Source organism: Pseudacidovorax sp. RU35E (genome assembly GCF_900156165.1).
Classification (GTDB): domain Bacteria; phylum Pseudomonadota; class Gammaproteobacteria; order Burkholderiales; family Burkholderiaceae_C; genus Xenophilus.
On sequence record NZ_FTMY01000020.1, the window covers coordinates 1 to 56,132 of the forward strand.

A 56,132-nucleotide genomic window follows, 5' to 3' on the forward strand; every position below is an offset into this window, starting at 1 on the left:
TCGTGAGCAGCGACGGCCCGCTGGGCGGCGTGCTCGGCGCCACGGGCCTGGACGGCGTGGTGGGCGGCCTGCTGGCCGAGGACGGCGTGGTGGGCGGCCTGCTGGCCGAGGACGGCGTGGTGGGCAACCTGCTCGGCAGCGTCGCGGGCGATAACGGCCTGGTGGGCGGCCTGCTCACCGAGAACGGTCTGGTGGGCGGCCTGCTTGCCGAGGACGGCCTGGTCGGTGGCCTTGTGGCCGACGACGGCCTGTTGGGCGGCGTCGTGGGCAATGGCGGCATCGTGGACGGCCTGACCGACACGCTGCTGGGCGACCAGGGGCTGGTCGGCGGCCTGGTGGGTGGCACCCTGGGCGGCCCGCTCGATGCCGTGCTGGGCGACCAGGGCGTGCTGGGCGGCGTGCTCGGCGACAACGGCCTGGTCGGTGGCCTGCTGACCGAGGACGGCCTGGTCGGTGGCCTGGTGGGCGAGAACGGCGTCGTCGGCGGTCTGCTGGGTGGTGACCTCCTCGGCGGTGACCTGCTGGGTGGCGTGCTGGGCGAGGACGGCGTGCTCGGCGGCCTGACGGGCGGTGACCTGCTCGGTGGTGACCTGCTGGGTGGCGTGCTGGGCGAGAACGGCGTGCTCGGCGGCCTGACGGGCGGCGATCTGCTGGGCGGTGACCTGCTCGGCGGTGTGCTCGGCGAAGACGGGCTGGTGGGTGGCCTGCTCGGGGGCCTCACCGGCGGTGGCGAGGGCGGCACGGGCAGCCAGCTGCTGGACCCGGCTGCGGGCGTGGTCTCCGACACTGTCGCCAGCCTGGACAGCCTGCCCCTGGTGGGCGACCTGGGTCTGACGGACACGCTCGCGCCGGTGACTGGCCTGGTGGACAGCACGACCAGCACCGTGAGCGGTGCGCTCTCGCCGCTGCTGGGCGACAGCTTCACGGCCAACGACCCGAACACACTGGATCCGGTGGACGACGTGGTCGGCACGGCCACCGGCGCGGTGGACGGCCTGGTCTCGCCACTGACCGAAGGCCTGCTCGGCTCGATGCTCGTGCACGACGCGCTCTCAGGCGTGACGCAGCAGGTGGACTACCTGACCGACGGCGTGGCGCACCTCGCCGACGGCGCGCTGGGTGGTGACCTGCTGGGCGGCCTTGCCGGCGGTGATCTGCTCGGTGGTGACCTCCTGGGTGGCGTGCTGGGCGAGGACGGCGTGCTGGGTGGCCTGACGGGCGGCGACGTCCTGGGTGGCATCAACGGTGGCGATCTGTTGGGCGGTGTGTTGGGCAACGACGGCCTGCTGGGTGGTCTGACGGGTGGCGATCTGCTCGGTGGCCTCACCGGCGATACCGGTGTCGTGGGCGGCCTGCTCGACAGCGTGACCGGCGACAGCGGCCTGCTGGCTGGCCTCACCGACGGCGAGCTGCTGGGTGGCGACCTGCTCGGCAGCGTGCTGGGTGAGGACGGCCTACTGGGGAGCCTGACCGGCGGCGGCCTGCTCAATGGCCTCACCGGCGACACAGATGTCGTGGGCGGCCTGCTCGACACGGTGACTGGCGACAGCGGCCTGCTGGGCGGCCTGACCGGCGGCGAGCTGCTGGGCGGGGACCTGCTCGGCAGCGTGCTGGGAGAGGAAGGCATCCTGGGGAGCCTCACCGGTGGCACTCTGGCGGGCGGCGATGTCACTGGCGGGCTGCTCGGCAACGACGGCATCGTGGGCGGCCTTGTCGACACGGTCACCGGTGCGGATGGTGTGCTGAGCAACGTCACGGCCGGCGATCTTCTCGACAGCGTCCTGGGTGACAGCGGCCCGCTCAGCGGCGCCCTGGGTGGTGCTGCGGGTGCCAACGATCTGCTGGACAGCGTGCTCGGCGACAACGGCGCTCTGGCCGGCGTGCTGGACACGGTCACCGGTGACGGCGGCATTCTGGGGGGCAACGTTGGCGGTGCCACCGGAGGCTTCCTGTCTGGAGAGGGCGCTGTCGGCGGCCTGCTGGGCAGTCTGGTCGGCACCGTCTCGGGTGCGACGGAGCCGGTGTCCAGTGGTACGGGCACCGGCACGGCAAACAGCCCTGTCGGCGCAGTGTCTGGTCTGCTCCAGAACCTTCTGGGCTGAGGGTGATGAGCCGGTGACCGTGCGCCTGCGGCGACGCATCACCGGCGCCATCGGCCGCGGCTGGCGGGCCAAGATCGTTTCACCCGGGCAGAAGCCACTCCAGGCGATGTCCCAGGTGGACGATGGCAGACGCAGGACGGGGCGACGTCGCGGCTCCGCCCGCGTCCTACCAATAAAAACTATCGACTATGCGGCAATGATGGGAACTCACCCGGCTGTTAGCACTCCAAACTGGCGAGTGCTAACATCCTCAAGCAAGGAGTAACCCTGATGTCCAACCTGTCTGCTGTGTCTTCGCAGTCGCTGGCTGTTGCCAACCCGTGGGCGATGGTGCCCCCGCTGGGCAATCTGGACGCCTACATCTCGGCGGCCAATCGCCTGCCCCTGCTTTCCCAGGACGAAGAGCGCAATTTCGCGCGCCGTCTGCGCGACGAGGGCGACCTGCAAGCTGCAGGTGCGCTGATCCTGTCGCACCTGCGCCTCGTGATTTCGATCTCCCGCCAATACCTGGGCTATGGGCTGCCGCATGGCGACCTGATCCAGGAGGGCAACATCGGCCTGATGAAGGCGGTCCGCCGCTTCGATCCCGACCAGGGCGTGCGGCTGGTGAGCTACGCCATCCACTGGATCAAGGCCGAGATCCACGAATACATCCTCAAGAACTGGCGCATGGTGAAGGTGGCGACCACCAAGGCCCAGCGCAAACTGTTCTTCAATCTGCGTTCGCTCAAGCAGGGTTTCAAGGCCGGGGCGGTCGATGCCGACACGCACCGCGACACGTTGAACAGCGAAGAGATCGGCATCGTCGCCGAGCACTTGAATGTCAAGCGCGAGGAAGTCGTGGAGATGGAAACGCGCCTGTCCGGCGGCGATGTGATGCTGGACCCGACACCTTCGGACGGCGAGGACGAGGCGTTCGGTCCGATTGCCTACCTGGCCGACGCGACGCAAGAGCCCACGGCCCAATTGGAATCCCGCCAGCGCGATCGGCTGTCCACGGATGGCATCGCCACGGCGCTGGAGACGCTGGATGCCCGCAGCCGCCGTATCGTGGAAGAGCGTTGGCTGAAGGTGAATGACGACGGCTCCGGCGGCATGACGCTGCATGAGCTGGCTGCCGATTACGGTGTTTCGGCCGAGCGCATCCGCCAGATCGAATCGGCGGCGATGAAGAAGATGAAGAAGGCGTTGGCCGAGTACGCATGAGCGTCACCCGCGTCGAAAGAAACCCGGCCGCGGCCGGGTTTTTCTTTGGGAGACTGCCGCCAGCGGGCCGCCCCGCTCAGTTCGACGACAGCAGCGTCTTGAGGTCGGAGGCCATCGCGTCGGTGCCCAGGCCATAACGGGCATACAGGCGCAGCCGTCCTTGCGGGTCGTAGACGAAGCTCGCGGCCGAATGGTCCATCGAATAGCTGGTGGGCGTCTTGCCCTCCACCTTCTTGTAGTAGACCTTGAAATCCTTGGCGAGTGCGGGCAGCTGGTCAGGCTTAGGGATCAGCGCCAGGAAGCTGGGATCGAAGGCGGTCATGTAGGCCTTCATCACCTCGGCCGTGTCGCGCTCCGGGTCCACGGTGACGAACAGCACCTGCACGCGTTGGCCGTCCGCCCCGAGCTTCTCGCGCACCTGGAGCATCTCGCTCATGGTAGTAGGGCAGACATCGGGACACTGCGCGTAGCCGAAGAAGAGCACCACTGCCTTGCCCTTGAAGTCCGCCAGGGTGCGCTCGCGGCCGTTCATGTCGGTCAGGCGGAAATCCTTGGCGTAGTCGGCACCGGTGATGTCCACGGCCTGGAAGCTGGGCTTGGGCTCGGTGCAGGCACCCAGCGCCACGGCGGCGCAGCCGGCGCCGAGCAGTTGCAGCGCGCGGCGCCGACCCGCCAAACTATGCGCGGGCGTCGAAGTAGGCGAAGACGGTCGATCGGTCATAGGACGTAGTGGTCCACCAGCAGTGCCGCGAACAGCACACTCAGATGGATGAGCGAGAAGCGGAAGGTCTTGCGCGCCAGCTGGTCGGAATAGCGGCGCCACAAGGCGTAGGCATAGCCGCAGAAACCCACGCTGACGGCAATGGCGGCCAGCAGGTAGAGCCAGCCGCTCATGCGGTAGACGAAGGGCATCAGGCAGGCCGCGAACAGGATCAGGGTGTACAGCAGGATCTGCAGCCGCGTGTACTCGTTGCCATGCGTGACGGGCAACATGGGCAGGCCGGCTCGGCGGTAGTCCTCCACCCGGTAGAGTGCCAACGCCCAGAAGTGCGGCGGCGTCCACAGGAAGATGATGAGGAAGAGGATCAACGCCTCGGGGTCCACGCTGCCCGTCATGGCGGCCCAGCCCAACACCGGAGGCATCGCACCGGAGGCACCGCCGATCACGATGTTCTGCGGCGTGAGCGGCTTGAGCACCACGGTGTAGATCACGGCATAGCCGACGAAGGTGGCGAAGGTGAGCCACATGGTGAGCGGGTTGACCGCGAACCACAGGATCGCCGAGCCAAGCGCACACAGCCCGCCCGAGAACAACAGCGTCTGCCGGTCGGAGAGCTCGCCACGCGCCGTTGGCCGCCAGGCCGTGCGCTTCATGCGCGCATCGATGCCCTTCTCGACCAGGCAATTGAAGGCTGCAGCCGCACCCGCAACCAGCCAGATGCCGATGCAGGCCTCCGCCATGCGCAGCAGCTCGGCCAGCGTCGGTACCTCGGGCACTGCCAGCACCATGCCGATCAAAGCGCAGAAGACGATCAGCTGCACCACACGCGGCTTGGTGAGCGCATAGAACTGCCGCCACACGCTGGTGATGGGCAGCTGGGCGGGACGGGCCGGCGCGCTCACGACCTCGCCTCCTGTGGACCGAAGGCAGGTCGCCGCACTGGCGCCTGCGGCAAGCCGCCCAGCTGCAAGCGGCTTTCGCACAGCGCCCAGGTCATTGCCGTGGCCAACGCCGCAGCACCGCCGGTGTGGAGCACCGCCGCGGCCAGCGGCCAGCCCAGCAGCACATTGCCAAGACCCGTGGCCAACTGCAGCAGGGCCAGGCCGCCCAGCCAACGGGCCTGGGTGCGCAGGGCGGGAACAGGGTGAAGCTTGAAAAAGAGCACGATGAGAACGGCAAAGACCGCATAGGCCATCAGGCGGTGTGTGTAGTGGATGGCCGTGAGCGAGGCGAACTCGATGGGCACGCCGGCCGGGTCGACGCCGAGGTGGCGCCAGGGCTGGAAGCCCTGGGCGAAATTCATGGTGGGCCACCAGCTGCCTTGGCACTTGGGGAATTCGGTGCAGGCAAGTACCGCATAGTTGGTGCTGACCCAGCCACCGAGCGCAATCTGCGCGACCAGCAGGCCCATGCCCAGCCACAGCCACCGACGAAGAGAGGCAGGCACAGCGGTGGGTCGCCGGGCAGCGGCCGCCTGCTGATAGCGCACGGCCTGGATGCACAGCAGCATCAGCAGCACGATGGCGCCCATCAGGTGCAGCGTGACGATGGCCGGGAAAAGCTTCCAAGTGACGGTGAACGCACCGAAGGCGCCCTGCAGGCATACCCACACCAGCGTGGCCGCAGGCCACAGAGGATTGAGGACCTGAGGCTCACCGTCTGGTTGCAACCGTTGCCGGCGCCGTGCCCACCAAGTTGAGAGGGCCAGGGTGACGATCAGCGCTCCGACGCCCGTGGCCAGATAACGGTGGACCATCTCGATCCAGGCCTTGGCATGCGTGACAGGACCGGTCGGCTGCGCCGACTGCGCCATCGCGATCTCATGGCGCGCGCCCACGGGGCTGGCATTGCCATAGCAGCCCGGCCAGTCGGGGCAGCCCAAGCCGGAATCGGTCAGGCGCGTGAAGGCACCGAACAACGTGAGGTCGAAGGTGAGGAAGAGCGTCAACACCGTGAGCGCATGGAGGCGGCGCGCCGCCCCCGCACCGGCGTTGCGCCGCCACACCCACAGCACGGGGCCAAGCGCGAGCAGCGCGCCGCCGAGCAACAGCAGCGCCACGGGCTCGAAGTCGTAGAGGGCCTGGGTCTGCACGTCGATCACCGCCCCGGCTGGTCCCACGAACTCGACGCGCGCAGCAGGCGGTCGAGGTCGCGCTTGGCCTTGGCCGCGCTCTTGAGGTCCATGCGGGCCGGGAAGCGCATCATCCAATTGCCCATCGGGTCGACGACGTACAGGTGCTCGCCGATGGCGGCGCCCGACGCCGGCGTCAGCCACTGGGCGAGCGCGTCGGAGGACACACGCAGCACGGTCGCGCCTTCGAGCGCGGCCTGCAGCCGGTTCGGTATGGGCGCGTCATCGGACACCAGCCAGACGCGGTCGACGCGATCCTTCTCGCGCCCCAGCGTCTCGCGCAGTTGCCGCTGAAGATAGAGCTGCTGCTCGCATAGCTTGTCGCAGGCGCCACCGCCCACCGCCACGATCAGCCACTGGCCTTTCAGCCCGGCCAATGGCTGGATCGCGCCATCGGGCGTACGGGCCTGTACGGCCGGCACCGGCCGCTGCGGATCGATCAGCTCCCCGAACACGCTGCGGCTCTGTGGCCGGATCACGTAATAGGTGAAGTACGAGGCGATCACGGGGGCCGCACAGCACAGCAGCACCAGCGCCATCTGCCAGCGGCCCCGCTTGCGCTGACGACCGGCATTGGCGTCCCCGCCCAGCGCCTCGTCAGGCGAAGGCATCGAATGGACGGTCAGGCCCAGGGGTTCGTCAGCGAGAGCGGCGACGGCGGGGCGCGATGAGTTGGAACCAGACATAGAGGATGACCACCAGGGCGGCAAGCCCGAACCACTGGAAGGCGTAGCCGTAGTGCTTTTCGATGCCCAGCGCCGGCGCCGGCCACTCGCGCAGCAGACCTTCGGAAGCGGGGCCGACCTGCTGCAGCGAAAAGTCGGTGCGCAGCGGCAGCCCGGTCTCGTTGCGGAAAGTCTCCAGGTCGAGATTCTGCCGGATGCGGGCATGGGCGACGTCTGCAGGCTTTTCCAGCAGAGGCGCCGCGGCAGAGGCGGGCTGGGCCGGCGGATCTGCACCCAGTTGCAGCAGCCTGGCGGGCGGCAATTCGATGCGGGCCTCGATGTCCACCAGTCCTGCGGGCGTCTCGACCGGTGGCAGTTGGGTGCGGTCCGCAAAATTGCGGGGCACCCAGCCGCGCTGGACCATCAGCGTCTGGGCCGTGCCCTCCAGCGCAAACGGGGTGAGTACATAAAAGCCGGGCTGGCCATGCATCTGCCGGTTGTCCAGGAAGATCGTCTGCGTGGGCAACCACAGGCCCCGCAGCCGTACCTTGCGGTGGAGTTCGGTGACCGCCTGTTCCACACCCAGGAAGTCCGACATCTCCAGGGCAGGATAGCCCTGCTGCGCCTCGACGCTGGCCTGCAGCGCCTCCTTCTGCGCCGCACGCGAAAGCTGCCAGCGCCCCAGCGCGACGGCCGTGGCCGCCACCACGAGGGCAGCAAGGGTGATGATCCAGAAACGCACCGCAGGGTGGGCACGCGACGGGGAAGAGGAAACCCGCATCCGGTCACGCATGGCGGTGGACTCGGCCGTGGCCGCTCATAATCGAACTCATGAAATATCTCGTGGCCCTGGGCTTCGTGGGCATCCTGGGCAGCCTGGCATGGGCGCTGTTCCACATGCTCACCGGTGGACGCGATGGCAAGTCCAGGTCGGGGGGCATGGCTCGCGCGCTGACCGTTCGGATCGGGTTGTCTGTGATTTTGTTCCTCTGCCTGCTGCTCGCCTGGAAGCTCGGCTACATCCAGCCGACCGGCTTGCCCGCAGGGCGCTGAGCCCCCAGTAGACGACAACAAAAAAGCGCCTTGCGGCGCTTTTGTGCTTTCTGGGCCTCGATCATAGCGAGGCCCCTCCGCTGGGCTTGTCGGTCAAAGCCAATAGACGAGCACGTACAGGCCGAGCCACACCACGTCTACGAAGTGCCAGTACCACGCTGCGCCCTCGAAGCCGAAATGGCGCTCCGGCGTGAAGTGGCCCTTCATGAGGCGGAGTGTGATGAACAGCAGCATCAGCATGCCAACGAACACATGCAGACCGTGGAAGCCGGTCAGCATGAAGAAGGTGGAGCCATAGGCACCGGAACTGAGCTTGAGATTGAGCTCGGTATAGAGGTGGTAGTACTCATAGCCCTGCACACCCAGGAAGATCACGCCGAGCAGCACAGTGATCCACATGAAGCGGATGGTCTGGGCACGATGGCCGGCACGCAGTGCATGGTGGGCGATCGTCAGCGTCACGCCCGAGGACAGCAGCAGCGCCGTGTTGATGGTCGGCAGCCAGAAGGGACCCACGGTCTGGAAGGGCTCGACGATGCCGGCCGGCGAGCCGGTGGCGCCGGCCTGCACGCTGGGCCACACGGCCCGGAAGTCGGGCCACAGCAGTGCGTTGTCCAGGCTGCCCAGGGCGGGCAGCGAATGGGTGCGCGTCCACCACAGCGCTGTGAAGAAAGCGCCGAAGAACATCACCTCAGAGAAGATGAACCAGCTCATGCTCCAGCGGTAGGAAAGGTCGATCCGCGCGCTGTACTTGCCGGCCTCGCTCTCACCCACCGCTTCGCGGAACCACTGGAACAGCACCACCCACCACCAGATCAGGCCAAAGGCGAGCGAGTACGCGCCCCAGGCATGGTCGTTGATCCACTGCCCGGCCCCGAGGATGACGAAGAACAGGCCGATGGCGGCCATCAGCGGGTGGCGCGATGGGCCCGGCACGAAGTAGTAAGGCGCAGTGCCGTGGGTGGTCGAACTCATGTTGCTCCTCGGGCTTGATCTTTGTCTTGTGGTTGGCAGGCGAACGGGTATGGGCTCAGGTCGAAACAGCGAACTTCACCAGTGCGAGCAGCACGGCAATGAGCACCAGCACGGCGACGAAGCCCACGGCAACGATATGCAGTGGGGACAGACGCGAGATGTCTTCCTGGTATTCGCTGTGTTTGCGGACGCCGAAGAAGCCCCAGGCGACGGCCTTGACGGTCCGCCACAGCGAGGGCTTGTGGGGCCGCGGTACGGTGTTGTCCTGTGGTCGCGTCACGAGCGCGGCTCCCCACCCCCGGCTGCCGCCGTGGGCGCTGGCGGCGTGCGGCCGCCGACCTCGAAGAAGGTGTACGACAGGGTGATTGTCTTCACATCCTTGGAGATGCGGGGGTCGATCACGAAGGCGACGGGCCACTGTTTCTTCTCGCCCGCGTCGAGCGTGTATTGGTTGAAACAGAAGCACTCCAGCTTGTTGAAGTAGGGTGCAGCCTGCTGCGGCGCATAGCTGGGCACGGCCTGCGCGGCCATGCGACGGTTCTGCACATTCTGGAATTCGTACATCACCGTGTGCAGTTCGCCCGGATGCACCTGCATCGAGCGCTGCGCGGGGGCGAAGTCCCAGAGACCATGGGCATTGGCGTCGAACTCGACCGTGATGGTGCGCGAGGTGTCGACCTGCGTATTGCCGGGCAACCTCGCCGCTGCGCCACCCTTCGCACCACCGGGAACCTCCAGCTCGGAGCGCGCCAGCACATTGATGCCCGTCACCTCGCAGATGGCGCGGTACAGAGGCACGAGCGCATAACCGAAGGCGAACATGCCCGCCACCACGACCGTGAGCTTGCCCACCATCTGGACGTTCTCGCGCCGAAGGCGCCGGGCGAACTGCAGTGCCATGAGCGTCCTCAGTGGCCCAACCAGACCATGCGGATGATGAAACCGATGAAGAACAGCACAGCGATGGAAGCCAATGTCAGGCCCATGCGGCGGTTGTTCTTCTTCTGATCGGGCGTCATGACAACGACGTCGGCGTTCAGCCGATCACCTTGGTCGCGGTAGCGTCCAGGCGGGGCGGGTTCTCGAAGGTGTGGAAGGGCGCAGGCGACGGCACTTCCCATTCCAGGCCTTCAGCGCCTTCCCAGGGCTTCTGGGGCGCGGGCTCGCCCTTGCCGCGCATGGCAGGCAGTACGACGAAGAGGAAGAAGTACACCTGCGCCAGGCCGAAGGCGAAAGCACCCACCGACGCGACAGCGTTGAAGTCCGCAAACTGCATCGGGTAGTCGGCGTAGCGGCGCGGCATGCCAGCGAGACCCAGGAAGTGCATCGGGAAGAAGGTGACGTTGAACGAGATCAGCGACCACCAGAAGTGCAGCTTGCCGCGAGCCTCGTCGTACATCACGCCGGTCCACTTGGGCAGCCAGTAATACACGCCGGCGAACATGGCGTAGAGGGAACCCGCCACCAGCACGTAGTGGAAGTGGGCCACCACGTAATAGGTGTCCTGCAGCTGGATGTCGATGGGTGCCACGGCCAGGATCAGGCCAGTGAAGCCGCCCATCGTGAACACGAAGATGAAGCCCACGGCGAACAGCATCGGCGTCTCGAAGGTCATCGAGCCCTGCCACATGGTCGCGATCCAGTTGAAGATCTTCACAGCCGTCGGCACCGCGATCAGCATGGTCGCGTACATGAAGAACAGCTGGCCCGTCACCGGCATGCCAGTGGTGAACATGTGGTGCGCCCACACGATGAAGGACAGGATGGCGATGGAACTCGTGGCGTACACCATCGAGGCATAGCCGAAGAGCTTCTTGCGCGCGAAAGCCGGCACGATCTGGCTGATGATGCCGAAGGCCGGCAGGATCATGATGTAGACCTCGGGGTGGCCGAAGAACCAGAAGATGTGCTGGTACATCACCGGATCGCCGCCGCCGGCTGGATTGAAGAAGTGCGTGCCGAAGTGGCGGTCCGTCAGCGTCATGGTGATCGCGCCGGCCAGCACGGGCATGACGGCGATCAGCAGGTAGGCCGTGATGAGCCACGTCCAGCAGAACATCGGCATCTTCATCAGCGTCATGCCAGGGGCGCGCATGTTGAGGATGGTGACGATGATGTTGATCGAGCCCATGATCGACGAGGCACCCAGGATGTGCATCGCGAAGATGCCTGCATCCATCGAGGGGCCCATCTGCAGGGTGAGCGGCGCATACAGCGTCCAGCCGGCGGCCGGCGCGCCGCCGGGCATGAAGAAGGAGCCGACAAGCATCAGCGCCGCAGGAATCATCAGCCAGAAGCTGAAGTTGTTCATGCGCGCGAAGGCCATGTCGCTGGCACCGATCTGCAGCGGGATCATCCAGTTCGCGAAGCCGACGAAGGCCGGCATGATGGCGCCGAACACCATGATGATGCCGTGCATCGTGGTGAACTGGTTGAACAGCTCTGGGTTCACCAGTTGCAGGCCGGGCTGGAACAGCTCGGCGCGGATCAGCAGCGCCAGAACGCCGCCCACCATCAACATGGTGAACGAGAACAGCAGGTACAGCGTGCCGATGTCCTTGTGGTTGGTGGCGAACATCCATCGGCGCCAGCCGTGCGGGTGGTCGTGGTGTTCGTCGTGCACATCGCCACCGTGGGCGGCGTGACCGTGCGGGTCGAGAACTGCGCTCATGTCGTTATTCCTTGGCTGACTCTCGGTGGGACTGCAGTGGCGCCGGCATCACTTGCCGCGCTGTGCCAGCACCTCGGCCGGCTGCACGAGTTGGCCCGTCTTGTTGGACCAGCTGTTCTTGGTGTACGAGATCACCGCAGCGATGTCGGTGTCGGACAGTTGTTTCCACGAGGGCATCGCGCCGTTGTTCTGGCCATTGAGCAGCACATGGATCTGCTTGGTGTGATCGGCGTCGAGCACCACGGCCGCGCCGTCGAGCGGCTTGATCGGGCCGGCGCCCTTGCCATTGGCCTGGTGGCAGGCGGCGCAGTTGGCGGCATAGACCCGTTCACCGCGGGCCAGGATGTCGGGCAGCGTCCAAACCTTGTTGGGGTCGTCCTGCTTGGCGGCCGCTTCCTTCTTCTTGGTGTCGACCCAGGCGGTGTAGTCGGCAGCGGACAGAACCTTGACGTGGATCGGCATGTAAGCATGCTCCTTTCCACACAATTCCTGGCATTGACCATAGAAATCGCCAGTTCGCTCGGCGCGGAACCAGGTGTCGCGCACGAAGCCCGGGATCGCGTCCTGCTTGATGCCGAACTGTGGCACCGCGAAGGCGTGGATCACGTCGTTGGCCGTGGTGATGATGCGGATCTTCTGCTTCTCGGGCACCACCAGCGGGTTGTCGACCTTGAGCAGGTAGTCGTTGGGCACGTCGCCCTTTGCGCCGGCATCGGACAGGGCGCGGTGCGAGCTGTCGAGCGTGGAGATGAAGGACAGGCCTTCGCCCTCCCCCTTGATGTAGTCGTAGCCCCACTTCCATTGGTAGCCGGTGACCTTGATGGTCAGGTCGGCGTTGGTGGTGTCCTTCTGGGCCACCAGGATCTTGGTGGCAGGCAGAGCCATCAGGATCACGATGATGAAAGGCACGATGGTCCAGATCACCTCGACCACCACGGACTCGTGGAAATTGGCGGCCTTGTGCCCGACCGATTTGCGGTGCTTCCAGATGGAATAGAACATCACCGCGAACACGCCGACGAAGATCACAAGGCACAGCAGCAGCAGCGCGTTGTGGAGGGAGTGCTGCTCCTCAGAGATGCGCGTGGCCCCCACCGGCAGGTTGAGCTGGCGCACCATCGGTCCGCCCGGCAGATCTTCGACTGCGTGCGCGGCACCGCTGAAAGCCACGCCAGCCGCCAGCATCCATCTTGCCGGCACGGTCCAAATGCTCTTCATCGTGTTCACTTTTTTCAGACCTTCAAACAATCCACCGTCTCCACCATCCGCCAGCGCCGCGCGAGCCTAATAGGCTTCGCGCAGTGCGCTGCGGATCTCCCGTGCCAGTGCGGCCCGAAGCTCGGGGCGCACATAGCGCCCCACGCAGACCGAACGCCCCTGCGCCGACACCTCGATCAGCGAGCGGTCGCTCCCCTGAGGCTCGACGCGCACCTGATGCCGCAGGAATTCCGCACGCTCCACGTTTCCACCATGTTCGTGCTCGATCACGAGCCGGCCGTCCTGAAGCGCGATGCGCTCGCCGTCGGTCGCATGCCGCGCGTAGAACATGAACGCCAGGCCCACCGCAGCGAGCTCGAGCCACGCGAAAGGCAAGATGAGCTTGGCGCCCTGCAACCAGAACACGGCGCCGATCCCCAGTGACACCACGCACAACGATGCGTACGCCCACCCGAGCTGGATGGGCGTGATCGAGCAATTGCGGCGCAGGAACCAGTGAATGCTCTGGCCCGAAACAGTGGCGAAGCGAAACACGGGATTCGGCACGGGCGGGTGGGGCTCTTTCGAGGGTGTGTCACTGCCGCCAAGGGCCAGTCCCAGGGACGCAGGCACTCAAGAATTGTAGCGTGGCACCCTGTTTCGGCAGTCGGGGCAAGCCCTGCCCCGGAGGCACTTGCCAGGGGCGCGCAAGCGGCTAGGCGCCTTCCCGCCCACGCCGCAGCATTTGGCGCATGTCATTCAGACCGATGGCGCTTTCGGGGGCGACGGCCACCCGCGAAACCGGCTTGAAGGCGTGGCCGTAGATGATCTCGAAAGTCAAGGCGATGCGTCCGCCGTGCTCGGCGGACGCCAGGCCGGCCAGCAGATCCAGCATCTGCGCACGCCAGTCCCGCCCGCGCAGGGCCGGGAAACGCTCGCGATGCAGGTTGCGTCCCAGCGTGCGCAGTTCGGCAAGTGCTGCCTCGGGCGAGCCCCAGGTCAACACGATGCGCTCCATGTCCATCACCGGTTCGGCAAAGCCGGCGTGCACCAGCATGTCGCCCCAGTCGTGCATGTCGGTGAATGCATGGGCGGGCGCTGGCCACCCACGCGACTGGTAGGCCGCGCGCAGCTCGATCAGCGTGTCGGGCCCGAGGCCCGAAAACATCAGGAAGCCATCTGTGGCGACCCGGCGATGCCAGTCGGCGATGAGCAATTCAGGATCGGCCGCCATGTGCAGGCCCATGTTGGCCCACAGCAGGTCGACACCACCCTCCGGCAAGGCCCCGAAAAGCTGCGGCCGGCCACCGCGCCAGCGCTTGGCGCTCCACCACGGCGCGGCAAAGGCGGCCGCCGTCGGCGCGTGCAAGGCGGATTCGGGCTCCTGGACATGCACGGCCGCCTGGGGATAGCGCTGCGCCACCCGCTGGTGAACCTCGAGGCCGCCACGAAGCGGCGACCAGTCGGCCCAGTGACGGGGCGTGGCCTTGATCCACTGCAGACGCTCCTCCATCCGCCGCCCCACTTCCTCGTGCAGCCAGGGCGCGGCGTCGCCGGGTGCCTGCCGCGCCCAACGACGAGCGGCCACCGGGTCGATGGTGGGCGGCCGGGATGCGGGAGAGGAGGACATGGCGCTCAGCAGGCGCGCCGCGTGCGAATCGTCACGGCGGCGGGTAGGGTCGTCAAGGAGCGCGCCAGTATATTGAGCCGATGCCGACCTCTGCGCCGACCCGGCCTGCGTTCGCAGGCATGAAACGCCTGTTCAGCGCGCTGCTCGGGCTGCTGCCCAGCCAATGCGCCCTGTGCCGGGCCTGGCCAAACGCGGTGCTCTGCAGCGCCTGCCTGGACCAGTTCGCCGTTGCCGTGCCGCGCTGCCGCCGCTGCGCACTGGCCGTCCCACCCGGCCAGCCCATCTGCGGCGGCTGCCTGCGCGACCCACCGCCGCTGGACGAGTGCGTTGCCGCCTGCGATTACGAGTGGCCCTGGAGCGCCTGCGTCTCGCGCTTCAAGTTCGCGGGCGAAGCCGGCTGGGCCACTCCGCTGGCGGCGGTGCTGCAACGCCATCCGCGGGCGACCCACCTCATCGACACCGCCGATCTCGTGCTGCCCATGCCACTGTCGCTGGAACGCCTGCGCGAGCGCGGCTTCAACCAGTCCCTGGAGCTCGCGCGACGGCTGGCGCCCGGCCGCTGCAACCCGCACGTGCTGCTGCGGCCCATCCACACACCGCCCCAATCGGGGCTGAGCCGGGCCGACCGGCTGCGCAACCTCCGAGGCGCCTTCGCCGTGGCGCCCGACCTTGCCGACGCCGTGCGCGGCCGCCGCGTACTCCTGATCGACGACGTGATGACGACCGGTGCCTCGCTCAGCGCCGCGGCCCAGGTGTTGCGGCAGGTTGGTGCGACACAGGTGACAGGCCTGGTGCTGGCGCGCACGCCCCCGCCGGGCTGGACATGAGCTGCGGCGGCAGTCGTCGGCCGCGCGGCGGCTGCCGGCCGCGGTTAAGCTCGCCGCCCCTGCCCCGCCTGGTCGACCGCCCATGTTCCGCATCGTTCTCGTCGAGCCCGAGATCCCGCCCAACACGGGCAACGTGATCCGCCTCGCGGCCAACACCGGCTGTGAACTCCATCTCGTGGAGCCGCTCGGCTTTTCGATGGAGGACCGCCTGCTGCGTCGCGCCGGACTCGACTACCACGAGTTTGCGCGGGTCGAGCGCCATGCCAGCTGGCAGGCCCTGGTGGAACGGCACGCGCCGGCGCCCGAGCGAACCTTTGCGCTCACGACACGCGGCACGCGCATGGTGCACGAGACCCTGTTCGAGCCCGGCGACTGGCTGGTGTTCGGGGCCGAGACGCGAGGACTGCCCCCCGAACTGCGCGCACGCTTTGCGCCTGCCCAGCAATTGAAGCTGCCGATGCGGCCGGGCCAGCGCAGCCTCAACCTGTCGAACGCGGTGGCCGTGACGGTGTTCGAGGCCTGGCGGCAGAACGGCTTTGCCATGGAAGGCTGAGGAGGCCGCCGGGAAAAACACGGCGCCCTGGCGCATGCATTTGTTGGCTACCCGCGAATCCAGGCGGCGAGACCGGGCGTATCTGGAATAGGCGCCGCAGAGCCATGGGGCAACCCGGCGCCGCCTCTTCCACCCTTTCTCAGGAGCCTCTCATGATCCGCAAGCTGACCGCCGTCGCCCTGGCCACCCTCTTCACCGCCGGCGCCGCCCATGCGGTGGATGGCGAGATGTCGCCCAACCCGCCCGCCCCCTTCCAGTCCAAGCTGTCGCGAGCACAGGTCCAGGCCGAAGCCCGCAATGCGCCCACGCCCAACAACGGAGGCACCGGCGTGCTGCAGGTTCGCGGCAACGCCGACCGGGCCATGGTGCGCGCAGGCGCACTGGTCAATGCCCGCCAGGGCTGCGCCAATTGCGCAGAGGTCGGCACGATGTAAGAGGCGCTGCGCGCCCCTGCCTCAGGGGTAGCGCCGCATGACCGACTCGGCCACGCAGGCCGGCTTCGGCACGCCTTCGAGCTCGATGGTGCTCTGCCACACCATCTGGTAGCCGCCTTCGATGGTCTCGCTGGACAGCAGCTTGAGATGGGCGCGCAGCCGGCTGCCGACGGGGACGGGTGACATGAAGCGCACCCGGTTCAGTCCGTAGTTGACGCCCATCCGGGCTTGCACCACCTCCACCGCGGTGTCGAAGAAGGTGGGCAACAGCGACAGCGTCAGAAATCCATGGGCGATCGGTGCACCGAAAGGCCCGGCCTTGGCCCGCTCGACGTCGACATGGATCCACTGGTGGTCGCCCGTCGCCTCGGCGAACTGGTTGACCTGAGCCTGCGTCACGGTGGTCCATTCGCTGGTGGCGATGTCCTGACCCACGCAAGCGTGAAGGTCGGCCAGGGTCTGGAAGATGCGCTTGGTCATGCGGCAGATGATGCCGCCACCCGATGCGCGCAAGTGTCTGCGCGGGGACAGAGCCACTCAGGTCTTTCCCGGAAGGACGCTGCGCAGACACGACATTCAGACTTCAGCCAGTGCCGTTGCGCCCTCAGCTTTCGAGCCATTCGATCAGGGGGGCCCACTGCGCCATGTCGCGCTCGTAGCGCGATGGCGACAGGTCGAACAAGGTCAGTCCATGAGCAGCGACCTGGACATAGTTCTGCGTTTCGCGCAGTTCCGTGACCAGCGGCATCTCCACCTGGGCCGCGAATTCACGAAGCCGCTCGGCCGCCAGCGTACGCAATCCGACGCGCATGCCCACCAGTCCGATGCGCGGCACGCGTTTGCCCGAGAGCCGCTCTGCCAGCCGGTCCAGGAATTCGCGTGTGGCAAAGATATCGAACAAGCTGGGCTGGACCGGCACCACCACCTTGTCCGCCAGGGCCAGCACTTCCTTGAAGCGCCAGCCATGCAGGCCCGCAGGCGTGTCGAGCACTGCGTGCGTGGTGCCCGGGGGCGGCCGCACCACGCTGCCCTCGCCCTGCGCCTCCCAGCTGCGGATGGGCGCGACCTGCGGCGGCCGCAGCGACAGCCACAACCGGGACGATTGCTGACGGTCCACATCGCCCAGCATCACCGGATGGCCCTGGTTGGCGAAATGGCCCGCGATGTGCGTGGCGATCGTGGACTTGCCTGATCCCCCCTTGGGATTGGCGACGAGAACCACCGGCATGCAGCGCTCCTGAGCTTGGACGGACCTTAGATGGTAGGGCCCGACGCCGCCGCCGGACCAGCACGAGTTTGCGCTATGGTCGCCGCCATGCCGACCATTCCAACCTCAACATCCGGCGCCCCCATCGAAGAGCCTGGGACGGCAGCGATCTATGTGCTGGCCGCCCATCCCCATTGGCGGGAATCGCGGGCCAACCGGCGCCTGCGCGATGCCGCCGCGCGTCTTCCAGGCGTCCAGGTCAACGACCTCTACGCCCGCTACCCCGACTACGCCATCGACGTGGAGGCCGAACAGCAACGCCTGGCGGCCGCCGAACTGGTGGTCCTGCTGCACCCGATCCAGTGGTACAGCATGCCGCCGCTGCAGAAGCTCTGGCTGGACGAGGTGCTGGACTATGGCTGGGCCTACGGGCCAGGCGGCGGGGCGCTGCGCGGCAAGTCGCTCTGGCTCGTGGCCAGCACCGGCGGCGCCGAGGACAGCTACCACCCTGCGGGCTACAACCGCTATTTCTTCGACGCATTCCTGCCGCCCTATGAGCAGACCGCCGCCTTGTGCGGCATGCGCTTCCTGCCGCCGCTGCTGCTGCACGATGCGCGGCGCGTGCCGGAAGCCGAACTCGCCGCGCATGAGAACGTGTTCGTGCAAAGGCTGGCCAGCTACCCGGACTGGCCCGAGATGGCCGAACTGGACGACTGCCCCGAGTGCCGCGTGCCGGTGGGCGACCGGCCCCAGGGCCCGGGGGTGCGCTGACCATGGAACACGCACCCGCCTGGCTGACCAACAGCCTCATCTACCTGGGCGCCGCCGTGCTGGTGGTGCCCCTTTCACGCGCGCTCGGCCTGGGCTCGATCATCGGCTACCTGGTCGCCGGCATCGCCATCGGCCCCACCGGCCTCGGACTGGTGTCCAGCGTCGAGGAGGTCCTGCACTTCGCCGAGTTCGGCGTGGTGCTGATGCTCTTCCTGGTCGGTCTGGAACTGGAGCCGCGCCGGCTCTGGCTGCTGCGCCGGCCCATCTTCGGCTGGGGAAGCGCCCAGGTGCTGGGCTGCGCCGTGGTGCTGTTCGCCGTGGGCTGCCTGGCCGGCGCACCGTGGCGTGTCTCGCTCGTCGCGGCGCTCGGCCTAGCGCTGTCGTCGACCGCCATCGCGCTGCAGGTCTTCGGCGAGCGCAAGCTGCTCAAGACAGCCAGCGGCCAGGCGGGCTTTTCGATCCTGCTGTTCCAGGACGTGGCGGCCATCCCCATCCTGGCGCTGCTGCCGGTGCTGGCCAGCGGTCCGGCCGACGCGCCGCTGGACGCGACGGCGCGCGCGCTGGAGGCCGCCAAGATCATCGGCGTGGTCGGCGGCATCGTGCTGGGCGGCCGCCTGGCGCTGCGGCCGATCCTGCGCTGGATCGCCCGCAGCAACACGCCCGAGATCTTCACCGCCGCCTCGCTGCTGCTGGTGGTCGCCATTGCCGCGCTCATGCAGTTCGTGGGCCTCTCGATGGCGCTGGGTGCCTTCCTCGCTGGCGTGCTGCTGGCCGAAAGCGAGTACCGCCGCGAGCTGGAGACCGACATCGAGCCCTTCAAGGGCCTGCTGCTCGGCCTGTTCTTCATCGCGGTGGGCATGAGCATCGACTTCCGCGTGCTGCTCGCGCAACCCCTTCTGATGGCCGCACTGGTGGTGGGCTTCATGGTGCTCAAGTTCGGCGTCATCCTGCTGCTTGCACGCGCCATGGGCTTGCCGGCGCGCGAGCGGCCTGTGTTCACGCTGCTGCTGGCGCAGGGCGGCGAGTTCGCCTTCGTGGTCTTCCAGACGGCGGTCGGTGCGCAGGTGCTGGCACCGGAGACCTCCTCGCTGCTCGTCGGGGCGGTGGCGCTGTCGATGCTGCTGTCGCCCCTGCTGCTCGTGCTTTTCGACCGTCTCATTCCGGACCCGCAGAGCCAGGCGCAGGTGGAAGAAATCTCCGAGCCGCAGGAGGCCCAGGTGCTGATCTGCGGCTTCGGCCGCTACGGCCAGATCGTGGGCCGCGTGCTCCTGTCGCAAGGCATGCCGGTGACGGTGCTCGACCACGACCCCGACACGGTGGAAGGCCTGCGGGAGTTCGGTTTCCGCGTGTTCTACGGCGATGCGACCCGGCTCGACCTCCTGCGCATCGCGGGGGCCGGTCATGCCCGGGCCATCGTGGTGGCCGTCGACGAGGTGACCACCTGCCTGGCCATCGTCGACCTGGTGCGGGAGCACTTTCCACAAGCGGAGATCATCGCCCGCGCGCGCAACCTGGGGCACTACTACCAACTGCGCGACCGCGGCATCACGCTGGCCGAGCGCGAGCTCTTCGAGTCGTCGCTGCGCAGCGCGCGCTCGGTCCTGGAGACGCTCGGCTGGCCGGCGCACGAAGCGCGCGAGGCCGCCATGCACTTCCGTCAGCGCAACCTGCGCATCGCGGAAGACAGCTATCCCCACTACAAGGACCGCAAGAAGCTCATCGCCGTGGCCAAGGAAGGCCGCCAGCAGTTCGAGGAGCAGATGGCCCGGGAGCGCGAGGAACGCCGGAGGGCACGCGACTCATGGGGCGTGCGGCACGAGGGCCAGGGCGACGGGGCACGCGCCGAAAGGCCCGACTGAGCGGGCCCGCCTCGACGCCTACTTCAGCCCCAGCAGGCGCACCGCGTTGTCCTTCAGGATCCCCGGCATCACCTCGGGCTTGAAGCCGGCTTCCTGGAAGTCCTTCATCCAGCGATCCGGCGTGATCAGCGGGTAGTCGCTGCCGAAGAGGATGCGGTCCTTCAGCAGCGTGTTGGCGTACTGCACCAGCTGCTTCGGAAAGTACTTGGGACTCCAGCCGGACAGGTCGATCCAGACGTTGGGCTTGTGCGTGGCCACCGACAGCGCTTCGTCCTGCCACGGGAAGCTGGGGTGGGCCATGATGATCTGCATGTCCGGGAAGTCGATGGCGACGTCGTCCAGGTGCATCGGGTTGCTGTACTCCAGTCGCAGGCCGCCGCCGCAGCGCATGCCGGAGCCGATGCCGCTGTGCCCGGTGTGGAAGATGGCCGGAAGCTTGTGCTCGGCGATCACCTCGTACAGCGGCCAGGCCATGCGGTCGTAGGGATGGAAGCCCTGCACCGTCGGATGGAACTTGAAGCCCTTCACGCCGTGCTCCTCGATCAGCCGGCGCACCTCGCGCGCGCCCATCTTGCCCTTGTGCGGATCGACGCTGCCGAAGGCGATCATGATGTCGCTGTTCTTCTGCGCCGCCTCGGCGATCTCCTCGTTCGGGATGCGTCGGCGGCCCAGGTTGGACTCGCTGTCCACACCGAACATCACCAGCCCGATCTTGCGCTCGCGGTAGTAGTCGATGCTCTCCTGGATGGTGGGGCGCCGGCTGGAGCGGAAGTACTTGTCCGCCGCGCGGTCGTACTCCTCGCCATAGTTGTCGAAGGGGTTCCAGCAGCTGATCTCGGCGTGGGTGTGGATGTCGATGGCAGTGAGGTTCGCGATGTCCATGGGGCGCGTCTCCATTGGGGTAAGTACTGATGAGTTGGCCGTTCCGGGCCGTTGAATTGATTATTTTTGATAACCATAATCGATCCAACTTCCGAACGCAATCATGACCCATCAGGACCTCAGCCTCGACATCCAGGGCGACATCGCCATCGTCCGCCTCACGCGCCCGGCCAAGCGCAACGCCCTCAATGACGGCCTGATCCTGGCCCTGCGCAACACCTTCGAGAGCCTGCCCGACACCGTGCGCGCCGTGGTGCTCGACGGCGAAGGCCCGCATTTCTGCGCCGGGCTGGACCTTTCGGAAATCAGCGAGCGCGATGCCGGCGGCGGCCTGCGCCATTCGCGCATGTGGCATGCCGCACTGGAGCTGGTGCAGCATGGTCCCGTTCCCGTGGTGGCCGCCCTGCACGGCGCCGTGGTCGGTGGCGGCCTGGAGCTCGCCAGCGCCTGCCACATCCGCGTGGCCGATGCCAGCACCTTCTATGCGCTGCCCGAAGGCACGCGCGGCATCTTCGTGGGCGGCGGCGGCTCGGTGCGGATCCCGCGCCTGATCGGCGTGGCCCGCATGACCGACATGATGATGACCGGCCGCGTCTACAACGCCGAGGACGGCGAGCGGGCCGGCTTCGCACAGTACCTGGTGCCCGAAGGTGCGGCCGTCGACAAGGCCATCGAACTGGCCCGCCGCATCGCCACCAATGCGCCGCTGACCAACTACGCATTGATGCACGCGCTGCCCCGCATCGCCGAGCAGAGCGCCGACCACGGTTTCTTCACCGAGGCGCTGATGTCCGGCATCGTGCAGGACGCGCCCGAGGCCAAGGCCCGCGTGCGTGCCTTCCTCGAAGGCAAGGCCGCCAAGGTGAGCAAGGGCTGAGGCCCGGGTCCGCACGGAGAAGAACATGACGGAGACACTGGACATGCCTACGCCCACCGCCACCGCCACCGCCGCACCGGCCGCCCGCTACCGCGCGCTCGAATTCGGCATCACCCGCGGCGTGCTGCGCGAGGTTGAGGGCGGCGTGCAGTACCTGCAGGCCGACAAGCCGCTGGGCCATCATGCCCACCGCATGACCGACCGCCTGGTGTACTGGGCCGCCATGGCGCCCGATCGCACCTTCGTCGCCCGCCGCGCCCGCAATGCCGACGGCAGCACCGGCGACTGGATCCGCATCAGCTACCGCGAGGCACTGGCCAAGGTCCGCGCCATCGGCCAGGCGCTGCTGGACCGCGGCCTGAGCGAAGACCGGCCCGTCGCCATCCTGAGCGAGAACAGCATCGAGCACCTGCTGCTCGCGCTGGGCGCACTCTACGTTGGCATTCCGCACTGCCCGGTGTCGCCGCCCTACTCGCTGGTCAGCAAGGACTACGACAAGCTGCGCCATGTGATCGGCACGCTCACGCCCGGACTGGTGTTCGCCAGCGACACGCGCTATGCCGCAGCCATCGCCGCCGTGGTGCCCGCCGACACCGAGGTGGTGCTGGGCGGCGGCGCGCTGGAAGGGCGCACGGTCACACCGCTGTCGCAGCTGCTGGCGACCGAGCCCACCTCGGCGGTCGAGGCGGCCATGCACGGCACGCACCCGGGCACCATCACCAAGTTCCTGTTCACCTCGGGCTCCACCAAGAATCCCAAGGCGGTCATCAACACCCATCGCATGTGGTGCGCCAACCAGCAGCAGCTGCGCGCCTCCATCCCGGCGCTGGGCGAGGAGCCGCCGGTGCTGGTCGACTGGCTGCCCTGGAACCACACCTTCGGCGGCAACCACAACGTCGGCATCGTGCTGGACAACGGCGGCACGCTGTACATCGACGACGGCAAGCCCACCCCGGGTGGCATCGCCGAGACGCTGCGCAACCTGCGCGAGATCGCCCCCACCGTCTACTTCAACGTGCCCACCGGCTTCGAGTACATCGCCAACGCGATGGAGGAAGACCCGATGCTGCGCAAAAAGCTGCTGTCGCGCTGCCGCATGTTCTTCTATGCCGGCGCCGCCCTGCCCCAGGCCGTGTGGGACCAGCTGCACCGCCTGCAGGAGGCCGAGATCGGCGAGCGCCTGGTGATGGGCACCGGCCTGGGCATGACCGAGTCCGGCCCCTTCGGCCTGTACATCACCCGGCCCGAAGTGCGCACCGGCGACCTGGGCCTGCCCACCGCGGGCATGGAGATCAAGCTGGTGCCCACGGACGGCAAGGTCGAGATCCGCTACCGCGGCCCCAACGTCACGCCCGGCTACTGGCGCATGCCCGAGGCCACGCACGAGGCCTTCGACGAGGAAGGCTTCTTCAAGACCGGCGACGCCGTCACCTGGATCGACCCCGACAACATCCACCTGGGCCTGCGCTTCGACGGCCGCATCGCCGAGGACTTCAAGCTGGCCACCGGCACCTTCGTGAGCGTCGGCCCGCTGCGTGCCAAGGTGATCGCCTTCGGCGCGCCCTATGTGCAGGACGTGGTGCTCACCGGCATCAACCTCAAGGAAGTCGGCGCGCTGATCTTCCCGACCCAGGCCGTGCGCGAACTGGCGCCCGGCCTGCCGGCCGATGCGCCGCTCAAGGACGTGCTGGCCCATGCCGATGTGCAGCTGCACTTCCAGAAGGTCGTCGACCGCCTGGCCGGCGACGCCACGGGCAGTGCCAACCGCATCGCCCGCGCTGCGCTGGTGGCCGAGCCGCCTTCCATCGACAAGGGCGAGATCACCGACAAGGGCTCGATCAACCAGCGCGCCGTGCTCAAGCACCGCGACGACGCGGTCCAGGCCCTGCACGCCGACACGCTGCCCTTCACCATCAAGCCCCAGTGGCAGTAGCCATCGGCGCCCTCCCCTTGAGGGGGAAGGCGCAAGACCCGACAAGGAGATGAATCCATGAAGATCGAAGGACAGAGCGCCCTGGTCACCGGTGGCGCTTCCGGTTTGGGCGAAGCCACCGCCCGCGAACTCGCACGCCTGGGCGCCAAGGTGGCGGTGCTCGACCGCAACCTCGACCAGGCAAAGAAGGTCGCGGCCGACATCGGCGGCACCGCCTTCGCCTGCGACATCACCGACACGGCGAGCGTCGAGGCCGCACTGAGCGCCGCGGCGGAGGCCCACGGCCCCGCCCGCATCCTGATGAACGTGGCCGGCATCGGCAGTGCCAAGCGCATCGTCGGCAAGGATGGCAGCGCCGCTCCGCTGGAGGACTTCGCCCGCGTCATCCAGGTCAACCTGATCGGCACCTACAACGTGAGCCGCCTGTTCGCGGCCCGCTGCGCCAAGCTCGAAGCGCTGGACGGCGGCGAACGCGGCGTGATGATGTTCACCGCCTCCGTGGCCGCCTTCGACGGCCAGGTCGGACAGCAGGCCTACAGCGCCTCCAAGGGCGGCCTGGTCGGCATGACGCTGCCGATGGCACGCGACCTGGCGCAGCACGGCATCCGCGTGTGTACCGTGGCGCCCGGCATCTTCGCGACGCCGCTGCTGCTGGAGCTGCCCGAGCCGGTGCAGCAGTCGCTGGCCGCCGCCATCCCCTTCCCCCCCCGTCTGGGCAAGCCCTCGGAATTCGCCGAGCTGGCCTGCCACATCGTGACCAACGGCCACCTCAATGGGGAGGTGATCCGGCTGGACGGCGCGCTTCGCATGGCGCCGCGCTGAACCGGGGACGGCAGCGGACCGTCCCCTTGTACGAAGACCTTCAACACAACCACCACGGAGACAACCGATGAAGAAGAAGGAAGACGGCAAGACATTCGCGCTGCGCGCACTGGCGGCCGCAGCCCCGTTGGCGCTGCTGGCGGCCTGCGGCGGCTCGGGCAACGACAACGCGCAGAACGCGGCCCTGGCGGCGGCACTGGCGGCCGCGAACCGGCCGGCGCCCGCACCGGCGCCGGCACCGGCCCCAGCGCCTGCACCCGCGGTCGAGACCATCCCTCAGCTGTCGGCCGCCGTGGGCGCCGCGCTGCAGTCCTGTACCGACCTGGCCACGCGCATCAGCTTCCCCAACACCACCATCAGCGCCTCCACGCTGGTGACGGCGGGCACGCTCAAGATCGCAGGCAGCGATGTGCCCGAGCACTGCCTCCTGACCGGCAGCATGTTCCCGCGCACCAGCAGCGTGGACGGCAAGAACTACGCCATCGGCTTCGAGATGCGCCTGCCGCGGGCCTGGAACGGACGCTTCTTCTACCAGGCCAACGGCGGCCTGGATGGCAGCGTCGTGACCGCCACGGGCACCCTCGGCGGTGGCCCGCTGACCGGTGCGCTGTCGAACGGCTTCGCCGTGCTGAGCTCCGACGCGGGCCACACGGCCGCCGTGGGCGCAACCTTCGGCATCGACCCGCAAGCCCGCCTCGACTACGGCTACCAGGCCGTGGCCAAGCTCACGCCCATGGCCAAGAGCGCCATCCAGACCGCCTATGGCAAGGGCCCGGACCGCTCCTACTTCGGCGGCTGTTCGAACGGCGGGCGCCACGGCATGGTGGCGGCCTCGCGCTACGCCGACCAGTACGACGGCATCATCGCCGGCGACCCCGGCACCCGCCTACCGCTCGCCGCCACGGCCAACATCGCTGGCGCGCAGACCTATGCCACGCTGGCAACCACGCCGGGCGATCTGGGCAGTGGCTTCACGCAGGCCGAGCGCACGCTGGTCACCAAGGCCGTGCTGGCGCAGTGCGACGGCCTGGACGGCGCCGCCGACGGCATGGTGCAGGACACCGCGGCCTGCCAGGCGGCCTTCGACATCAACCGCGACGTACCCACCTGCGCCACCACGCGCAACGGCACCTGCCTGAGCGCGGACCAGAAGACGAAGATCGACAAGCTGTTCAGGAACGGCGCCACCACACCCAGCGGCCAGCGCATCTACAGCAGCTTCCCCTACGACGCCGGCCTGGACACGGGCGGCTGGAGCTTCTGGAAGTTCACCGTACCGGTGGCACTGGACTCGGGCTCGGTGGGCCTGGTGTTCCAGTCGCCGCCCGAAGACCCGAGCTTCAACGGCGCCAATTTCGCGCTGACGGCCAACCTGGACACCGTGCTGGCCAAGGTGCTGGGCACCACTGCCCTGTACACCGAGAACAGCATCTCCTTCATGACGCCGCCCAACTACGGCAAGCTGCCGGCGCTCAAGAAGCGCGGCGCCAAGCTGATGGTCTACCACGGCACGGCCGACCCGATCTTCTCGAGCGACGATTCGGTGAGCTGGTACAAGCTCCTGCAGCAGGACAACGGCGGCGACGCATCCAACTTCGCCCGGCTGTACCTGATCCCCGGCATGAACCACTGCTCGGGCGGCCCCGCCACCGACCAGTTCGACATGCTCAGCGCCATGGTGAACTGGGTCGAGAAGGGCCAGGCGCCCGACAGCGTGGTCGCCAGTGCCCGGGGCACCGGCAATGCCGGCGGTGTGAACACCGACCTGCCCGCCACCTGGTCCGCCACCCGCACCCGGCCCCTGTGCCCCTATCCGAAGGTCGCCCGCTTCAATGGCACGGGCAGCCTGGAGGATGCGGCCAACTTCAGCTGCCGCTGACCCCCGCTTTCCTACCCTCGTTCTCCGGAGACTTCCATGCAACACCGTCGTCAATTCCTCCACACCCTGGGCGGCGCGGCCGCCCTGGGCGCCCTGTCGCCCCTGTCGGCTTTCGCGCAGGCCATCGAGCAGGTCAAGATCATGTACGGCTTCCCGGCCGGCAGTGCGGGCGACACCGTCGCCCGCCGCGTGGCCGAGAAGATCGCCGGCTCGGCCTATGCCAAGGGCGCCTATGTCGAGAACAAGCCGGGCGCCGGCGGCCGCATCGCGGTCGAGACGCTGAAGAACTCGCCGCCGGACGGCTCAGTGCTCACGCTGGCGCCGGTGTCGGCCATCGCGGTGTACCCGTACATCTACCCCAAGCTGACCTACAAGCCCGAGGACGTCACGCCCGTCTCCATAGGCGCCATCATGTTCCACGGCCTGGCCGTGGGCCCGGCCGTGCCGGCCGAGGTGAAGACGCTGAAGGACTTCCTGGCCTGGGCCAAGGCCAATCCGGGCCAGGCCAGCTACGGGTCGCCCGGTGCCGGCTCGATGCCGCACCTGCTGGGCGCGCTGCTGGGCATGCGCTCGGGCGTGGAACTGAAGCACGTGCCCTACCGCGGCACCGTGCCCAGCATCACCGACCTGGTGGGTGGCCAGATCGCCGCCGCCATGAACCCCAGCGGCGACTACCTGCAGTACATGAAGAACGGCCGCGTGCGCGTGCTGGCCACCTCCGGCCGCAAGCGCTCGCCCTACCTGCCCGACGTGCCCACCTTCACCGAACTGGGCTATCCGGACGTGACCTCCGAGGAATGGTTCGGCTTCTATGCCCCGGCCAAGACGCCGGCTGCGACCCTCGCTTCGGCCAACGCGGCCATCAACACCGCGCTCAAGGACAAGTCGGTGATCGACTCGCTGGCGCTGGTGGGCCTGGTGGCCCATGGCACCACGGCGCAGGACATGGCCGCCGACCAGAAGGCGGAGTTCGAACGCTGGGGTCCGCTGGTCAAGCAGATCGGCTTCACGGCAGAGTCCTGATCGCCCCAGGCTGCCATTGGCGAAGCCGGCTCGTACGATGCCGGCTTCGCGCCGTTTGCGAGACCCTGTCCATGAACGCCTTCCGCCTTGCCGCCATCGGCGGTGCCATCACCCTGCTCGCGGCTTGTGGCTCGCGTCCGCCGGACGCCGCCACGTCCATGAAAGCCGCACGGCCGGGTGAGCTGCACACTTGCGAGCGGCTGGAGGCCGCGCCCGGCGTGGTTTTCACCGACGTGCGCAGCGTGCCTGCCGGCCCGGTGGCCGTGCGTGGCGGCAGCGAGCAGGCACCGGCCCACTGCCTGGTGCAGGGGCGCATGGCCGAACGCACCAGCACGGTGGACGGCCAGCGCTACGCCATCGGCTTCGAGCTGCGGCTGCCGCAGGCCTGGAATGGCCGCTTCCTGTTCCAGGCCAACGGCGGGCTGGACGGCGTGGTGGTGCCCGCGCTGGGCGGCATCGGGGGCGGCGGGCCGCGCAGCAACGCGCTCTCCATGGGCTTCGCGGTGGTCAGCAGCGACGCCGGCCACCCGGCCCCCAATCCGCGCTTCGGCCTCGACCCCCAGGCGCGGCGCGACTACGGCTACAGCGCCGTGGCCCAGCTCACGCCGGTGGCCAAGCAGATCGTGGCCCAGGCCTATGGTCGGCCGGCCGACCGCTCCTACATCGCCGGCTGCTCCAACGGCGGCCGGCATGCGATGGTGGCCGCCTCGCGCCTGCCACAAGCCTTCGACGGCGTGCTGGCGGGCAACCCCGGCTTCCACCTGCCCCGCGCGGCCGTGGCCCAGCTCTACGGCGCGCAGCAATACGCGCCGCTCGCCACGGCCAAGACGCCACAAGGCGAACCCGACCTGCAGACCGCCTTCACGCCCGGCCAGTTGCAGACGCTCTCGCGCGCCGTGCTGGCGCGCTGCGACATGCTCGACGGCCTGACCGACGGCATCGTCGGCGACCTCAAGTCCTGCCAGGCCCGCTTCAACCTGGGCCGCGACGTGCCCACCTGCACTGCCGGCCGGCAGGACAGCTGCCTGGACCCGGCCCAGAAGATGGCGCTGGCGCGCGTCTTCGCCGGCGCCCGCGACAGCAACGGGCGGCAGATCTACAGCAGCTTCCCCTTCGACCCCGGCGTCTCGGGCGCCAACTGGCGCGAATGGAAGCTGGCCAGCCCCGCCACCCGCGATGCCGGCGCCGTGGCCTTCATCTTCAGCACGCCACCGATGGCCGACCGCCCGCAGGGCATGGCCTTCGCGCTCGGCTTCGACATGGACCGTGACGCGCCGCGCATCGACGCCACGCAGGCGCCCTATGACGAATCCGCCATGTCCTTCATGACGCCTCCCAATGCCGAGCGGCTGCAGTCGCTGCGGGCGCGCGGAGGCCGCATGATCGTCTACCACGGCACGGGCGACGGTGTGTTCTCCTCCGACGACACCGCAGCCTGGTACGAGCGCGTGCAGGCCAACCATGCCGGCCGGGCGGGCGAGTTCGTGCGCTACTTCCCGGTGCCGGGCATGAACCACTGCAGCGGCGGCCCCTCGACCGACCAGTTCGACATGCTGACCGCACTCGTCGACTGGGTCGAAGGCGGCCATGCGCCCGAGCAGGTCGAGGCCCAGGCCCGCGGCCCCGTCTCGCCGCAGCCCAATCCCGAAGTGCCTGCCAACTGGGCGCCCGACCGCACCCGGCCCCTGTGCCCCTATCCCACCGTCGCCCGCTTCCGCGGTGGCGACACCGAACGCGCGACCAGCTTCGCCTGCGTCGCGCCCTGACTTCCTGCCCGCTTCCCATGGATTACGCACCCCGTCCTGAAGACGTCCGCTTCCTTCTCGAACCCGTCCTGGGCGCCTCCCAGCAGCTGTCCCGGCTGGCCCCCTTCGCCGAGGTCGATGCCGACCTGCAGGCCCAGGTGCTGGAGCAGGCCGCCACCTTCGTCGGCGAGGTCATCGCGCCGCTGCAGCGCGATGGCGACGAGATCGGCTGCCGTCTCAAAGGCGGCCAGGTCCGCACGCCGCCGGGCTTCGCCGCCGCCTACCAGGCCTTCGTGGAGGGCGGCTGGCCCAGCCTGTCTGCCGCGGCCGAAGACGGCGGCCAGGGCCTGCCCGCCGTGCTGGAGGCCGTGCTCTACGAATGGCTGGCCGGTGCCAACCACGGCTTCACCATGGCGCCCGGCCTGCTGCACGGCGCCTATGAATGCATCCGCCACCATGCCAGCGACGAACTGAAGGCCCGCTACCTGGGCAAGGTCGCCACCGGCGAATGGCTGGCCACCATGTGCCTCACCGAGGCCCATGCCGGCAGCGACCTGGGCCTGGTGCGCACGCGCGCCGTGCCGCAGGCCGACGGCAGCGTGCGCGTCTCGGGCACCAAGATCTTCATCTCGGGCGGCGAGCACGACCTCACGCCCAACATCGTCCACCTGGTGCTGTGCCGCCTGCCCGACGCGCCGGCTGGCCCCAAGGGCCTGTCGCTGGCGCTGGTGCCCAAGGTGCTGGAGGGTGGCGAGCGCAACGCCGTGCAGTGCGAACGCATCGAGGAAAAGATGGGCCTGCACGGCAGCCCCACCTGCGTGATGCGCTTCGACGAGGCCACCGGCTGGCTGGTGGGCGAGCCCGGCCGCGGCCTGGCCGCCATGTTCGTCATGATGAATGCAGCCCGCCTGCATGTGGCGCTGCAGGGCATCGGCCTGCTCGACGCCGCATGGCAGAAGGCGCATGCCTATGCGCAGGAGCGCCGCCAGATGGTGGCCCCGGGCGCCGACCGCGCGGCCGGCCCCAACCTGATCGCCGAGCATCCCGCGGTGGCGCGCGTGCTGGACGTGCAGCGGGCCTGGATCGACGGCGGCCGGCTCATCGCCTACCGCACCGCGCTGCAGCTGGACGTAGCGCGCCATGCCGACGATGCCAAGGCGCGCGAGGCCGCGCAGCAGTGGTGCAGCTACATCACGCCCGTGCTCAAGGCCGCATGCACGCAGCAGGGCTTCGACGGCGCCAGCGCCTGCCTGCAGGTCTTCGGCGGCCACGGCTATGTGCGCGAATGGGGCATCGAGCAGATCCTGCGCGACGCCCGCGTGACCATGATCTACGAGGGCACCAACGAGATCCAGGCCATCGACCTGCTGGTGCGCAAGGTGCTGCCCGATGCCGGCGCCGGCTTTGCCGCCACGCTGCTGGCGCTGCGCGACGAACTGGACGCCTCGCGCGACGTCGATGCCGACGCCCAGCGCCGCCTGGCACAGCTGCGCTACCTGACCACCCAGATCGCCATGGCCGCCCATGCCCAGCCGCGCCTGCCCTACGAGCTGGCCGACGACTATCTGCGGCTGGTGATGGTGACGCTGCTGGCCTGGGCCTGGGCCCGGATCGAACAGGCGCCCGGCGCTGGCGAAGCGCAGGCGCGCGCCGCCCGGGCCTTCCGCCGCTGGGTGCTGCCGGAGTTCGACATGCGGGCGGCCATCATCAAGAAGGCGTGCGAGCCGCAGGCTCAGGCCTGAGCGGCAGCGCTAGGGCGCCGGCGGCCGCGGCTGCGCCATGCGATCCGCCAGCATCTCGAAGACTGCCCGCAGCGCCTCGATGTCCACCGGCTTGGTGAAGTGGAAATCCATGCCGGCCTGCTGCGAGCGCAGCCGGTCCTCCTCGCGGCCCCAGCCCGACAGCGCCACCAGCAGGGGCCGTGACGGGCCGTAGCGGGCCCGCACGAACTGCGCGACCTCCCATCCGTCCATGCCGGGCATGCCGATGTCCAGGACCACGACGTCCGGGCGCTGCGCCTCGATGGCGCGCAGGCCCGACTCGGGCGTGTGGGCCGCCTGCGCTTCGAAGCCGTGGACACGGAGCAGCAGGCGCAGGCTGTCGGCCGCGTCGGCGTTGTCGTCCACCACCAGCACACGCCAGGCAGGGTCGGCCGGGATCGGCCTTGCCGGAGGGAGCGCCGGCGCCGTCTTCGGGCCGAGGTCCGGCTGCGCGATGCCGCCGCCTGTCGCGCCCATCAACGGCAGCCGGACCTCGAAGGTGCTCCCCTGCCCGAGGCCGGCGCTGCGGGCCTCGATGGCGCCACCATGCAAGGCCACCAGGCTGCGCGCCAGATGCAGGCCGATGCCGCGTCCGCCCTGGGCCCGATGGCGGGTGGCCGGTACCTGGATGAAGCGCTCGAAGATGCCGGTCAGCATGTCCGCCGCGATGCCCACGCCGCTGTCGCGCACCGTCACCACCGCCCAGCCCGGTTCGCGGCGCGCCCCGATGCCGATCTCGCCCCCCTCGTCGGTGTACTTGGCGGCGTTGTTGAGCAGATTGGCGAACACCTGCGCGAGGCGAACGGGATCGGCATCCAGCCACAACGGCCCGTCGGCCAGCTCCACGGTCAGTCGATGGCGCATGGCGGACAGCAGCGGCCGGCTGGTTTCGACCGCAGCCTCCAGCACCGCCCGCAGGTCGGCCCGCTCGCGCCGCAGCTCGACCTGGCCTCCGGAGATGCGGGACAGTTCCAGCAGATCGTCCACCAGCCGCACAAGATGGTCGAGCTGGCGTGTCAGCACCGGCAGCGCACCGGCCACCACCCCGGGTGCGGCATCCGCGGCCTGGATCGCCTGCAGACCGGCACGCATGGGCGCCAGCGGATTGCGCAGCTCGTGCGCCAGCGTGGCCAGGAATTCGTCCTTCTGCCGGTCGGCATCGCGCAGCGCCTGTTCCTGGGCGCGCCGCTGCGTGATGTCATTGACCAGCACCGCCACCTGTCTCAGCTGCGGCTCGCCCAGGCGGAAGGCATAGACGTCGAAGAAGCGGGCGAGCGACCGCGCCGCCTGCTGCACCCGCACCGGCTCGCCCGTGAGCGCCACGCGGGCATAGAGCTCGTACCAGGCCTCCTCCATGTCGGCCGAGATGTCCCGCATCGAGCGACCCACCGCATCACTGATGCCGGTGTGGCGCTCGAAGGCCTGGTTGATCTCCAGGAAGACGTAATCGTGCGGCGCACCGCCCTTGCCGATGCGCAGCTGGATGACGCAATAGCCCTCGTCGATGGAGTCGAAAAGGCTGCGGTAGCGCCCTTCGCTGGCACGCAGCGCCTGCTCGGCCAACCGGCGCTCGGGCGCGTCGCTGGCGATGCCCAGCCATTCCACCACCCGCCGCGAGGCATCGCGCATCGGCACGGCCCGGGAAAGGATGCGACCCGCGCTGCCGTCGGCGCGCAGCACCCGGTGCTCCAGCTCGAAGGCATCGCCCTTGGCAATGGCCTGCTGGATGGCCTGCCTCACGCGGGCGCGCTCATCGACGGGGATGTAGACGTCGACCCAGTCCTGCCGGGCGCCCGGCCCGGTCGGCACCATCGAACGCCCCTGCAGATGGCGCATCTCGCGCCAGTCGGCGCTCATGCGGTACACCAGATCGGCACCCAGGCTGGCACTGGCAAAGACGCGGACACGTTCCTCGGCCTGCCGGAGTTCGGCCTCCAGCGAGAACCGCACCAGGCCGTCGCACGCCTGACGGGCGAGCAGCCGCAGCGGCGCGGTGTGGTCGGCATCGGGCAGACGCGATGCGGCAAAGCCCACCACCAGGACACCCATCAACAAGCCGCCCTGCTGCTGCAACGGCAGGGCCATCCAGGCCCGGATGCCGGTCCTGCGCAACTCTGCGCGAAAGCGTGGCGACAGGGCGAGCCGCCCGCCGTCGCTCACGTGGGCGGGATCGGACCTCAGCGTGTTGCGGCTGGCGATACGGCAGCCCTTCGCCAGCGCATGCGCCACACCCGGCTCCTGGCCGGCCAGCGCAGTGAGCCGGGCGGCCTGGCTATCGGGCAGCCCATGGCTGCGCAGCAGGCCCCACCGCTCCTGCGATGCATCGAAGGTCTGGATCAGCGCCGCATCTGCACCGGCCAGTTGCACGGCCCCGGCCAGCCAACGGTCCAGGCACTGGGCCAGCGTGACGTCCGCCCGCGCGCAGAAGTCGCCGGTCTCGAGGAGCAATGCCATCGATGCCTGTGCGCCGCTGATCCCATCTGCCATGCCCGTTCGTCCACCTCACGCGACGGCCATCGAGCAGCCGGACCGCACCCCGGTGCTCCTTCGCGGGCAGTGTGGCAGGCGGGGCTCGCCCGCGGTGTCGGAATCGCCTCAATTCGCGGCAGCGCGCAGGCACGTCGGCGGCGCAGGAGGCGCTCGTTTAAAGTAGCCCGCTCCTGCACCGGCCACGAGCCGCTGCCGCGTATCCCACGGCGCCCCGGCCTGGCGCGACCGCGGCGCCCGCATGACGCGGCCTGCACCCAAGCTCCGAGACGACACCCCTTCCATGCCCACCCCCAAGCCTCGTTCGCGCAAGCCTGTTCCAGCTGCGACCACGGCAGCCGACCCGCTGGACAGCCACGTGCTCGAAAGCCTCGTCGGCTACAACACGCGCCGCGCCTACCTGGTGGTGTATGCGACCTTCGCGGAACGCATGGCCGTGTACGGCCTCAAGCCGACCGACTTCTCGGTGCTCTCGCTGCTGGCGCACAACCCGGGCGCGACCTCGCGCCAGCTGTGCGCCGCGCTGGACATCCAGCCGCCCAACTTCGTGAGCCTGGTGGCGGCCATGGACCGACGCGGGCTGATCGAACGGCGCCCGCATCCGCACGATGGGCGCGCGGTGGGGTTGCACCTCACGGACGCCGGCCACCAGTTGATGGCCGAGGCGGAAGAGGCCGTGATCCAGCTGGAGAAGGACGCCAGCCACAAGCTCACCGACCGCGAGCGCGACACGCTGATCCGCCTGCTGCAGAAGATCTACCTGTAGCCGGGCGCACCGGCCCCGTCGGACAAGGCGGCATGCCGCCTCGCATGCACCCGGCGCTCCCCTTGATCGAAGGGCCGCGGAGCACGCCATGCCAGTGCACCCGCGGAACCGGCTTCGCCGGGCCGGGGGGTGCGCCCCTCGAGGGGGATTGGACTTCCACACGAAGTGAGGAAGTCCAAACGGGGTGGCTTCATTTCACGGCTGGCGCACATCCGCCACCGGCTGCGCGCCGAAGTCCGGCCGCTCGAGCCAGGCCAGCACCTTGCGCGCAGCCGACTCGGGCGAATCCAGCTGCCCGTTGCGGTGCAGCGCCTCGAAGCGGCTGCGGTCGGGGAACAGCCCCGCATCGGCGCTGCGCAGTGCGACCTGCATGTCGGTGTCGATCACGCCGGGCGCCAGCGACACGATGCGCGCACCGCCCTCCTGCGCCCCCTCCAGCGCCACGGCGCGCGAGAAATGGTCCATGCCGGCCTTGGCGGCGCAGTACGGCGCCTGGCTGCCCATGGCGTTGCGGCCCAGACCCGAAGAGATGTTGAGCACCTGCCGCGACGCAGCCCAGCCCGTGGTCGCGGACAGGAAGGCGCTGGTCAGCAGCAGCGCCGCTTCCAGCCCGACGCGCAGCGCTGCCGACAGCTCGGGCAGCGAGGCGCGCGCCAGCGGCGCCGTCCGTCCGACGGTGCCGGCGTTGTTGATGAGCACCGCATGGCGAAGCAGCGCCGCGTCCTGCGCGGCCAGCCAGTCCGCGAGCCGCTCGGCCACGGGCAGGGGGTCGGCCAGGTCGACCGACCATTGCAGGACCGCGCTGCCCGCCGCTGCCGCTTCGGCCTCCAGCGTGGCGTCGATGCCGCGCGACAGGCACAGCAGCTGCACGCCGCCGCGCGCGAGCAGCTGGCTCGCCATTGCACGGCCCATGCCGCGCGAGGCGCCTGTCAGGACGACGAGTTCGTTGATGGAAGCCATGGGCGTGAAGCTCCTTGCAGTGGAAGGTGGAGGGTGGGTCCCGGCGGGACGAGGTGCGGGCGCTGCGCTCAGAAGAAGCCGTCCCACACCAGCTTGATGCCGGTGAGGAACATGCCCAGGTAGACACAGCGATAGAACCAGGCCGGATCGATGCGCCGAGCGATGCGCACGCCGATCCAGACGCCGAGCGGCGCGAGCGGCATCAGCAGCAGCGCGGTACTGAGATTGCGCGCCTCCAGCAGGCCCAGCCAGGCATAGGGGATCCATTTGGCGAGATTCACCAGGAAGAACAGGTAGGCCATGGTGGCCGTGAAGACGATCGGCCGCAGCTTCAGCGGCAGCAGGTAGGCATTGATGGGCGGGCCACCCGCATGCGAGATGAAGCTGGTGAAGCCCGACAGCACGGTGAGCACCCAGCCCGCCGCGCGCGAGGGCGGCGGCGCATCGGGGCGTGGCGGAAAGAGCAGCCGCTGCGCCAGGAAGACCAGTGTGCACACGCCCACGATGCCCGCCACCGTCGTCGCCGCCAGCGCGTGGAAGAGCACCGCCCCCAGCACCACGCCCACCAGCGCCGGAGGCACCAGGAAGGCCAGCAACCGCCTGTCCACATCGCGCCGGAAGGCGGCGATGCCCAGCACGTCCATGACGAACAGCAGCGGCATGAGGATGGCGGCCGCCTGCGGCACCGTCACCGCCAGCGACATCAGCGGCACGGCCAGCGAGCCGAAGCCTGCGCCGAAGCCGCTCTTGCTGATGCCCAGCAGCAGCACGGCGGGCACGGCGACCAGGTAGAAGGCGGCATCCGCGATGGGCGGCGCGAGGAACTCGGGGAAGGACAAGGCGAAGGCGGCCGCGCAACGGGCCGGCGCAGGGAGAGCGAAGCGCGGATTGTGCCGAGGGTTGCCGATGCGTGCAGGAAGGAGCGCCTGCCTGCGCCGGAGGTCAAGGACACCGACGCGATACGGGCAGCCGCAGCGCCCCCGTCAATGCGCGATCAGTTCGACATCCAGCTGCGACTCCAGCACCTCCACCGGCTGCGGCCGGCCGAAGAGGAAGCCCTGGCACACACGGCAGCCGTTGCGGATGAGGAAGTCCAGCTGCGCGCGGGTCTCCACACCCTCGGCCACCACCTCCAGGTCGAGGTTGGCGGCCATGCCGATGAGCGTCTGCACGATCAACTCGATCTTGGGATTGGCGCCGATGCCGCTGACAAAGAACCGGTCGATCTTGATCTGGTGCAGGGGCAGCTGCGCCATGTACGACAGCGACGAGTAGCCCGTGCCGAAGTCGTCCATCGAGAAACGGATGCCGATGGCGGCCAGCGACTTCATCTTGCGGATGGTCTCGGCCACCTCGTCGTGCAGCAGGCTTTCGGTGAGCTCCAGCTTGAGCTTGGACGGATCGGCGCCGGTGCGGATCAGCACCTCGCGCACCTTGTCCGCGAAGTCCTCCTTGCGGAACTGGCGGGCGCTCACGTTCACGGCCAGCGTGAGGTGCCGGCGGCGGGGATGGGTGCTCCATTCGTCCAGCTGCTTGCAGGCCTGCTCCAGCGCCCACAGGCCGATGGGCGAGATCAGGCCCGTTTCCTCCGCCACGTCGATGAACGCGGCCGGCGGGATCAGGCCGCGCTGCGGATGCAGCCAGCGGATCAGCACCTCGGCCCCCACCACGCGGCCTTCGGTCGTCACCTGCGGCTGGTAGTGCAGCAGGAACTGGCCGCGCGCCTTCAGGGCCGCGCGCAGCTCGCTCTCCAGCGAGGCCCGCGCATTGACCGTGGTCTGCATGTCGACCTCGAAGAAGCGCAGCACGTCGCCGCCCGCCGTCTTGGCATGGAACATCGCGATGTCGGCCTGCTTGAGCAGGTCGTCCAGCGAGGCCGAGCTGGCGCTGATGAGCGTGGCACCGATGCTGCAGGTGCCGTGGTAGGTCATGGCCGGCAGCTGGATCGGTCGGCCCAGCTCGGCCAGCACGGCCTCGCCGAAAGCCTGGGTCTGCATCACGGCGGTGGCCGAGTCGGCGCTCAGACCCTCGATCAGGATCACGAACTCGTCGCCGCCCAGACGGGCCACGGTGTCGCCTTCGCGCATGAGCTGCTGCAGCCGCTGCGCCACCTGCTTGAGCAGCACGTCGCCCGCGTTGCGGCCCTGCGCGTCGTTGAGGGTCTTGAAGTGGTCCAGGTCCAGGAAGAGCAGCGCCGCCTGCCGCTCACGCCGCACGTTGGCGTCGATGGCCGACTGCAGGCGGTGCAGCAGCATGCGCCGATTGGGCAGGCCGGTGAGGTTGTCGTAGAAGGACAGGTGGTCGATCTGCAGCTGCGCCGACATGCGGTCGGTGATGTCGCGCAGGATGACGATGAAGCGCGCGTCGGCGCCCTCGCCCACCAGCTTGCGCGAGGCCGAGATCTCGAACCAGGCGGTGCCCTGCGAGGCACGTCGCTCGAACTGCTTGCCGAACGACAGGCCCTTCAGGTACGCCTCGCGCATGGCGGCCATGATCTGGATGGCGGCATCGCCGGGCAGCACCTCCGACAGTGTTCGTCCGACCGGATCCCCGATGTCCAGCAGCGAGGCACGCGCCGAATGGAAGCCGATGCAGCGGCCGTCCAGGCACAGCTCCAGCAGGACGTCGGGCAGCGCATCCAGCGTGGCCTGCAGCTGGGCCTTGCCTTCCACCATGTCGGCCAGGTGACGGCGCTTCTCGCTGGTGTCGCGGTAGACGCAGACCATGCCGCCATTGGGGGTGGGACTCTTGACGACGACCACCGTGCGGCCGTCGGGCAGTTCCAGTTCCTGCTCGCCGGGCGCGGGCAGGCGGGCCGACTGGGTATCGGGCTCCTCGACGCTTCGGCCCGACACGGCGTTCTCCAGCGCCACCATCGGCATGTGCGCCTCCAGGGCGATGCGCGCCTGGGGAAAGATCTCGGCGAAGCGCCGGTTCCAGGCCGTGACGCGGCCCTCGGGGTCCAGCAGCACGAAGCCGTCGGACATCGACTCCAGGGCCTGGTCCAGCATGCTCTTGGCGTGCAGGGCCTCGCGGCGGCGCAGCCATTGCTCGCGCAGCTGATGCAGCGCATAGGCCGAGACGCCCACCACCATGAGCATGAGAAGCACGGTCACGCCGACGATCAGGTTGCGCTCGGTGCGGAAGCCCTCCAGCACCTGCTCCATCGGCAGGCCGGCGCTGAGCACGATGTCCTGGTTGAGCGTGGGTCGCAACGCCAGCAGCGCGTCCTGCCCCATGAGGCGCGAGTTGGCCTGCACGATGCCCCGCGCGTCGGCTGCACCGCGCAGCTCGGGCAGCGCCGCGGAGCCTTCGGCGATCTCGCTGCGCGGGGGCACGCTGACCAGCAGGCCCTGGCTCAGGCTCTCGAGCGTGACCTCCATGCCCTCGATGCCGGCACCATGCGCCAGCAGTCGCGCCAGCGAGGCCACCTGCACCTCGGCCAGCGCGATGCCGGGCGCGCCATCGGGCAGGCGGACCACGCGCGTGAAGTACAGCACCTGCTGCGACGTCCGGGGGCTGAGCGCTGGCCCCGTCGTCATCAGCTCGGGCACGGGCTGACCCATCAGCCGCGCGGTGAAGGCCGGCGACAGCGGCACCGCGTCGCCATCGGGCGGCGACACCACGCTGCCATCGGGACGCAGCACTTCCAGCCGCTCGACCAGCAGGCTGTGCCGCGCCAGCGACTGCATGCTGCGGGCCGCGCGCTGGTTGGCCTGGGCCATGTCCTCGTTGCCCACCGGCCGCAGCAGCATGCCCAGATCGGCCAGCAGCAGGTCGACGCCCAGCAGGTTCTGGTTGACGGCGGCCACCGAGCCGCTGAGGAAGCGGTCGATCTGGTCGCGCGCATCGTCGACCGCACGGTTGCGCATCTCCACCACGGCGAACACCGCCAGGCCGAAGACCACCACGATGAAGAGCGCCGCCAGCGCAAAGGTGGACGCGGCGAGCTGCCGCGGCGGTGCGCTCGTCGACTTCATGGGGTCTGGGGCGCTTTGCTGTCGATCACGGGTGCGATGGTGCGCTGCCACAGCCGCGTGCATTCGGAGCCGCAACGGCGCAGCCAGTTCACCAGGATGGTGGAGGCGAGGATCTGGCGGCGAAGCCGGTCGTCCTGCGCCGTGGGCCGCACGGCCACCATGGCGCCGGGTGTGCCGCTGTCGCAGGGCCCGGCCCCCGTGTTGCAGGCCACGGCCGACTCCGTGTCGCGGATGGATTGCGCCCAGATGCGCTGCTCCAACTGCGGCAGTTGCTGCTCCAGCACGATGCGCACGTCGGCCGGCAGCACCGCCCAGGCATCCGCGTTGGCGCCGAAGACGGCCAGACCCCAGTTGATGGGCATCGTGAACAGTGAGTGGGTGATGCGGTGCAGCCCCAGCGTGTTGCCCGAACTCCCGCCCGTGATGGCGCAGTCGGTGTTGGCCGAGGTCATGTTGCTCATGAGGGCGGCGAAGGCCGTGGGCACGGGCGTGCCGCCCAGGGCCTGCACGAACTCGGCCTGCGTACCGCTGGAGACACGCACGCGCCGGCCCTGCAGGTCCGCCAGGCCCTTCAGCGGCGCCGTGCAGAAGATGACCTGCGCGGGGTAGATGTACATGGCCAGCAGCTTCACGTTGAAGCGCTCGCGCAGCATGGCGGCCATCTCGGGCCGGAACGCATCGACGACGCGGCGCAGGGTGGCGGCATCGGCGCTCAGCCCGGCCATGTCGGGCAGCGCCAGCGCGGGATGTTCACCGCCCACCTGGCTCAACAGCACGGTGCCGAAGGGCACCACACCGGTTTCCAGCAAGGTGAGCATCTTGTTGCCGGGCACGCCGGCCTGGTCGAAGGGCGCGATCGTGGCGACCACGCGGCCCTGCATCAGCCGGGGCAGTGTCTCCGTCCAGAATGGCGCTTCGTGCTGGGTGTACTGCGCGATGCCCGCCAAGCCGCCCACCACCCGCAGTTGCAGGGGCGCGTCCTGACCTGCCGCCGGCCAGGCAGCGGCCGCCCAGACAGAGCAGAAAAAAATCCTCAGCAGCAGGCGCATAGGGCGGAGAAAAACGGGCAGCGCGCAATCAATCCCCGCATCTTGAAGAGGAATCGTCCATGTTGCAAATTGTGTCGCGTTTATCAAAGTTGATGACACAATTTTTGGAAACCTAAAGTATTCGTTCTTGCGCCGTTCAGCCAGCAGGTGTTGCAGACCTGCCTACACTGCCTCTTCTTCGGCATTTCTTCCCGGAACTTTCATGGACTTTCTGGCCTTGGTGGCCCTGGCCGCACTCGGCCTGCACTGGATGAGACGGCGCGATCAACAGCGCCACATCGCCCTTCTCGGCGCCCGGCTCGCGCCCTTCCGCATCGAGCCCCAGATGGAGACGCTCCTCGACGGCTACCTGCGCTGGCTCGACGAAGCCGACGACGAGCGTCGCCGGCAGATCTGGCAGACGCTGTGCGCGACCGAGGAGTCGCTGGCCGAACAACTCCAGCGCTTCGCGGCCGACATGGCGAAGCTCGAGGCCCCCCTGGCCCAGGTCAGCAAACTGCCGATGTGGCTGCCGTGGGCGCAGCCCCTGCTCTCGGGCCGCCTGCTCTTCGACGTGCGGCGTGCCTTCGCCATCCATGCGAAGGGCATCGCGGCCGTGGCCGCCAATGAGCCCAGCCTGGCCGACAAGCCGCGCGCCTTCATGATGAGCGCCGAGCTGCTGCTGCTGCAACACACCTGCCACTGGTACTGCCGCTCGAAGGCCGTGGCCAGCGCGCGGCTGCTGGCCAGGCACGGCACCTCGTACGAGCAGGTGCTGGCCTCGGTGTCGCCGCGCACGCGCAGCGACTACCTCGCCCTCACCGGCCGCTGATCAGACTCTCTCGAGGATCAGGGCGATGCCCTGACCCACGCCGATGCACATGGTGCACAGCGCATAGCGGCCTCCGCCGCGGTGCAGCTGGTTGACGGCCGTGGTCGCCAGACGGGCGCCGCTGGCGCCCAGCGGGTGACCCAGCGCGATGGCGCCGCCGTTGATGTTGACGCGGGCGTCGTCGTCCTTCAGGCCCAGCATGCGCAGCACGGCCAGGCCCTGCGCCGCAAAGGCCTCGTTCAGTTCGATGACGTCGATCTGGTCCAGCGAGATGCCGGTCTGCGCCAGCACCTTCTGCGTGGCCGGCGCCGGGCCGATGCCCATGATGCGCGGCGCCACGCCAGCCGTGGCCATGCCCACGATGCGGGCGCGCGGCGTCAGGCCGTTCTTGGCGGCGGCCTGCTCGCTCGCGATCAGCAGCGCACAGGCGCCGTCGTTCACGCCGCTGGCATTGCCGGCCGTCACCGTGCCCTCGGGCTTGACCACGCCCTTGAGCTTGGCGAGCGACTCCAGGCTGGTGTCGCGCGGATGCTCGTCTTTGGCCACGACGATGGCATCGCCCTTCTTCTGCGGGATGGTCACGGGCACGATCTCCGACTCGAAGAAGCCGGACTTCTGCGCCGCCACCGCGCGCTGCTGGCTGGCCAGGGCCATGCGGTCCTGGGCCTCGCGCTCGATCTTGAACTGCTCGGCCACGTTCTCGGCCGTCTCGGGCATGGAGTCCACGCCGTACTGGGCCTTCATCAGCTTGTTGACGAAGCGCCAGCCGATGGTGGTGTCGTACACCGCGTTGGCGCGGCTGAATGCCGACTCGGCCTTGGGCATGACGAAGGGCGCGCGGCTCATGCTCTCCACGCCGCCAGCGATCATCAGCTGCGCCTCGCCGGCCTTGATGGCACGAGCGGCGCTGCCCACGGCGTCCAGGCCCGAGCCGCACAGGCGGTTGATGGTGGCGCCCGGCACCTCGATGGGCAGGCCGGCCAGGAGCGCGGCCATGCGCGCCACGTTGCGGTTGTCCTCGCCGGCCTGGTTGGCGCAGCCATAGAGCACGTCGGTCACGGCCTGCCAGTCGACCTTGGCATTGCGTTCCATCAGCGCCTTGATGGGGATGGCGCCCAGGTCGTCGGTGCGCACGCTGGCGAGCGCGCCGCCGTAGCGGCCGAAGGGGGTGCGGATGGCGTCGCAGATGAAGGCGTCGATGGTCATGCGGAAGGTCTCCTTGAATCGGATGGAAAGAGGGGTGGTGTTCAGTCTGCCGCTGCGTCTTCGGCGATGGGCAGGCCCACCAGCCGTTCGAGTTCCTGCAGCGACAGGCCCGGCACGCGGTCGATGCAGCGCAGGCCCTGCGGTGTGCAGGCCAGTGTCGCCAGGTCGGTGTAGATGCGCTTGACGCACGCGAGACCGGTGAGCGGGTAGCTGCACTGCGCAACGACCTTGCTGGCACCCTGCTTGGTCAGCAGGTCCATCATGACCCAGGTCTGCTTGGCGCCGGTGGCCAGGTCCATGGCGCCGCCGACGGCCGGGATGGCACCGGGCTCGCCGGTGCTCCAGTTGGCCAGGTCGCCCGTGGCGCTGACCTGGAAGGCGCCCAGAACGCAGATGTCGATGTGGCCGCCGCGCATCATGGCGAAGCTGTCGGCATGGTGGAAGTAGGCGCCGCCGGGCAGCAGCGTCACCGGCTGCTTGCCGGCGTTGATGAGGTCGTAGTCCTCCTCGCCCGCGGCCGGCGCCGGGCCCATGCCCAGGATGCCGTTCTCGCTGTGCAGCACCACCTCGCGGCCGGCGGGCAGGTGGTTGGCCACCAGCGTGGGCTGGCCGATGCCGAGGTTGACGACGGCGCCGTCGAAGATGTCCTGCGCCACGCGGGCGGCGAGCTGGTCCTTGGTTCGGCGTTGGTAGTCGGCCATCACGCCACCTCCTTCTTCTTGAAGCCGCCGGCCTGGGTGGCCGTGCGGTCGATCTTCACGACGCGGCTGACGAAGATGCCCGGCGTGACGATGGCCTCGGGGTCGAGCGTGCCCAGCTCGGCCACCTCGTGCACCGTGGCGACGGTCTTCTTCGCAGCCATGGCCATCACGGGGCCGAAGTTGCGCGCGGCCTTGCGGTAGGTGAGGTTGCCCCAGCGATCGCCGCGCTCGGCCTTGATGAGGGCCAGGTCGCCGTGGATCGGGTACTCCAGCACGTAGTGGCGGCCGTCGATGACGCGGGTCTCGCGGCCGGCGGCCAGTTCGGTGCCGTAGCCGGTCGGGCAGAAGAAGGCACCGATGCCGGCACCGGCAGCGCGGATGCGCTCGGCCAGGTTGCCCTGGGGCACCAGCTCCAGCTCGATCTTGCTCGCGCGGTAGAGGCCGTCGAACACGAAGCTGTCGGCCTGCCGCGGGAAGCTGCAGATGATCTTGCGCACCCGGCCGGCCTTGAGCAGCGCGGCGAGGCCCGCTTCGCCGTTGCCGGCGTTGTTGTTGACCACCGTGAGCTCGCGCGCACCCTGCGCGATGAGGCCGTCGATGAGCGCGTCAGGAATGCCGGCGGTGCCGAAGCCTCCGATCAGCACCGTGGCGCCATCGGGCGTGCCCTGGAGCGCCTCCTCCACCGAGGCGGCGAGTTTGTCGATCATGCGGGGTTCCTTCTGCAGGGACGTCTGCCTTTGCGGGGGCAGGCGCGGGTCATGGAAAGTCGACGGGAAGAAGCCGGAAAATGTTCGCAATACGAACATTTGTTCTTAGAATGAATTCTAGCTCGCTTCCTCGCACATGCCATCCACCCCGTCTTCCACCGAAGTCCCCGAAGCGCCACGCCCCGGCGACGGCTTCGTGCAGTCCTTCGCCCGCGGCCTGCAGGTCATCCGCTCCTTCAGCGCCAGCGCACCGCGGCAGACCTTGAGCGAGGTGGCCGCCGCCAGCGGTCTCACCCGCGCCGGGGCGCGGCGCATCCTGCTCACGCTGCAGACGCTGGGCTATGTGGAAAGCGACGGCCGCTTCTTCTTTCTCACGGCCCGCATCCTGGACCTGGGCTTCGCCTACCTGTCGTCGATGCCGATCTGGAACCGCGCCGAGCCGGTGATGGAATCGCTGGTGGCCCAGGTCAAGGAGTCGTGCTCGGCCGCCGTGCTGGAGGGCACCGACGTGGTCTACGTGATGCGCGTGCCCACGCACAAGATCATGCGCATCAACGTGGGCATCGGCTCGCGGTTGCCGGCCTACTGCACCTCGATGGGCCGCGTGCTGCTGGCCGCCCTGCCCGAGGACGAGCTCCAGCGCCGCCTGACCGCCTCGCCCGTCGCCCCGCTCACGCGGCACACACTGACCGATCCGGAGGCCATCGTCGCCCGCATTGCGCAGGCCCGGCGCCAGGGCTGGTGCCTGGTCAACCAGGAGCTGGAGGAGGGCCTGATCTCCATCGCCGCGCCGGTGCGCGACCGCGCGGGCCGTGTGCTGGCCGCGCTCAACATCAGCGGCCAGGCCAACCGCACCAGCGCCAAGGTGATGCAGGACAGCCTGCTGCCGCCGCTGCTGGACGCCGCGGCGCGGGTGTCGGGCCTGCTCTGAGCCGGGCCGGGCGCCCCGGCAGGACTTGATCTAGCGCAATACAAGCGCGGATGGCGCTGTCCAGAATCGGCGCGCCATGCGCCCATCCTCCCTGCCATTCCGCCCCGACGGCCGCCGGCGCCCCGCGTTCCTGCGCAGGCCTGGGAGGCGTGCGCGATGAGTGCCGCACCCTCTGCCCCGCCATCGGACTGGGGCGCGCTGCGCGCGCGGCATCTCGGCGAGGCGGCACCGCCCCGACTGCCAACGCTTGAGAGCGTCCGGCTGCCTCGCGCCTGGTACCTGCGCGTGGTCTTCATGGCCGTGTTGCTGCTGGTGGGCCTCACGCTCACCTACCTGCGCGCCGACCCCGCGCCCGCCAGCGCGCACATGGCCTTCCTGTGCCAGCTGCTGACCGCGCGCGAAGCCGATGCCCGGTTCGACGCGCAGCTGCTGTCGCTGCAGGCAGGGCGGACCATCGACGACCGCGCCCTGACGCAGCTCGCCGACCAGGCACTGCAGCAGGTCCGGCGCATGGAGGCCCTGCCCCCGGTGGTGCCGCTGCCGGACCGCCCCGAACTGCAGCAGACCCTGGCCGCGCTGCGCCACGCACTCGAGGCCAAGGCAGCCGGACTGTCCGACTTCCGCCGCGCCCACCTGGGCCTGACGCAGGCCCAGGCCGAGTTGCCCTCCGCCGCCCTGGACCTGCTCCTGGCCACCGAGAACCTGCTGCTGCGGGCCACGGCCGAGCAGTACCTGCTGGGCTTTCTGCCCGGTGCCGCCGACCCGGCCGAGATGGCCGAGGCCGCGCAAGCCCTGCGCGCGGCCGCCCAGGGCGAGCCGTCGCTCGCGCCTTCGATCCAGCGCCTGCTTGCGCTGGGCGAGGCCATCCAGCGCCTGCGCGCCGCGCGCGACGACGCCATCGACGCCGCCCGCCAGCGCGACTCGGCCGCGCGCATCCAGGACGTGCAGCGCCGCTACGAGCAAAGCTGGCAGCGCCTGGATGCCGACGCCCATGCCTGGCGCCTGGTCCTGTTCGGCCTGGCCCTGCTGATGGCCGCCTACCTGAGTTGGGCCTTCCTGCAGTGGCGGCGCATGCAGCGCCAGCTGGCAGGAGCCCACAGCGAGGTGCAGCACCGCTACCTGGCCCAGCAGGCGGCCGAGCAGCGGCTCAAGCTGCATGCCACGGCCTTCGAGAACGCCTACGACGGCATCACCCTCACCGATGCACGCGGCAACATCGTCGACGTCAACCCGGCCTTCTGCCGCATCACGGGCTACAGCCGCGCCGAGGTCATCGGCCGCAACCCGAGCATGATGCAGTCGGGCCGGCATGACCGGGCCTTCTACACGGCCATGTGGAAGCGCATCCTCGAGACCGGCAACTGGAACGGGGAGATCTGGAACCGCAACAAATTCGGCGAGGTGTACCCGGAACTGCTGTCCATCTCCGCCATCCGCGATGCGAAGGGCACGGTCAGCAATTTCGTGGCCGTGTTCGCCGACATCCGGCACCTGAAGGCGCAGGAGAAGCAGCTCGCGCGCATGGCCTACTACGACGCGCTCACCGGACTGCCCAATCGTGTGCTGCTGGCGGACCGTCTGCAGCACGCCGTGGCGCGCGCCCGCGGCAGGAACACCGTGCTGGCGGTCTGCTACATGGACCTGGACGACTTCAAACCCATCAATGACGGCCACGGCCACGCGGCGGGCGACATGGCGCTGGTCCAGGTGGCGCGGCACCTGCAGGCGGCCGTCCAGCCCGATGACACGGTGGCGCGCATCGGCGGCGACGAGTTCGTGCTGCTCTTCGAGCGCAACGACGTGGACGCCTGCCAGCGCATGCTGCAACAGACGATCGACGCCATCGCGGTGCCGGTGCAGGTGGGCAGCGGCAGCCACCCGCTCGCCGGCAGCATCGGCGTCACCTTCTTCCCGCACGACGACGTCGAGCCCGAGGCACTGCTGCGCCATGCCGACCAGGCCATGTACCGTGCCAAGCAGGCGGGCGGCGGCCGGTTCCATGTCTTCGATGCCGACGACGACCGCCATGCACGCGACGTCGGCCACCATGCCCAGCGTCTGCGGCAGGCCATGCGCGAGGGCGAACTCGTGCTGCACTACCAGCCCAAGGTGGACATGCGCCGAGGCACCGTGCTGGGCGCCGAGGCACTGATCCGCTGGCAGCACCCCGAACGCGGCCTGCTGCCGCCCAGCGCCTTCCTGCCCCTGCTGGAGGACGACGCGCTGACCATCGACCTCGGCGAATGGGTGATCGAGCAGGCGCTGTTGCAGGCGGGCCGCTGGGCCGCGCAGGGACTGCGGCTGCCGGTGTCGGTCAACGTGGCGAGCGCGCAGCTGCAGGCGGCCGACTTCATGCGCAAACTGGGCCTGGCCCTGGAGCGGCACCGGGCGGCGGCGGACCTGCTGGAGCTTGAGATCCTGGAAACGACCAGCCTGGACGACGTGGTCAAGGCCGCCCGCATCATCGAGCAGTGCCACGACCTGGGCGTGCATGTCTCCATCGATGACTTCGGCACCGGCTATTCGTCGCTCACCTACCTCAAGCGCCTGCCCGCGCGCACCATCAAGCTGGACCAGAGCTTCGTGCGCGAACTGCTGGAGGACAGCGACAACCTCGTGATCGCCCATGGCGTGATCCGGCTGGTGCATGCGCTGGACCGGCAGGTGATCGCCGAAGGCGTCGAAAGCGAGGCCCACGGCCGTCTGCTGCTGCAGATGGGCTGCGACCGCGCGCAGGGTTATGGCGTGGCCCGCCCCATGCCGGCCGACGCGCTGCCCGCGTGGGTGCAGGTATGGCAGCCGCCACAGGCCTGGCGCGACTGCGCCCGGGTGCGCTGGACGGACGAGGTCTATCCCCTGCTGCTGGCCGAGGTGCAGGCCCGGGGTCACATGCAGCAACTGCGCCATGCGCTGCAGCATGGACGTCGCTTCACAGGGCCCGTACTGCCGCCGCTGCCGATGCTCTCCGAGGCCGTCGCCGCGCCCACGCTGTCCGCGACGGGAAGGCTGGCGCTGCTCGAACGGGTGAGACAGGAGCACGCGGCCCTGCGCCAGCACAGCGACGCCATCGGACGGGCCCTGGCGCAGGGCGCCGTCGACGAGGCACGCGCGCGGGCGGAGATCGTCCAGACCGCGCATTCACAGCTGCTGGGCGCGCTGGCCGAGATGCAGTTTGCGCTCGCCTGCCCGGCCGCCGCCCGGCCGGTGCCGGCGGTGCCCGAGCCCGTGCCCGCCTGAGCGGGAGATTGAAGGGGCCTCAGGCCCGCTCGAAGAGCAGCACCGCGTTGGAGCCGCCGAAGGCGAAGGAACTGCTCATGGCGGCCCGCAGCCCGGGGGCGGCCAGACCCTGCGCCGGCACCAGGCTCAGTCCGAAGGCCGGATCGGGCTGCTCGGCATGGGCATTGGGCGGCAATTGGCTGTTCTCCAAGGCCAGCACGGTGATGGCGGCCTCGAGTGCGCCGGCCGCGCCCAGCAGGTGTCCGTGCAGCGCCTTGGTGGAACTGACGCGCAGGTCGCCAATGGCATCGCCCCAGACCGTGCCCAGCGCCTCGGCCTCGACGCCATCGCCTATGCGCGTGGCCGTGCCATGGGCATTGCAGTAGCCGACGTCCGACGGCTGCAGGCCGGCGGTCTGCAGGGCGGCCCGCATGGCACAGGCCTGGCCGGCCGCGTCGGGCTTGGTGAGATGGGTGGCGTCGCAGCTGTGACCCCAGCCGGTCAACAGGGCATGGACCTTCGCGCCGCGTGCATGGGCGCGCTGCGCGGATTCGAGCACCAGGAAGGCCGCGCCTTCGCCCAGCGCGAAGCCGGCCCGGTCGGCCGCGAAAGGCCGCACGGCGCGCGATTCCTCGCCCGCGACCACGGGCGCGAGCGTCTGCATGGCCTGCCAAGCCAAGACCACGCCGGGCACGATCAGCGCCTCGCTTCCGCCCGCGATGGCCACATCGACCTCGCCGCGCTGCACTGCCTTGGCGGCCTCGGCAATGGCCACCGCCGACGAGGCGCAGGCCACGGAATAGGTGAAGACCGGGCCCCGCGCGTTCAGCCGCATCGCCACCTGCGAGGCCGGCGCGTTGGGCATGAAGGCGGGGATGGTCAGCGGCGGCACGCGGCCATTGCCGCGGTAGGCGGCCTCCAGCGCGGTGGCGCCGCCCATGCCGCAGCCGCCATACACGCCCACGCGCTCGGGCGCCGCATCGCCCAGGGTCGCGGCGTCGCGCACCGCCAGTTCGGCGGCGGCCACGGCCAGTTGGCTGACGCGGTCCACGCCAGGCAGCTGCAGCTTGGTGAACCAGCGCGATTCGTCGAACTGCAGCGTGGCAGCTGCAGCCGGCTTGGGCAGTTCGGGAAAGACGGGCCGGATGGCCGATTCGCCGCGCATCAGGGCCGCGAACATGGCCTGCGCGTCGTCGCCATGCGGCGAGACCACCCCCAGGCCGGTGACGGCAACCTGCGTCACGACGCCTGCTTCGCGGCCGCCTCGGCGCGCGCCTTGTCGACGGCGGCCGCGAGGCCGGCGAGCGTCTCGATGCTGGGATCCGGGTCGGGCATGGAGATCTTGAACCGGTCCTCGATCTCGAACAGGAATTCGACCAGGGCCAGGGAATCGAGCCCCTTGTCGCGCATGGACTCATTGGGGTCCAGAGTGGCCGGGTCGATGCCGTACTTCTCCTGGATCAGATCCTGCAATTCCTTCAGCGAGCTCATTGGTGTTGTGTCCGTCCTGTCAAATTTCATGATATCCGCTCGATCCGCGGCGCCTCGCCGGGCTCTCGCCAACGCCAGCGCAGCGAGGCGGCGGCAAACACCAGGCCGAGCGCCGTGCCAGCCACCACATCCCAGGCCACATGCTGGCGCGTGGCCAGCGTGGACCAGGCGATGGCCAGCACCCAGACCAGGTTCGCCACCCGCAGCCCGGCCGGCGCGCCGACACGGCGCATCAGGTGCTCGATCCATACCGCCGTGAAGACCGAGATCGCCACATGCATCGATGGACAGGCATTGCCCGCGGCGTCGATGCCTGCGAGCAGCGCAAAACCGGGCGCATCCGCGCGGTCCAGCGGCAGCGGAGGTATCTGCGTGGGCCATAGGTAGAAGATCATCAGTCCGCCGACGCACAGCGCCGCCGCCCATACGCCATAGACCAGAAGCGGCATGAAGCCCCGAAGCAGGCCGGGCGCAATGCCCACGTACAGCCACAGCGACAGGTAGGGCACCAGTGCGATGGGCGCGAAGGGCACCCAGGCGTCGACCCACGTCAGCGGCATGACCAGGGGCGGCTGCGAGGGATTGCGCAGCAGGTGGAAATAGCCGATGAAGAAGATCCACACCCAGGCCGTGGTGCCGACGATCTTGAGCAGGGCGCGTTCGCGCATGCGGGAGCCCAGCTCGCGGGCCCAGGGGGGCAGGTTGGTCATCCGGACGGTGCAAAGGGGAATCCGCGATCTTGCCTGATGCGCAAGACAGTCCCGCGGCGACGCCCGGGTGGCCGGTGCTAACCTCGCCCCAATGTTCAATCCCACCCAGGAAGACGTGCGGCGCTTCTTCTGCGCCGTCTACGCCAAGCACCGCGCCGGCCAGCCGATGGAGGCCCTCGAGATCATCGCCGCCGAGTGGATTGCGCAGCACCCCGAGTACCACGCCGACCTGGCCGATGCCGACGCGGCCGTCAGCCGCGTCTACGACGGCAAGGACGGTCGCGAGAACCCATTCCTGCACCTGTCGATGCACCTGTCCATCAGCGAGCAGTGCTCCATCGACCAGCCGCGCGGCATCCGACAGGCGGTGGAGCTGCTGGCCGCGCGCCGCAACTCGCTGCTGGAGGCCCATCACGAGGCCATGGAGTGCCTCGGCCGCATGATGTGGGAGAGCCAGCGCGCCGGCCGGCCGCCCGATGGCCATGCCTACGTGGACTGCGTCCAAAGGAAGGCGACGCGCGACTGACCGCGGCACCGGGCCGCCCGGATTCCATTTCCAGAATAAAGACACGCCAATGCACAGCAAACGCCAATTCCTCGCCACCTCCGCCGCGCTGGCTGCCGGCAGCCTGCTGCCTGGCCTGGCCGACGCCCAGGGCAGCTTTCCGTCGCGCCCGATCCGCATCGTGGTGCCCAATGCCGCCGGCGGCGGGGCGGACCTGACGGCACGGGCCGTCGGCCAGGCCATCGCCGGGCCGCTTGGCCAGGCGGTGGTCATCGACAACAAGCCGAGCGCCGGCGGCATCGTGGCAGGTGAAACCGTCGCGCGTGCCGAGGCGGACGGCCACACGCTGCTGCTCATCTCCAGCGGCTCGGCCGTGAGCGCGGCACTGTTCAAGACCCTGCCCTTCGACACCATGAAGGATTTCGCGCCCATCTCGCTGCTGGCCACCTTCGATCTGGTGATCGCCGTGGCCGAGAACGGCCGCTTCAAGACGCTGGCGGACATGGTGAGCTGGGCCAAGGCCAACCCCGGCAAGCTCAACATCGGCACGCCCCAGATCGGCACCACCCAGAACCTCGCGGCCGAGATGTTCAAGCTGACGGCCGGCATCGACGCACAGGTGGTGCCCTTCAACGGCACGCCGCCGGTGGTGACGGCCGTGCGCGGCGGCGAGATCGACGCCATGGTCGACATCCTGGGCCCGCTGGTCACCCAGATCTCGGGCAAGACGCTGCGCGCCCTGGCCGTGCTGGGCAAGGACCGGGCGCCCCAGCTTCCGGACGTGCCCGCTGCACGGGAAACCGGGCCCGCCTTTGCCCAGATGAACCTGAGTTCCTGGAACGGCCTGGCGGCGCCGGCGAAGACGCCGCCGGCGGTGGTGGAGCGCCTGAGCAAGGAGATCCAGACCGCACTGGCCAAGCCCGAGCTGGTCCAGCGCCTGCGCGAGCTGAACCTCACGGCACGCAGCAGCACGCCGCAGCAGGCGCGCGACTTCCTGGCGGCGGACGTCCAGCGCTGGAGCGACGTCATCGCGAAGGCGAAGATCCAGAAACTCTGATCCCCTCGGCCTTCGCCGCGGCTTTCCGATCGGGTCTGATCGGCGTTCTCCGCGTGCTGCCCAGAGGATTCAGCGCCCGCATGGCAATTGCGGGATTGGGACCGGGTGCTGGCACTTCGGCGACAGCATGGCCTAACATCCGGCGCTTCCCTGCCAGCCGTCAACCGATTGCGCTGCCGATCGGTTGAGTTCTTCGTGCCGATGACATTCCTGCCCCACCTTTCGTCCCGCCTTGGTGCGCGCGTGCGCCCGGTGGCCCTCGGTCTTGCGACCCTGCTGGCGGCCGGCGCGGCACTGGCGCAGAGCCCGGTGGCCATCGCCACCCATGCGCCCTCGCCCGCCTACCTCGCGGCCCACGCGCGCTGGAAGGCCTCGCTCGAAGCCTTCGAGAAGGCGGACAAGGCAGCGCTGCCGGCCGAAGGCGGCGTGCTCTTCGTCGGCAGCTCCACGGTGCGCATGTGGACCAACCTGGCGCAGGACTTCCGCAACTGGCCGGTGGTCATCAACCGCGGCTTCGGCGGCTCCACCATGGCCGACTGCAGCCTCTTCGTGCGCGACCTGGTGCTGCGCTACAAGCCCAGCCACGTGCTGGTCTACGCCGGGGACAACGACCTGGCCGAAGGCCGCACCCCCTTCCAGGTGCTGGAGGACTTCGCCCTCTTCGTCAACACCGTGCAGCACGAACTGCCGGACACACGCATCAGCTACATCTCGATCAAGCCCAGCCCATCGCGGGCCCACCTGCTGCCGAAGATCCGCGAGACCAACGACATCATCGCGGCCTACCTGCGCACGCAGGCCAAGTCGGACTTCATCGACATCTACACGCCCATGCTCGGCGCCGATGGTCAGCCACGGCCCGAGCTGTTCCTGCCGGACCGGCTTCACATGACAGACGCCGGTTACCGCGTCTGGCATTCGGTGATCGCCAGCCAGGTGCAGCCCGCAGCCAGCGCGCAGGCGGCGTCGCCCGTGCCCTCGGCGGTGAAGACCGGGACGCAGCCGCCGGCCGCGGTCACCACGGCCAGCCGCCCGCACTGAGCGGGCCGGGCTCCGCGGCTCAGGTGCCGCCCACGGACCCTGTCGGGACGGCCACGGGCGGCTCGGGCGGCTGCACCGTCTCCTCGGGCGGCGCGGCATCCGCGTTCTGCGTGTAGCGCGCCACCGCCCACATCCACGCAAGCACCACGGCAAGCAGCAGCGTGTCGCCCCACCAGGGCCGCGAGGTCTGGCTGTCGCCAAAGATGGCCAGCACCGTCAGCACCGCCACCAGGTGCGCACAGAAGGCGGGCAGCGAGGCCCGACCCATCGTCTCCAGCCATCGCACACGCGGCAGCCAACGAGCCCAGGTCGGGCCGAAGCGGATGGCGAGGATGCCCAGGGCGATCAGGTTGAGCAGGCGCAGCGGCCCCAGCTGCCACTTGTCCACCCACAGGTTGCGGGCGATGTCGGCGCCGAAAGGCGCCTGGCCGTGCTCACCGAAGTGGCGCCAGTACAGCCCCACCAGCGCCACCGCCACGGCGGCCAACACCAGTGCCCAGTGCAGCCGCAGCGGCCTGGCCTGCGGCGCGCTGCGCGTGAAGCCCAGCCAAAGCCCGCCAAACCACAGGAACTGCCAAGCATAGGCATTGAAAGCGCCCATCTCGTTGAAGGGCACCGGCAGCCCGGTGAGCGCGAACGCCCAGCCGTATACCCACTCGCTGAGCCCGTGCTGTGCCGCCGCCCACAGCGCCGCGCTGGCCACCATCACCGCCGGCCAGCCCCAGCGCTGGTGGCGCAGCGCAAAGGCCAGCACCCACGGGCTCAGCAGCATGAAGAAGATGTACATCGGCAGGATGTCCAGCAGCGCCGGCTCGTAGATGAGCAGCAGGCCGAAGAGGAAGCCCTCAGCCGGCTGCGCCAGGTACCAAGACACCAGGTTGGTGACCGCCGGCTCCATGCGCCGGATGCCCAGCGCCGTGATGACGGTGAACAGGAAGAGCAGCAACGCCGCATGCGCGACGTAGATCTTGAGCACCCGGCGCCAGAAGGCGCTGCGCATCGACTCCACGCCGTCGCGTCGCGCATAGCGGCTGTAGACAAGCCCTGCCATGAAGGCCGACAGGAGCACGAAGCCTTCGGCTGCGGACACCCAGCCGAAGGGCTGGCCCAGCGGGTCGGTGAAGTGGGTGGGCAGATGGGTGACGGTCATCAGCACGAGCATCAGCCCGCGCAAGGCGTCGATTTCCCAGTGGCGTTTCATGAGGCGGGGGAGCGGCAGTCGGGCCTGAAGCGAAACGACTTAAGCCGCCCACGCGCACAACCTGCGAAAGAGGGCGCGATTGTAGGAGGCGACCGGTTCTCCTGCGGGTCTGCCACACACATCCGCTAACCTGCCGGGTGCTTTCCGAGTCAGAGGGACAAGAAATGAGACTTGCACGACGGCTTCCGTCCATGGCCGCCCTGCTCGCCGCGGGCCTGACGGCCCTGGGGGCCCACGCACTGCAGATCGGCAACCTGTCGCCCCAGGGCGAAGTCGCCCGCGTGCGGCAAGTGGTGGCCAGCTTCGACCAGCCCGCCGTGCGCTTCGGCGATGCCCAGGCGCCGGCACCCCTCACCGTCAGCTGCGACAACCCGCAGGCCGGCCGCGGCAGCGGCCGCTGGACCAGCGACCGCCGCTGGGTCTGGACCTTCGAGGACGACCTGCCCGCCGGCGTGCGCTGCACCGCCAACCGCGTCGCCAACTTCAAGTCGCCCGCCGGCGACGCGCTGGCCGGCCCGCAGAGCTACGCCTTCAGCACCGGCGGCCCGGCGGTGCGCAACCACTGGCCCAGCTACGGCAAGATCGACGAGGAACAGCTCTTCCTGTTGCAGCTGACCGGCCCGGCGACGCCGCAGAGCCTGCAGGCCAACCTGTGGTGCGCGGCCGACGACATCGGCGAGCGCATTCCCGTCAAGCTGGTCGAGGGCGACCAGCGCGCGGCGCTGATCAAGGCCCGCGGCGTCGAGAGCCTGGCGAAGAAGGAGCCGCTGCGCTTCGTCGCCCTGCAGTGCAACCGCACGCTCACGCCGGGCAGCCGGGTGCAGCTGGTGTATGGCAAGGGCGTGGCCACGCCGTCGGGTGTCGCCAACTCGGTGGAGAAGCGCCTGTCCTTCGAAGTGCGCGAGCCCTTCGCCGTCAGCTTCAGCTGCGAGCGCGAGAACGCGCAGGCCGCCTGCCTGCCGCTGCGCCCTATGACGCTGAGCTTCAACGCGCCGGTCACCCGCAAGCTCGCCAGCCAGATCGAGGCCAAGGGCGGCGGCAAGACCATCCAACCGGTGCTGGAGGACAACGGCGGCAGCGACGACGCCGTGGTCGATTCGGTCACCCTGCCCGCGCCCTTCCCCGAGCGCACGGAGTTCACCATCTCGCTGCCGCGTGGCTTCCAGGACGCCTCCGGCCGCACGCTGGGCCAGGCCGATGCCTTTCCCATGAAGACGGCGACCGGCGCGATGCCGCCGCTGGCCAAGTTCGCGGCCTCGCCCTTCGGCGTGGTCGAGCGGCTGGCCGAACCCAACGGCGTGGCGCTGATGCCCGTGACCGTGCGCCGTGTCGAGCCCGCACTGCGCGTGGAGGCACTGACGCCCGGCAAGGTGAGCGACCTCAACCCGAAGACCGACGCCGAGATCATCGGCTGGTACCGCAAGGTGCAGCGCTACGACCAGACCACCGTCGCGCGTGATCAGGCCCGCAAGGACAGCCGCGTCCCGCTGCCGCCGGTGGTGGACCGCGACAACGCCAAGCGCGTGGAGACCCGCGCCGTCTCGCTGCTGGCCAGCCAGAGCGGCGCCCGCCAGCTGGACATGCCCAAGTCCGATGCCGGCGACGACCGGCCCTTCGAAGTGGTCGGCATTCCGCTCACGCCGGGCTTCCATGTGCTGGAGATCGCATCGCGCAAGCTGGGCGAGGCCCTGCTGAACGAGGAATACGGCGCCAACCGCACGATGTACGTGCGCACCACGGCGCTCGCCACCAACCTGGCGGTGCACTTCAAGCTGGGCCGCGAGAACAGTCTGGCCTGGGTGACCACGCTGGACAAGGGCAAGCCGGTGGCCAACGCGCAGGTGCGCGTGTCGGACTGCCGCGGCAGGGAAATCGCCACCGCCCGCACCGACGCCAACGGCCTGGCCCGGCTGGCCGACGTGCCCTCCGATCCGACGAGTTGCGCAGGCGACGACGACTACTACAGCGAGGCCGCCTGGTTCGTCAGCGCCCGCGCCAAGGACGACAAGGGCGTGGAAGACCTGGCCTTCGTCTGGAGCAACTGGCAGCGCGGCATCGAGCCCTGGCGTTTCAACGTGCCCACCAGCATGGATATGCAGCCCGACGTGGTGGCGCACACGGTGCTCGACCGGCCGCTGCTGCGCGCCGGCGAGACGGTGTCGATGAAGCACCTGATCCGTACCCAGACGGCGCAGGGCTTCGGCCTGCCGACCGACCGGCCGGGCCAGCTGGTCATCACGCATGTGGGCAGTGGGCAGGAGTTCACCCAGCCGATCAACTGGCGCTCGACCGGCACCGGTGGCCTGAGCGCGGAGAACACCTTCCAGGTGCCGCCTGCGGCCAAGCTGGGCGTCTACCAGATCGAGCTGCGGAGTGGCTCGGCGCCGCAG

Annotated in this window: 50 protein-coding genes and 1 pseudogene (1 of these 51 running past the window's edge); 23 read left to right on the top strand and 28 right to left on the bottom strand. The window is 69.1% G+C overall.

Annotation, left to right across the window (positions count from 1 at the left end):
- Positions 1-2,102 (top strand): annotated as a pseudogene (locus BXA03_RS26955) (hypothetical protein); the annotation flags it as partial.
- Positions 2,103-2,372: 270 nt separating this feature from the next.
- On the top strand, positions 2,373-3,308 hold the full coding sequence (gene rpoH, locus BXA03_RS25440) for an RNA polymerase sigma factor RpoH (RefSeq protein WP_076511977.1): 936 nt from the start codon (positions 2,373-2,375) through the stop codon (positions 3,306-3,308).
- A 76-nt stretch (positions 3,309-3,384) separates the two neighbouring features.
- On the opposite strand, the gene BXA03_RS25445 is transcribed toward rpoH, so the two are convergent.
- Genes BXA03_RS25445 through BXA03_RS25465 form a run of 5 tightly spaced genes read right to left on the bottom strand, consistent with a single transcriptional unit; the run spans position 3,385 to position 7,606 of the window.
- Positions 3,385-4,029 (bottom strand): SCO family protein, encoded by a 645-nt coding sequence (locus BXA03_RS25445; protein ID WP_083716531.1) that lies wholly within the window; start codon positions 4,027-4,029, stop codon positions 3,385-3,387.
- Positions 4,026-4,931, bottom strand: a complete 906-nt coding sequence (gene cyoE, locus BXA03_RS25450; protein WP_076511979.1) for a heme o synthase — start codon at positions 4,929-4,931, stop codon at positions 4,026-4,028. The genes BXA03_RS25445 and cyoE overlap by 4 nt, the downstream gene beginning before the upstream one ends.
- Positions 4,928-6,121: a COX15/CtaA family protein gene (locus BXA03_RS25455; protein ID WP_369822473.1), complete on the bottom strand. Its 1,194-nt coding sequence runs from the start codon at positions 6,119-6,121 to the stop codon at positions 4,928-4,930. The genes cyoE and BXA03_RS25455 overlap by 4 nt, the downstream gene beginning before the upstream one ends.
- Positions 6,122-6,126: 5 nt before the next feature.
- Entirely contained in the window at positions 6,127-6,846 is a 720-nt protein-coding gene (locus tag BXA03_RS25460; RefSeq protein WP_076511980.1) for a hypothetical protein, read from the bottom strand.
- The gene (locus BXA03_RS25465) at positions 6,800-7,606 is read right to left on the bottom strand and encodes an SURF1 family protein (protein WP_076511981.1); all 807 of its coding nucleotides are present in this window, start codon (positions 7,604-7,606) and stop codon (positions 6,800-6,802) included. The genes BXA03_RS25460 and BXA03_RS25465 overlap by 47 nt, the downstream gene beginning before the upstream one ends.
- Before the next feature lie 50 nt (positions 7,607-7,656).
- Here BXA03_RS25465 and BXA03_RS25470 point away from each other — a divergent pair, with 50 nt between their 5' ends.
- Positions 7,657-7,878, top strand: coding sequence for a twin transmembrane helix small protein (locus BXA03_RS25470; protein ID WP_076511982.1), 222 nt, complete (start codon positions 7,657-7,659; stop codon positions 7,876-7,878).
- Between the two features lie 93 nt (positions 7,879-7,971).
- Here the strand turns inward: BXA03_RS25470 and BXA03_RS25475 are convergent, their stop codons facing one another.
- The 8 genes from BXA03_RS25475 to BXA03_RS25505 form a co-directional block, all read right to left on the bottom strand.
- Positions 7,972-8,853: a cytochrome c oxidase subunit 3 gene (locus BXA03_RS25475; RefSeq protein WP_076511983.1), complete on the bottom strand. Its 882-nt coding sequence runs from the start codon at positions 8,851-8,853 to the stop codon at positions 7,972-7,974.
- Between the two features lie 55 nt (positions 8,854-8,908).
- A complete protein-coding gene (locus BXA03_RS25480) occupies positions 8,909-9,133 on the bottom strand; it encodes a DUF2970 domain-containing protein (protein ID WP_076511984.1) in 225 nt (74 codons plus the stop codon).
- Entirely contained in the window at positions 9,130-9,753 is a 624-nt protein-coding gene (locus tag BXA03_RS25485; protein ID WP_076511985.1) for a cytochrome c oxidase assembly protein, read from the bottom strand. The genes BXA03_RS25480 and BXA03_RS25485 overlap by 4 nt, the downstream gene beginning before the upstream one ends.
- An 8-nt stretch (positions 9,754-9,761) precedes the next feature.
- Positions 9,762-9,872: a cytochrome oxidase small assembly protein gene (locus BXA03_RS27400; protein ID WP_017761738.1), complete on the bottom strand. Its 111-nt coding sequence runs from the start codon at positions 9,870-9,872 to the stop codon at positions 9,762-9,764.
- 17 nt (positions 9,873-9,889) lie between these two features.
- On the bottom strand, positions 9,890-11,524 hold the full coding sequence (ctaD, locus tag BXA03_RS25490; RefSeq protein ID WP_076511986.1) for a cytochrome c oxidase subunit I: 1,635 nt from the start codon (positions 11,522-11,524) through the stop codon (positions 9,890-9,892).
- A 48-nt stretch (positions 11,525-11,572) separates the two neighbouring features.
- A complete protein-coding gene (gene coxB / locus BXA03_RS25495) occupies positions 11,573-12,742 on the bottom strand; it encodes a cytochrome c oxidase subunit II (protein ID WP_076511987.1) in 1,170 nt (389 codons plus the stop codon).
- A 66-nt stretch (positions 12,743-12,808) separates the two neighbouring features.
- Positions 12,809-13,288: a DUF2244 domain-containing protein gene (locus BXA03_RS25500; protein ID WP_076511988.1), complete on the bottom strand. Its 480-nt coding sequence runs from the start codon at positions 13,286-13,288 to the stop codon at positions 12,809-12,811.
- Between the two features lie 148 nt (positions 13,289-13,436).
- Complete coding sequence (locus BXA03_RS25505; RefSeq protein WP_076511989.1) at positions 13,437-14,351, bottom strand: class I SAM-dependent methyltransferase; 915 nt, start codon at positions 14,349-14,351, stop codon at positions 13,437-13,439.
- A 119-nt stretch (positions 14,352-14,470) separates the two neighbouring features.
- Here BXA03_RS25505 and BXA03_RS25510 point away from each other — a divergent pair, with 119 nt between their 5' ends.
- From BXA03_RS25510 to BXA03_RS25520, 3 genes are all read left to right on the top strand, one after another.
- A complete protein-coding gene (locus BXA03_RS25510; protein ID WP_143476470.1) occupies positions 14,471-15,178 on the top strand; it encodes a ComF family protein in 708 nt (235 codons plus the stop codon).
- An 82-nt stretch (positions 15,179-15,260) separates the two neighbouring features.
- On the top strand, positions 15,261-15,731 hold the full coding sequence (locus tag BXA03_RS25515) for a tRNA (cytidine(34)-2'-O)-methyltransferase (protein WP_076511991.1): 471 nt from the start codon (positions 15,261-15,263) through the stop codon (positions 15,729-15,731).
- 152 nt (positions 15,732-15,883) lie between these two features.
- Positions 15,884-16,165: a DUF4148 domain-containing protein gene (locus tag BXA03_RS25520; RefSeq protein ID WP_076511992.1), complete on the top strand. Its 282-nt coding sequence runs from the start codon at positions 15,884-15,886 to the stop codon at positions 16,163-16,165.
- A 21-nt stretch (positions 16,166-16,186) separates the two neighbouring features.
- Here BXA03_RS25520 and BXA03_RS25525 read toward each other — a convergent pair whose 3' ends face one another.
- Together BXA03_RS25525 and BXA03_RS25530 are read right to left on the bottom strand one after the other, a co-directional pair.
- On the bottom strand, positions 16,187-16,645 hold the full coding sequence (locus BXA03_RS25525; protein WP_200803437.1) for a MaoC family dehydratase: 459 nt from the start codon (positions 16,643-16,645) through the stop codon (positions 16,187-16,189).
- A 124-nt stretch (positions 16,646-16,769) separates the two neighbouring features.
- Positions 16,770-17,393, bottom strand: coding sequence for a ParA family protein (locus BXA03_RS25530; RefSeq protein WP_076511993.1), 624 nt, complete (start codon positions 17,391-17,393; stop codon positions 16,770-16,772).
- A gap of 87 nt (positions 17,394-17,480) precedes the next feature.
- Here BXA03_RS25530 and BXA03_RS25535 point away from each other — a divergent pair, with 87 nt between their 5' ends.
- On the top strand, positions 17,481-18,143 hold the full coding sequence (locus BXA03_RS25535; protein WP_143476471.1) for a glutathione-regulated potassium-efflux system oxidoreductase KefF: 663 nt from the start codon (positions 17,481-17,483) through the stop codon (positions 18,141-18,143).
- Between the two features lie 2 nt (positions 18,144-18,145).
- Positions 18,146-20,002: a glutathione-regulated potassium-efflux system protein KefC gene (gene kefC, locus BXA03_RS25540; RefSeq protein WP_076511994.1), complete on the top strand. Its 1,857-nt coding sequence runs from the start codon at positions 18,146-18,148 to the stop codon at positions 20,000-20,002.
- Positions 20,003-20,020: 18 nt separating this feature from the next.
- On the opposite strand, the gene BXA03_RS25545 is transcribed toward kefC, so the two are convergent.
- On the bottom strand, positions 20,021-20,884 hold the full coding sequence (locus tag BXA03_RS25545; RefSeq protein ID WP_076511995.1) for an amidohydrolase family protein: 864 nt from the start codon (positions 20,882-20,884) through the stop codon (positions 20,021-20,023).
- Positions 20,885-20,987: 103 nt separating this feature from the next.
- Here BXA03_RS25545 and BXA03_RS25550 point away from each other — a divergent pair, with 103 nt between their 5' ends.
- From BXA03_RS25550 to BXA03_RS25580, 7 genes are all read left to right on the top strand, one after another.
- On the top strand, positions 20,988-21,761 hold the full coding sequence (locus BXA03_RS25550; RefSeq protein ID WP_076511996.1) for a crotonase/enoyl-CoA hydratase family protein: 774 nt from the start codon (positions 20,988-20,990) through the stop codon (positions 21,759-21,761).
- 25 nt (positions 21,762-21,786) lie between these two features.
- Positions 21,787-23,694 carry a feruloyl-CoA synthase gene (locus tag BXA03_RS25555; protein ID WP_234983843.1) on the top strand — a complete coding sequence of 636 codons (1,908 nt, stop codon included), beginning with the start codon at positions 21,787-21,789 and terminating at the stop codon, positions 23,692-23,694.
- Between the two features lie 57 nt (positions 23,695-23,751).
- Positions 23,752-24,516, top strand: coding sequence for an SDR family NAD(P)-dependent oxidoreductase (locus BXA03_RS25560; protein WP_076511997.1), 765 nt, complete (start codon positions 23,752-23,754; stop codon positions 24,514-24,516).
- Positions 24,517-24,583: 67 nt separating this feature from the next.
- Positions 24,584-26,395, top strand: coding sequence for a tannase/feruloyl esterase family alpha/beta hydrolase (locus BXA03_RS25565; protein ID WP_076511998.1), 1,812 nt, complete (start codon positions 24,584-24,586; stop codon positions 26,393-26,395).
- Between the two features lie 36 nt (positions 26,396-26,431).
- Positions 26,432-27,418, top strand: coding sequence for a Bug family tripartite tricarboxylate transporter substrate binding protein (locus tag BXA03_RS25570; protein WP_076511999.1), 987 nt, complete (start codon positions 26,432-26,434; stop codon positions 27,416-27,418).
- A gap of 71 nt (positions 27,419-27,489) precedes the next feature.
- Positions 27,490-29,184: a tannase/feruloyl esterase family alpha/beta hydrolase gene (locus BXA03_RS25575; protein WP_076512000.1), complete on the top strand. Its 1,695-nt coding sequence runs from the start codon at positions 27,490-27,492 to the stop codon at positions 29,182-29,184.
- Between the two features lie 17 nt (positions 29,185-29,201).
- On the top strand, positions 29,202-30,905 hold the full coding sequence (locus BXA03_RS25580) for an acyl-CoA dehydrogenase family protein (protein ID WP_076512001.1): 1,704 nt from the start codon (positions 29,202-29,204) through the stop codon (positions 30,903-30,905).
- Positions 30,906-30,914: 9 nt separating this feature from the next.
- On the opposite strand, the gene BXA03_RS25585 is transcribed toward BXA03_RS25580, so the two are convergent.
- A complete protein-coding gene (locus BXA03_RS25585) occupies positions 30,915-33,377 on the bottom strand; it encodes an ATP-binding protein (protein WP_159444757.1) in 2,463 nt (820 codons plus the stop codon).
- A 316-nt stretch (positions 33,378-33,693) separates the two neighbouring features.
- Between BXA03_RS25585 and BXA03_RS25590 the strand changes: the two genes are divergently transcribed.
- Entirely contained in the window at positions 33,694-34,176 is a 483-nt protein-coding gene (locus BXA03_RS25590) for a MarR family winged helix-turn-helix transcriptional regulator (protein WP_076512003.1), read from the top strand.
- A gap of 195 nt (positions 34,177-34,371) precedes the next feature.
- Here BXA03_RS25590 and BXA03_RS25595 read toward each other — a convergent pair whose 3' ends face one another.
- The 4 genes from BXA03_RS25595 to BXA03_RS25610 all read right to left on the bottom strand — a co-directional run bounded on the left by BXA03_RS25595 (position 34,372) and on the right by BXA03_RS25610 (position 40,165).
- On the bottom strand, positions 34,372-35,136 hold the full coding sequence (locus BXA03_RS25595; RefSeq protein WP_083716533.1) for an SDR family NAD(P)-dependent oxidoreductase: 765 nt from the start codon (positions 35,134-35,136) through the stop codon (positions 34,372-34,374).
- Positions 35,137-35,204: 68 nt separating this feature from the next.
- Positions 35,205-35,975: a sulfite exporter TauE/SafE family protein gene (locus BXA03_RS25600; protein WP_076512004.1), complete on the bottom strand. Its 771-nt coding sequence runs from the start codon at positions 35,973-35,975 to the stop codon at positions 35,205-35,207.
- Between the two features lie 144 nt (positions 35,976-36,119).
- Positions 36,120-39,116, bottom strand: a complete 2,997-nt coding sequence (locus BXA03_RS25605; protein WP_076512005.1) for a bifunctional diguanylate cyclase/phosphodiesterase — start codon at positions 39,114-39,116, stop codon at positions 36,120-36,122.
- Complete coding sequence (locus BXA03_RS25610; RefSeq protein WP_083716535.1) at positions 39,113-40,165, bottom strand: TRAP transporter substrate-binding protein; 1,053 nt, start codon at positions 40,163-40,165, stop codon at positions 39,113-39,115. The genes BXA03_RS25605 and BXA03_RS25610 overlap by 4 nt, the downstream gene beginning before the upstream one ends.
- A 202-nt stretch (positions 40,166-40,367) precedes the next feature.
- Between BXA03_RS25610 and BXA03_RS25615 the strand changes: the two genes are divergently transcribed.
- A complete protein-coding gene (locus BXA03_RS25615; protein WP_076512006.1) occupies positions 40,368-40,976 on the top strand; it encodes a hypothetical protein in 609 nt (202 codons plus the stop codon).
- Here BXA03_RS25615 and pcaF read toward each other — a convergent pair whose 3' ends face one another.
- Genes pcaF through BXA03_RS25630 form a run of 3 tightly spaced genes read right to left on the bottom strand, consistent with a single transcriptional unit; the run spans position 40,977 to position 43,590 of the window.
- Positions 40,977-42,182: a 3-oxoadipyl-CoA thiolase gene (gene pcaF / locus BXA03_RS25620; protein WP_076512007.1), complete on the bottom strand. Its 1,206-nt coding sequence runs from the start codon at positions 42,180-42,182 to the stop codon at positions 40,977-40,979. It lies immediately after the preceding gene.
- Positions 42,183-42,223: 41 nt separating this feature from the next.
- On the bottom strand, positions 42,224-42,883 hold the full coding sequence (locus tag BXA03_RS25625; RefSeq protein ID WP_076512008.1) for a 3-oxoacid CoA-transferase subunit B: 660 nt from the start codon (positions 42,881-42,883) through the stop codon (positions 42,224-42,226).
- On the bottom strand, positions 42,883-43,590 hold the full coding sequence (locus BXA03_RS25630; RefSeq protein ID WP_076512009.1) for a 3-oxoacid CoA-transferase subunit A: 708 nt from the start codon (positions 43,588-43,590) through the stop codon (positions 42,883-42,885). The genes BXA03_RS25625 and BXA03_RS25630 overlap by 1 nt, the downstream gene beginning before the upstream one ends.
- Positions 43,591-43,726: 136 nt before the next feature.
- On the opposite strand from BXA03_RS25630, the gene BXA03_RS25635 reads away from it, so the two are divergent.
- Together BXA03_RS25635 and BXA03_RS25640 are read left to right on the top strand one after the other, a co-directional pair.
- Entirely contained in the window at positions 43,727-44,521 is a 795-nt protein-coding gene (locus BXA03_RS25635; RefSeq protein WP_076512010.1) for an IclR family transcriptional regulator, read from the top strand.
- Positions 44,522-44,677: 156 nt separating this feature from the next.
- Positions 44,678-47,758 carry a putative bifunctional diguanylate cyclase/phosphodiesterase gene (locus tag BXA03_RS25640; protein WP_076512011.1) on the top strand — a complete coding sequence of 1,027 codons (3,081 nt, stop codon included), beginning with the start codon at positions 44,678-44,680 and terminating at the stop codon, positions 47,756-47,758.
- Positions 47,759-47,777: 19 nt separating this feature from the next.
- Here the strand turns inward: BXA03_RS25640 and BXA03_RS25645 are convergent, their stop codons facing one another.
- The 3 genes from BXA03_RS25645 to BXA03_RS25655 are packed head-to-tail and all read right to left on the bottom strand — an operon-like array spanning position 47,778 to position 49,938.
- Complete coding sequence (locus tag BXA03_RS25645; protein WP_076512012.1) at positions 47,778-48,980, bottom strand: beta-ketoacyl-[acyl-carrier-protein] synthase family protein; 1,203 nt, start codon at positions 48,978-48,980, stop codon at positions 47,778-47,780.
- Entirely contained in the window at positions 48,977-49,228 is a 252-nt protein-coding gene (locus BXA03_RS25650; protein WP_076512013.1) for an acyl carrier protein, read from the bottom strand. Before BXA03_RS25650 ends, BXA03_RS25645 begins: the two co-directional genes overlap by 4 nt.
- A gap of 26 nt (positions 49,229-49,254) precedes the next feature.
- Complete coding sequence (locus tag BXA03_RS25655) at positions 49,255-49,938, bottom strand: phosphatase PAP2 family protein (RefSeq protein WP_076512014.1); 684 nt, start codon at positions 49,936-49,938, stop codon at positions 49,255-49,257.
- A gap of 91 nt (positions 49,939-50,029) precedes the next feature.
- Between BXA03_RS25655 and BXA03_RS25660 the strand changes: the two genes are divergently transcribed.
- The 3 genes from BXA03_RS25660 to BXA03_RS25670 all read left to right on the top strand — a co-directional run bounded on the left by BXA03_RS25660 (position 50,030) and on the right by BXA03_RS25670 (position 52,541).
- The gene (locus BXA03_RS25660; RefSeq protein ID WP_076512015.1) at positions 50,030-50,464 is read left to right on the top strand and encodes a DUF1841 family protein; all 435 of its coding nucleotides are present in this window, start codon (positions 50,030-50,032) and stop codon (positions 50,462-50,464) included.
- Positions 50,465-50,513: 49 nt separating this feature from the next.
- Positions 50,514-51,500 (top strand): Bug family tripartite tricarboxylate transporter substrate binding protein, encoded by a 987-nt coding sequence (locus BXA03_RS25665; protein ID WP_076512016.1) that lies wholly within the window; start codon positions 50,514-50,516, stop codon positions 51,498-51,500.
- 201 nt (positions 51,501-51,701) lie between these two features.
- Positions 51,702-52,541: an SGNH/GDSL hydrolase family protein gene (locus BXA03_RS25670; RefSeq protein WP_076512017.1), complete on the top strand. Its 840-nt coding sequence runs from the start codon at positions 51,702-51,704 to the stop codon at positions 52,539-52,541.
- A gap of 19 nt (positions 52,542-52,560) precedes the next feature.
- Here the strand turns inward: BXA03_RS25670 and opgC are convergent, their stop codons facing one another.
- Positions 52,561-53,742: an OpgC domain-containing protein gene (gene opgC / locus BXA03_RS25675; RefSeq protein ID WP_076512018.1), complete on the bottom strand. Its 1,182-nt coding sequence runs from the start codon at positions 53,740-53,742 to the stop codon at positions 52,561-52,563.
- 164 nt (positions 53,743-53,906) lie between these two features.
- Here opgC and BXA03_RS25680 point away from each other — a divergent pair, with 164 nt between their 5' ends.
- On the top strand, positions 53,907-56,132 hold the beginning of the coding sequence (locus BXA03_RS25680) for an alpha-2-macroglobulin family protein (protein ID WP_076512019.1). 3,765 nt of this gene lie beyond the right edge of the window; the window shows 2,226 of its 5,991 coding nt (coding positions 1-2,226); it begins with the start codon at positions 53,907-53,909; its stop codon lies off the right edge, out of view.

What these genes read in the sequence shown, in the direction of transcription:
- BXA03_RS25560 (WP_076511997.1), top strand. Translation starts at nt 23,752, where the DNA reads ATGAAGATCGAAGGACAGAGCGCCCTGGTCACCGGTGGCGCTTCCGGT.
- BXA03_RS25635 (WP_076512010.1), top strand. Translation starts at nt 43,727, where the DNA reads ATGCCATCCACCCCGTCTTCCACCGAAGTCCCCGAAGCGCCACGCCCC.
- coxB (WP_076511987.1), bottom strand. Translation starts at nt 12,742, where the DNA reads ATGAAGAGCATTTGGACCGTGCCGGCAAGATGGATGCTGGCGGCTGGC.
- rpoH (WP_076511977.1), top strand. Translation starts at nt 2,373, where the DNA reads ATGTCCAACCTGTCTGCTGTGTCTTCGCAGTCGCTGGCTGTTGCCAAC.
- opgC (WP_076512018.1), bottom strand. Translation starts at nt 53,742, where the DNA reads ATGAAACGCCACTGGGAAATCGACGCCTTGCGCGGGCTGATGCTCGTG.
- BXA03_RS25580 (WP_076512001.1), top strand. Translation starts at nt 29,202, where the DNA reads ATGGATTACGCACCCCGTCCTGAAGACGTCCGCTTCCTTCTCGAACCC.
- BXA03_RS25615 (WP_076512006.1), top strand. Translation starts at nt 40,368, where the DNA reads ATGGACTTTCTGGCCTTGGTGGCCCTGGCCGCACTCGGCCTGCACTGG.
- BXA03_RS25535 (WP_143476471.1), top strand. Translation starts at nt 17,481, where the DNA reads ATGCCGACCATTCCAACCTCAACATCCGGCGCCCCCATCGAAGAGCCT.
- BXA03_RS25530 (WP_076511993.1), bottom strand. Translation starts at nt 17,393, where the DNA reads ATGCCGGTGGTTCTCGTCGCCAATCCCAAGGGGGGATCAGGCAAGTCC.
- BXA03_RS25640 (WP_076512011.1), top strand. Translation starts at nt 44,678, where the DNA reads ATGAGTGCCGCACCCTCTGCCCCGCCATCGGACTGGGGCGCGCTGCGC.
- BXA03_RS25575 (WP_076512000.1), top strand. Translation starts at nt 27,490, where the DNA reads ATGAACGCCTTCCGCCTTGCCGCCATCGGCGGTGCCATCACCCTGCTC.
- BXA03_RS25510 (WP_143476470.1), top strand. Translation starts at nt 14,471, where the DNA reads ATGAAACGCCTGTTCAGCGCGCTGCTCGGGCTGCTGCCCAGCCAATGC.
- BXA03_RS25665 (WP_076512016.1), top strand. Translation starts at nt 50,514, where the DNA reads ATGCACAGCAAACGCCAATTCCTCGCCACCTCCGCCGCGCTGGCTGCC.
- BXA03_RS25570 (WP_076511999.1), top strand. Translation starts at nt 26,432, where the DNA reads ATGCAACACCGTCGTCAATTCCTCCACACCCTGGGCGGCGCGGCCGCC.
- BXA03_RS25585 (WP_159444757.1), bottom strand. Translation starts at nt 33,377, where the DNA reads ATGGCATTGCTCCTCGAGACCGGCGACTTCTGCGCGCGGGCGGACGTC.
- ctaD (WP_076511986.1), bottom strand. Translation starts at nt 11,524, where the DNA reads ATGAGCGCAGTTCTCGACCCGCACGGTCACGCCGCCCACGGTGGCGAT.
- BXA03_RS25520 (WP_076511992.1), top strand. Translation starts at nt 15,884, where the DNA reads ATGATCCGCAAGCTGACCGCCGTCGCCCTGGCCACCCTCTTCACCGCC.
- BXA03_RS25525 (WP_200803437.1), bottom strand. Translation starts at nt 16,645, where the DNA reads ATGACCAAGCGCATCTTCCAGACCCTGGCCGACCTTCACGCTTGCGTG.
- BXA03_RS25470 (WP_076511982.1), top strand. Translation starts at nt 7,657, where the DNA reads ATGAAATATCTCGTGGCCCTGGGCTTCGTGGGCATCCTGGGCAGCCTG.
- BXA03_RS25660 (WP_076512015.1), top strand. Translation starts at nt 50,030, where the DNA reads ATGTTCAATCCCACCCAGGAAGACGTGCGGCGCTTCTTCTGCGCCGTC.
- BXA03_RS25505 (WP_076511989.1), bottom strand. Translation starts at nt 14,351, where the DNA reads ATGTCCTCCTCTCCCGCATCCCGGCCGCCCACCATCGACCCGGTGGCC.
- BXA03_RS25625 (WP_076512008.1), bottom strand. Translation starts at nt 42,883, where the DNA reads ATGGCCGACTACCAACGCCGAACCAAGGACCAGCTCGCCGCCCGCGTG.
- BXA03_RS25595 (WP_083716533.1), bottom strand. Translation starts at nt 35,136, where the DNA reads ATGGCTTCCATCAACGAACTCGTCGTCCTGACAGGCGCCTCGCGCGGC.
- BXA03_RS25590 (WP_076512003.1), top strand. Translation starts at nt 33,694, where the DNA reads ATGCCCACCCCCAAGCCTCGTTCGCGCAAGCCTGTTCCAGCTGCGACC.
- BXA03_RS25650 (WP_076512013.1), bottom strand. Translation starts at nt 49,228, where the DNA reads ATGAGCTCGCTGAAGGAATTGCAGGATCTGATCCAGGAGAAGTACGGC.
- BXA03_RS25445 (WP_083716531.1), bottom strand. Translation starts at nt 4,029, where the DNA reads ATGACCGATCGACCGTCTTCGCCTACTTCGACGCCCGCGCATAGTTTG.
- BXA03_RS27400 (WP_017761738.1), bottom strand. Translation starts at nt 9,872, where the DNA reads ATGACGCCCGATCAGAAGAAGAACAACCGCCGCATGGGCCTGACATTG.
- BXA03_RS25485 (WP_076511985.1), bottom strand. Translation starts at nt 9,753, where the DNA reads ATGGCACTGCAGTTCGCCCGGCGCCTTCGGCGCGAGAACGTCCAGATG.
- kefC (WP_076511994.1), top strand. Translation starts at nt 18,146, where the DNA reads ATGGAACACGCACCCGCCTGGCTGACCAACAGCCTCATCTACCTGGGC.
- BXA03_RS25460 (WP_076511980.1), bottom strand. Translation starts at nt 6,846, where the DNA reads ATGTCTGGTTCCAACTCATCGCGCCCCGCCGTCGCCGCTCTCGCTGAC.
- BXA03_RS25610 (WP_083716535.1), bottom strand. Translation starts at nt 40,165, where the DNA reads ATGCGCCTGCTGCTGAGGATTTTTTTCTGCTCTGTCTGGGCGGCCGCT.
- BXA03_RS25475 (WP_076511983.1), bottom strand. Translation starts at nt 8,853, where the DNA reads ATGAGTTCGACCACCCACGGCACTGCGCCTTACTACTTCGTGCCGGGC.
- BXA03_RS25555 (WP_234983843.1), top strand. Translation starts at nt 21,787, where the DNA reads ATGACGGAGACACTGGACATGCCTACGCCCACCGCCACCGCCACCGCC.
- BXA03_RS25655 (WP_076512014.1), bottom strand. Translation starts at nt 49,938, where the DNA reads ATGACCAACCTGCCCCCCTGGGCCCGCGAGCTGGGCTCCCGCATGCGC.
- BXA03_RS25545 (WP_076511995.1), bottom strand. Translation starts at nt 20,884, where the DNA reads ATGGACATCGCGAACCTCACTGCCATCGACATCCACACCCACGCCGAG.
- BXA03_RS25515 (WP_076511991.1), top strand. Translation starts at nt 15,261, where the DNA reads ATGTTCCGCATCGTTCTCGTCGAGCCCGAGATCCCGCCCAACACGGGC.
- BXA03_RS25630 (WP_076512009.1), bottom strand. Translation starts at nt 43,590, where the DNA reads ATGATCGACAAACTCGCCGCCTCGGTGGAGGAGGCGCTCCAGGGCACG.
- BXA03_RS25605 (WP_076512005.1), bottom strand. Translation starts at nt 39,116, where the DNA reads ATGAAGTCGACGAGCGCACCGCCGCGGCAGCTCGCCGCGTCCACCTTT.
- BXA03_RS25550 (WP_076511996.1), top strand. Translation starts at nt 20,988, where the DNA reads ATGACCCATCAGGACCTCAGCCTCGACATCCAGGGCGACATCGCCATC.
- BXA03_RS25670 (WP_076512017.1), top strand. Translation starts at nt 51,702, where the DNA reads ATGACATTCCTGCCCCACCTTTCGTCCCGCCTTGGTGCGCGCGTGCGC.
- pcaF (WP_076512007.1), bottom strand. Translation starts at nt 42,182, where the DNA reads ATGACCATCGACGCCTTCATCTGCGACGCCATCCGCACCCCCTTCGGC.
- BXA03_RS25565 (WP_076511998.1), top strand. Translation starts at nt 24,584, where the DNA reads ATGAAGAAGAAGGAAGACGGCAAGACATTCGCGCTGCGCGCACTGGCG.
- BXA03_RS25465 (WP_076511981.1), bottom strand. Translation starts at nt 7,606, where the DNA reads ATGCGGGTTTCCTCTTCCCCGTCGCGTGCCCACCCTGCGGTGCGTTTC.